The 57,671-nt window shown below is 64.1% G+C and carries 50 protein-coding genes, 1 tRNA gene and 1 pseudogene (1 of these 52 running past the window's edge); 39 read left to right on the top strand and 13 right to left on the bottom strand.

The window, feature by feature from the left end:
* From HV766_RS28075 to HV766_RS28030, 11 genes are all read left to right on the top strand, one after another.
* Positions 1–449 carry the end of an ATP phosphoribosyltransferase regulatory subunit gene (locus HV766_RS28075; RefSeq protein WP_054458643.1) on the top strand. It extends 709 nt beyond the left edge of the window, so the window shows 449 of its 1,158 coding nt (coding positions 710–1,158); the start codon falls outside the window, past its left edge; it ends in the stop codon at positions 447–449.
* A gap of 76 nt (positions 450–525) precedes the next feature.
* Positions 526–1,821, top strand: coding sequence for an adenylosuccinate synthase (locus HV766_RS28070; RefSeq protein WP_042792859.1), 1,296 nt, complete (start codon positions 526–528; stop codon positions 1,819–1,821).
* An 84-nt stretch (positions 1,822–1,905) separates the two neighbouring features.
* Positions 1,906–2,448 (top strand): phosphoribosyltransferase, encoded by a 543-nt coding sequence (locus HV766_RS28065; protein ID WP_042792860.1) that lies wholly within the window; start codon positions 1,906–1,908, stop codon positions 2,446–2,448.
* A gap of 390 nt (positions 2,449–2,838) precedes the next feature.
* On the top strand, positions 2,839–3,051 hold the full coding sequence (rpsU, locus tag HV766_RS28060) for a 30S ribosomal protein S21 (RefSeq protein WP_006218592.1): 213 nt from the start codon (positions 2,839–2,841) through the stop codon (positions 3,049–3,051).
* A gap of 19 nt (positions 3,052–3,070) precedes the next feature.
* Complete coding sequence (dnaG, locus tag HV766_RS28055) at positions 3,071–5,125, top strand: DNA primase (protein ID WP_054458641.1); 2,055 nt, start codon at positions 3,071–3,073, stop codon at positions 5,123–5,125.
* A gap of 746 nt (positions 5,126–5,871) precedes the next feature.
* Positions 5,872–8,136: an RNA polymerase sigma factor RpoD gene (gene rpoD, locus HV766_RS28050; protein WP_054458639.1), complete on the top strand. Its 2,265-nt coding sequence runs from the start codon at positions 5,872–5,874 to the stop codon at positions 8,134–8,136.
* Positions 8,137–8,145: 9 nt separating this feature from the next.
* A tRNA-Ile gene (locus HV766_RS28045) sits at positions 8,146–8,224 on the top strand.
* 106 nt (positions 8,225–8,330) lie between these two features.
* Positions 8,331–8,519 carry a DUF2514 family protein gene (locus HV766_RS30270; protein WP_367648238.1) on the top strand — a complete coding sequence of 63 codons (189 nt, stop codon included), beginning with the start codon at positions 8,331–8,333 and terminating at the stop codon, positions 8,517–8,519.
* On the top strand, positions 8,519–8,728 hold the full coding sequence (locus HV766_RS28040) for a hypothetical protein (protein ID WP_492302575.1): 210 nt from the start codon (positions 8,519–8,521) through the stop codon (positions 8,726–8,728). The genes HV766_RS30270 and HV766_RS28040 overlap by 1 nt, the downstream gene beginning before the upstream one ends.
* Positions 8,729–8,865: 137 nt before the next feature.
* Positions 8,866–9,399, top strand: a complete 534-nt coding sequence (locus tag HV766_RS28035; RefSeq protein ID WP_119450744.1) for a DUF4189 domain-containing protein — start codon at positions 8,866–8,868, stop codon at positions 9,397–9,399.
* 207 nt (positions 9,400–9,606) lie between these two features.
* The gene (locus HV766_RS28030) at positions 9,607–9,849 is read left to right on the top strand and encodes a hypothetical protein (protein WP_054458632.1); all 243 of its coding nucleotides are present in this window, start codon (positions 9,607–9,609) and stop codon (positions 9,847–9,849) included.
* A 54-nt stretch (positions 9,850–9,903) separates the two neighbouring features.
* Here the strand turns inward: HV766_RS28030 and HV766_RS28025 are convergent, their stop codons facing one another.
* Positions 9,904–10,062: a DUF6726 family protein gene (locus HV766_RS28025; RefSeq protein WP_054458630.1), complete on the bottom strand. Its 159-nt coding sequence runs from the start codon at positions 10,060–10,062 to the stop codon at positions 9,904–9,906.
* A 328-nt stretch (positions 10,063–10,390) separates the two neighbouring features.
* Here HV766_RS28025 and HV766_RS28020 point away from each other — a divergent pair, with 328 nt between their 5' ends.
* On the top strand, positions 10,391–10,984 hold the full coding sequence (locus HV766_RS28020) for a BPSL1445 family SYLF domain-containing lipoprotein (RefSeq protein WP_054458628.1): 594 nt from the start codon (positions 10,391–10,393) through the stop codon (positions 10,982–10,984).
* 13 nt (positions 10,985–10,997) lie between these two features.
* Here HV766_RS28020 and HV766_RS28015 read toward each other — a convergent pair whose 3' ends face one another.
* Positions 10,998–11,930, bottom strand: a complete 933-nt coding sequence (locus HV766_RS28015) for a LysR family transcriptional regulator (protein ID WP_175182239.1) — start codon at positions 11,928–11,930, stop codon at positions 10,998–11,000.
* A 150-nt stretch (positions 11,931–12,080) separates the two neighbouring features.
* On the opposite strand from HV766_RS28015, the gene HV766_RS28010 reads away from it, so the two are divergent.
* The 19 genes from HV766_RS28010 (at position 12,081) to HV766_RS27920 (ending at position 30,257) form a co-directional block, all read left to right on the top strand.
* Entirely contained in the window at positions 12,081–12,482 is a 402-nt protein-coding gene (locus tag HV766_RS28010; protein WP_254593372.1) for a Zn-ribbon domain-containing OB-fold protein, read from the top strand.
* Entirely contained in the window at positions 12,479–13,651 is a 1,173-nt protein-coding gene (locus HV766_RS28005; RefSeq protein WP_119450741.1) for a thiolase family protein, read from the top strand. The genes HV766_RS28010 and HV766_RS28005 overlap by 4 nt, the downstream gene beginning before the upstream one ends.
* Positions 13,652–13,710: 59 nt before the next feature.
* Positions 13,711–14,400: a 3-oxoacid CoA-transferase subunit A gene (locus tag HV766_RS28000; protein ID WP_054458619.1), complete on the top strand. Its 690-nt coding sequence runs from the start codon at positions 13,711–13,713 to the stop codon at positions 14,398–14,400.
* Positions 14,387–15,055 (top strand): 3-oxoacid CoA-transferase subunit B, encoded by a 669-nt coding sequence (locus tag HV766_RS27995; protein WP_119450740.1) that lies wholly within the window; start codon positions 14,387–14,389, stop codon positions 15,053–15,055. The genes HV766_RS28000 and HV766_RS27995 overlap by 14 nt, the downstream gene beginning before the upstream one ends.
* 32 nt (positions 15,056–15,087) lie before the next feature.
* Positions 15,088–16,632 carry an acyl-CoA carboxylase subunit beta gene (locus tag HV766_RS27990; RefSeq protein WP_054458615.1) on the top strand — a complete coding sequence of 515 codons (1,545 nt, stop codon included), beginning with the start codon at positions 15,088–15,090 and terminating at the stop codon, positions 16,630–16,632.
* A gap of 10 nt (positions 16,633–16,642) precedes the next feature.
* Positions 16,643–18,010 (top strand): acetyl-CoA carboxylase biotin carboxylase subunit, encoded by a 1,368-nt coding sequence (locus HV766_RS27985; protein ID WP_054458772.1) that lies wholly within the window; start codon positions 16,643–16,645, stop codon positions 18,008–18,010.
* The gene (locus HV766_RS27980) at positions 18,007–18,219 is read left to right on the top strand and encodes an acyl-CoA carboxylase biotin carboxyl carrier protein subunit (protein ID WP_054458613.1); all 213 of its coding nucleotides are present in this window, start codon (positions 18,007–18,009) and stop codon (positions 18,217–18,219) included. The genes HV766_RS27985 and HV766_RS27980 overlap by 4 nt, the downstream gene beginning before the upstream one ends.
* Positions 18,220–18,261: 42 nt before the next feature.
* Positions 18,262–19,287 carry a Bug family tripartite tricarboxylate transporter substrate binding protein gene (locus HV766_RS27975; protein WP_054458611.1) on the top strand — a complete coding sequence of 342 codons (1,026 nt, stop codon included), beginning with the start codon at positions 18,262–18,264 and terminating at the stop codon, positions 19,285–19,287.
* Between the two features lie 62 nt (positions 19,288–19,349).
* Entirely contained in the window at positions 19,350–20,270 is a 921-nt protein-coding gene (locus HV766_RS27970) for an SDR family NAD(P)-dependent oxidoreductase (protein WP_054458610.1), read from the top strand.
* 51 nt (positions 20,271–20,321) lie between these two features.
* On the top strand, positions 20,322–21,170 hold the full coding sequence (locus HV766_RS27965) for a MaoC/PaaZ C-terminal domain-containing protein (protein ID WP_175182237.1): 849 nt from the start codon (positions 20,322–20,324) through the stop codon (positions 21,168–21,170).
* Between the two features lie 371 nt (positions 21,171–21,541).
* Entirely contained in the window at positions 21,542–21,808 is a 267-nt protein-coding gene (locus HV766_RS27960; protein ID WP_054458606.1) for a hypothetical protein, read from the top strand.
* Complete coding sequence (locus HV766_RS27955; protein WP_119450737.1) at positions 21,805–23,223, top strand: pilus assembly protein TadG-related protein; 1,419 nt, start codon at positions 21,805–21,807, stop codon at positions 23,221–23,223. Before HV766_RS27960 ends, HV766_RS27955 begins: the two co-directional genes overlap by 4 nt.
* A complete protein-coding gene (locus HV766_RS27950; protein WP_175182236.1) occupies positions 23,220–23,837 on the top strand; it encodes a pilus assembly protein in 618 nt (205 codons plus the stop codon). Before HV766_RS27955 ends, HV766_RS27950 begins: the two co-directional genes overlap by 4 nt.
* Positions 23,834–24,619 (top strand): hypothetical protein, encoded by a 786-nt coding sequence (locus HV766_RS27945; protein WP_125471378.1) that lies wholly within the window; start codon positions 23,834–23,836, stop codon positions 24,617–24,619. Before HV766_RS27950 ends, HV766_RS27945 begins: the two co-directional genes overlap by 4 nt.
* A complete protein-coding gene (cpaB, locus tag HV766_RS27940) occupies positions 24,616–25,470 on the top strand; it encodes a Flp pilus assembly protein CpaB (RefSeq protein WP_175182235.1) in 855 nt (284 codons plus the stop codon). Before HV766_RS27945 ends, cpaB begins: the two co-directional genes overlap by 4 nt.
* Positions 25,467–26,837 carry a type II and III secretion system protein family protein gene (locus HV766_RS27935; RefSeq protein WP_175162529.1) on the top strand — a complete coding sequence of 457 codons (1,371 nt, stop codon included), beginning with the start codon at positions 25,467–25,469 and terminating at the stop codon, positions 26,835–26,837. The genes cpaB and HV766_RS27935 overlap by 4 nt, the downstream gene beginning before the upstream one ends.
* Complete coding sequence (locus HV766_RS27930) at positions 26,834–28,528, top strand: TadA family conjugal transfer-associated ATPase (RefSeq protein WP_175182234.1); 1,695 nt, start codon at positions 26,834–26,836, stop codon at positions 28,526–28,528. The genes HV766_RS27935 and HV766_RS27930 overlap by 4 nt, the downstream gene beginning before the upstream one ends.
* Positions 28,525–29,370, top strand: coding sequence for a type II secretion system F family protein (locus HV766_RS27925; RefSeq protein ID WP_119450731.1), 846 nt, complete (start codon positions 28,525–28,527; stop codon positions 29,368–29,370). Before HV766_RS27930 ends, HV766_RS27925 begins: the two co-directional genes overlap by 4 nt.
* Positions 29,371–29,384: 14 nt before the next feature.
* The gene (locus tag HV766_RS27920) at positions 29,385–30,257 is read left to right on the top strand and encodes a type II secretion system F family protein (RefSeq protein ID WP_054458590.1); all 873 of its coding nucleotides are present in this window, start codon (positions 29,385–29,387) and stop codon (positions 30,255–30,257) included.
* 7 nt (positions 30,258–30,264) lie between these two features.
* Here the strand turns inward: HV766_RS27920 and HV766_RS30265 are convergent, their stop codons facing one another.
* A complete protein-coding gene (locus HV766_RS30265) occupies positions 30,265–30,411 on the bottom strand; it encodes a hypothetical protein (protein ID WP_225589319.1) in 147 nt (48 codons plus the stop codon).
* Between HV766_RS30265 and HV766_RS30260 the strand changes: the two are divergent.
* Positions 30,380–30,487, top strand: a pseudogene (locus tag HV766_RS30260) (DUF192 domain-containing protein); the annotation flags it as partial. The gene HV766_RS30265 and the pseudogene HV766_RS30260 sit on opposite strands and share 32 nt — an antisense overlap.
* A 9-nt stretch (positions 30,488–30,496) precedes the next feature.
* On the opposite strand, the gene HV766_RS30255 reads toward HV766_RS30260, so the two are convergent.
* Together HV766_RS30255 and HV766_RS27910 are read right to left on the bottom strand one after the other, a co-directional pair.
* Positions 30,497–31,300 carry a BPSS1780 family membrane protein gene (locus tag HV766_RS30255; protein WP_054458588.1) on the bottom strand — a complete coding sequence of 268 codons (804 nt, stop codon included), beginning with the start codon at positions 31,298–31,300 and terminating at the stop codon, positions 30,497–30,499.
* A gap of 66 nt (positions 31,301–31,366) precedes the next feature.
* The gene (locus HV766_RS27910) at positions 31,367–32,335 is read right to left on the bottom strand and encodes a homoserine kinase (protein WP_175182233.1); all 969 of its coding nucleotides are present in this window, start codon (positions 32,333–32,335) and stop codon (positions 31,367–31,369) included.
* A 185-nt stretch (positions 32,336–32,520) separates the two neighbouring features.
* On the opposite strand from HV766_RS27910, the gene dusA reads away from it, so the two are divergent.
* Positions 32,521–33,537: a tRNA dihydrouridine(20/20a) synthase DusA gene (gene dusA / locus HV766_RS27905; RefSeq protein ID WP_082401337.1), complete on the top strand. Its 1,017-nt coding sequence runs from the start codon at positions 32,521–32,523 to the stop codon at positions 33,535–33,537.
* A gap of 28 nt (positions 33,538–33,565) precedes the next feature.
* Here dusA and HV766_RS27900 read toward each other — a convergent pair whose 3' ends face one another.
* Positions 33,566–34,024, bottom strand: a complete 459-nt coding sequence (locus tag HV766_RS27900; protein WP_054458582.1) for a CBS domain-containing protein — start codon at positions 34,022–34,024, stop codon at positions 33,566–33,568.
* Between the two features lie 38 nt (positions 34,025–34,062).
* Positions 34,063–35,376: a YihY family inner membrane protein gene (locus HV766_RS27895; RefSeq protein WP_054458580.1), complete on the bottom strand. Its 1,314-nt coding sequence runs from the start codon at positions 35,374–35,376 to the stop codon at positions 34,063–34,065.
* 17 nt (positions 35,377–35,393) lie between these two features.
* Between HV766_RS27895 and HV766_RS27890 the strand changes: the two genes are divergently transcribed.
* The 3 genes from HV766_RS27890 to HV766_RS27880 all read left to right on the top strand — a co-directional run bounded on the left by HV766_RS27890 (position 35,394) and on the right by HV766_RS27880 (position 38,184).
* A complete protein-coding gene (locus HV766_RS27890) occupies positions 35,394–35,765 on the top strand; it encodes a DUF2069 domain-containing protein (RefSeq protein ID WP_054458579.1) in 372 nt (123 codons plus the stop codon).
* Positions 35,762–37,249 carry a protein adenylyltransferase SelO gene (locus HV766_RS27885; protein ID WP_175182232.1) on the top strand — a complete coding sequence of 496 codons (1,488 nt, stop codon included), beginning with the start codon at positions 35,762–35,764 and terminating at the stop codon, positions 37,247–37,249. The genes HV766_RS27890 and HV766_RS27885 overlap by 4 nt, the downstream gene beginning before the upstream one ends.
* 215 nt (positions 37,250–37,464) lie before the next feature.
* Positions 37,465–38,184, top strand: a complete 720-nt coding sequence (locus HV766_RS27880) for a response regulator transcription factor (protein WP_054458575.1) — start codon at positions 37,465–37,467, stop codon at positions 38,182–38,184.
* Between the two features lie 15 nt (positions 38,185–38,199).
* Here the strand turns inward: HV766_RS27880 and HV766_RS27875 are convergent, their stop codons facing one another.
* Positions 38,200–39,645, bottom strand: coding sequence for a sensor histidine kinase (locus HV766_RS27875; RefSeq protein WP_254593371.1), 1,446 nt, complete (start codon positions 39,643–39,645; stop codon positions 38,200–38,202).
* A 95-nt stretch (positions 39,646–39,740) separates the two neighbouring features.
* Positions 39,741–41,714, bottom strand: coding sequence for an EAL domain-containing protein (locus HV766_RS27870; RefSeq protein ID WP_175182230.1), 1,974 nt, complete (start codon positions 41,712–41,714; stop codon positions 39,741–39,743).
* A gap of 509 nt (positions 41,715–42,223) precedes the next feature.
* Between HV766_RS27870 and HV766_RS27865 the strand changes: the two genes are divergently transcribed.
* Genes HV766_RS27865 through HV766_RS27855 form a run of 3 tightly spaced genes read left to right on the top strand, consistent with a single transcriptional unit; the run spans position 42,224 to position 45,590 of the window.
* Positions 42,224–43,606: a putative bifunctional diguanylate cyclase/phosphodiesterase gene (locus HV766_RS27865; RefSeq protein WP_054458572.1), complete on the top strand. Its 1,383-nt coding sequence runs from the start codon at positions 42,224–42,226 to the stop codon at positions 43,604–43,606.
* A 36-nt stretch (positions 43,607–43,642) separates the two neighbouring features.
* Entirely contained in the window at positions 43,643–44,713 is a 1,071-nt protein-coding gene (gene aroC, locus HV766_RS27860) for a chorismate synthase (protein ID WP_054458570.1), read from the top strand.
* Positions 44,714–44,750: 37 nt separating this feature from the next.
* Positions 44,751–45,590: a M48 family metallopeptidase gene (locus tag HV766_RS27855; RefSeq protein ID WP_054458568.1), complete on the top strand. Its 840-nt coding sequence runs from the start codon at positions 44,751–44,753 to the stop codon at positions 45,588–45,590.
* A gap of 47 nt (positions 45,591–45,637) precedes the next feature.
* Here the strand turns inward: HV766_RS27855 and HV766_RS27850 are convergent, their stop codons facing one another.
* The 4 genes from HV766_RS27850 to HV766_RS27835 form a co-directional block, all read right to left on the bottom strand.
* The gene (locus tag HV766_RS27850) at positions 45,638–47,596 is read right to left on the bottom strand and encodes a bifunctional diguanylate cyclase/phosphodiesterase (protein ID WP_175182229.1); all 1,959 of its coding nucleotides are present in this window, start codon (positions 47,594–47,596) and stop codon (positions 45,638–45,640) included.
* Positions 47,597–47,613: 17 nt separating this feature from the next.
* Positions 47,614–48,297: a transglutaminase-like cysteine peptidase gene (locus HV766_RS27845; RefSeq protein WP_175162500.1), complete on the bottom strand. Its 684-nt coding sequence runs from the start codon at positions 48,295–48,297 to the stop codon at positions 47,614–47,616.
* A gap of 104 nt (positions 48,298–48,401) precedes the next feature.
* Positions 48,402–52,646 carry a retention module-containing protein gene (locus HV766_RS27840; protein WP_175182228.1) on the bottom strand — a complete coding sequence of 1,415 codons (4,245 nt, stop codon included), beginning with the start codon at positions 52,644–52,646 and terminating at the stop codon, positions 48,402–48,404.
* A gap of 161 nt (positions 52,647–52,807) precedes the next feature.
* The coding region (locus HV766_RS27835; protein WP_175182227.1) for a VCBS domain-containing protein at positions 52,808–57,671 on the bottom strand (4,864 nt) is incomplete at its 5' end.

Genomic DNA, 57,671 nt, shown 5'->3' with positions numbered 1-57,671 from the left:
CGGGTGTCGTGGCTGCGCTGGACGCGCTGCAGTTGGTGGTCGACGCCATGCCCAATGTGGCGTTCGGCGTGGACCTGGCCGACGTGGGCGGCTATGGCTACCATTCCGGCGTGAAGTTCGCGCTGTATGCCGAAGGCTGGCGCGATGCGCTGGTCAGCGGCGGCCGTTATGACGATGTCAGCCGTGCGTTTGGCCGGGCCCGTCCCGCCACCGGCTTCAGTCTTGATTTACGCAAGCTGGCGGCGGGTTTGCCGCCGGCGGAAAGGGCGCGTGCGGTACGTGCGCCCTGGGGGCAAGCCCCCGCCCTGACCGAGGCGGTGCGCCGCCTGCGCCGGTCGGGGGAAATTGTCGTTCAGGTATTGCCCGGTCACGAGCAGGATCAGGACGAATTCGTTTGCGATCGCGAGCTGGCGCTGCAGGATGGCGCCTGGACGGTCAGAACGCTGTGACTAACCCCCTCTCGGCAACGAGAGGGCCGCGGGGAGATTTCCGGATTTCCCGAGAAACTCGATATTGATTCGTAACATGAGCAAGAACGTAGTCGTAATCGGCACCCAGTGGGGTGACGAGGGCAAGGGCAAGATCGTCGACTGGCTGGCGGAATCCGTCCAGGGCGTGGTCCGCTTCCAAGGCGGTCACAATGCCGGCCATACGCTGTGGATCAACGGCAAGAAGACGATTCTCCGCCTGATCCCGTCGGGCATCATGCATCCCGGCGTCACCTGCTTCATCGGCAACGGCGTCGTGCTGTCCCCGGAAGCCCTGCTCAAGGAAATCGAAGAGCTTGAGGCCGCCGGTCTGGACGTGCGTTCGCGCCTGCAGATTTCCGAAATCTGCCCGCTGATCCTGCCGTACCACGTCGCCATCGACAAGGCGCGCGAGGCGCGCAAGGGCGACGGCAAGATCGGCACGACCGGTCGCGGCATCGGCCCGGCCTATGAAGACAAGGTCGCCCGCCGCGCGCTGCGCGTGCAGGACCTGTTCAATCCCGCGCTGTTCGACGAAAAACTCGCCGAAGTGCTGGATTACCACAACTTCGTGCTGACCAAGTACCTGGGCGCCGAGGCGGTTTCCGCCAATGAAGTGCGCGACCAGGCCATGGCGCTGGCTCCGGCCATCGCCCCGATGGTCAAGGACGTGTCGAGCAACCTGTACGCCATGCAGCAGGAAGGCAAGCGCCTGTTGTTCGAAGGCGCGCAAGGCGCTTTGCTGGACGTCGACCACGGCACCTATCCTTTCGTCACCAGCAGCAATTGCGTTGCTGGCGCCGCCTCGGCAGGCGCGGGCGTCGGTCCGCAGCAACTGGACTACGTCCTGGGTATCACCAAGGCCTATACGACTCGCGTCGGTTCGGGTCCGTTCCCCACGGAGCTGGTCGACGAGATCGGTACCCGCCTGGCCACGATCGGCAAGGAATTCGGTTCCGTCACGGGCCGTCCGCGCCGCTGCGGCTGGTTCGACGGCGCCGCGCTCAAGCGCTCGGTCCGCCTGAACGGCATCACCGGCCTGTGCATCACCAAGCTGGATGTGCTTGATGGTCTGGAAACCATCCAGCTGGGCGTCGGCTACCGCGTCAACGGCGAATTCCGCGATGTGCTGCCTTATGGCGCGCATGCCGTGGCGCAGGCGCAGCCGGTGCTGGAAGAGCTGCCGGGTTGGAGCGAATCCACCGTCGGCATCACCGAGTACGACAAGCTGCCCCAGGCGGCGCGTCGCTACCTGGAGCGCGTGGCCGAAGTTTGCGGCGTGCCCATCGACCTGGTGTCGACCGGCCCGGACCGCAATGAAACCATTGTGCTGCGTCATCCCCTGAAGGGCTGACATCGGGTTATTATTCGCAAGGCCGCCGCCGGTCTCATACCGGCGGCGGCCTTTTCGTATTTATTAAGCAGGAGATGCTTGCCTATGAGCACGCCGACCAATGATGACAGCCATCTGTGGGTGACGTGGGACGACTACAACCGCCTGATCGAGCGCCTTACCTTGCAGGTGCATCAATCGGGTTGGAAGTTCGACAAGATTCTTTGCCTGGCGCGCGGCGGCATGCGCGTCGGTGACGTTATGTCCCGTATTTTTGACGTGCCGCTGGGCATCCTGGCCACGAGCAGCTATCGCGAAGCGGCCGGCACCAAGCAGGGCGACATGGATATCGCCCAGTTCATCACCATCACGCGCGGCACGCTGTCCGGGCGAGTGTTGCTGGTGGACGACATGGTCGATACCGGCAAGACCTTCAGCAAGGTCTACGATCACCTGAAAAGCCAGTTTGCCGACATCACCGAGCTGCGCAGCGCGGTGCTGTGGTGGAAGGGGCATTCCCAGGCGACGCCGGACTACTACGTCGACAAGCTGCCGACGAACCCCTGGATCCACCAGCCTTTCGAAGACTACGACAGCCTGCGTCCGCACCAGCTCGAGGCCTGGATCCGCAAGGGCTCCAAGAGCTGAGCATGGCGTTTCGGCAGGAGAGGGCATTCTGGCCGCCCAGGGCGCCAGACTGTCCCTCCAGTAGTCAAAACAGCCATGACCATGCTAGAATCGCTGGTTATCGCTAAACCGAACTTGGCTTGTTACTCTTTGGGTAGTCTTTGGGTAACGGAAACAGCCAGCGGAAATCCGGGATGGGTCTGTGGTTCAGGGCTGTCAAGCAGCGCTGAAGCCGGAGTCCGGCGCCTGGATTGCGCTTTCAAGGTTCCCCGTTCGCGGTGCCTGCCTCTGTTGGTATGATTTTGGTATCCACGAGGCCGTTTACGCGTACCTGGACCCGCGCAGCGTTGCTGGTAAGCAAGCCAGGTTTGTCATCAACTTTTGTTACCCTACAAGCAGGCCAATCACTTTATGCCTATCGTTCGACTGAAGGAAAACGAACCGTTTGAAGCCGCTCTGCGCCGCTTCAAGCGCACCATCGAAAAGACCGGTTTGCTCACCGAGCTGCGTTCGCGCGAGTTCTATGAGAAGCCCACGGCTGAGCGCAAGCGCAAGCACGCCGCCGCTGTGAAGCGCCACTACAAGCGCATCCGTAGCCAACAACTGCCCCCGCGCCTGTATTGATTTTTGATTCCCGAATCTATTGATTCCAGAATCATTCATCCAGGATTTGCTCGCCCGAGTCGACGTCGTCGACATAGTCGGGCGATACGTGCAGTTGAGAAAGGGCGGGGCCAACTTGCTTGGCCTGTGCCCTTTTCATAACGAAAAAAGTCCCTCGTTCACTGTCAGCCCCACCAAGCAGTTCTATCACTGCTTCGGTTGCGGAGCGCATGGCAGCGCCATCACCTTCCTGATGGAACACACGGGCGCCAGTTTCCCCGATGCCGTGCGCACGCTCGCGGCATCGGCGGGAATGACGGTCCCCGAAGAAAACCGCAGTCCACGCCAGCAGCAGGAAACCGCGCGCCGCAAGGCCGAGGAATCCCGCCACACGCAGGTGCTGGATGCCGCTCAGGCGCATTACCTCAAGCAATTGCGGGCCTCGCCCGCGGCGATCCGCTATTTGAAGCAGCGCGGCCTGACCGGTGAAATCGCGGCGCATTTCGGCCTGGGATGGTCCGGCACAGACCGCCACGGCCTGTCGCAGGTCTTCCCGAATTACGAGGACCCCGTCCTGGTGGAATCCGGACTGGTTATCGAATCCGAAGACGGACGTCGCTACGACCGTTTCCGGGAACGCGTCATGTTCCCGATCCGCAATGCGCGGGGCAGTCTCATCGGCTTCGGCGGGCGCATCATCGGCAAGGGCGAACCCAAGTACCTGAATTCGCCCGAAACCCCGCTGTTCTCGAAGGGACACGAGCTCTACGGGCTGTGGGAGGCGCGCCAGGCCATACGCCAGGAAGGGCAGGTCATTGTGGTCGAAGGCTACATGGACGTGGTCGGCCTGGCTCAGCAAGGCATCGCCAACGCGGTAGCGACGCTGGGTACGGCTACCACGCCGGACCACGTCAAGAAGCTGCTGCGCGCCAGCGACAAGGTCATCTTCAGCTTCGACGGCGACGGCGCGGGTCGGCGCGCCGCGTGGCGTGCACTGCAGGCTTGCCTGCCCGTGCTGCGCGACGACATTGCGATCCGCTTCCTGTTTCTGCCGTCAGAGCACGATCCCGACTCGTATGTGCGCGAACTGGGCGCGGAAGCTTTCCGGGCGTGCCTGGGAGAGGCCGTGGCGCTGTCCCGCTTCCTGCTGGACGAGCTGGCCTCGCGGCACAACATGAACGAAGCCGAAGGGCGGGCCAGTTGCCTGCACGAGGCCAAGCCATTGCTGGCTGCCATTCCCGAATGCGCGTTGCGCGTGCAGATCGAGCGGGAAATGGCAAAGCTGGTACAGCTGACGCCCGAGGAAATGGCGCAGGTGCTGGCTCAGCAGCCCGCAAAACCCTTCGCGCCCGCGCCCAAGCCGGGCGCCACGGGAGGGGATGCCGGCGCGGTTGCGGCGCCGAGCCACGAGCCGGGCTATACGGACGCTGGCTACGATTTCGCCGGACACGATTTTCATGACATCCCGGCCGACGAGTCCGACTACGCGGACCAGGTTCATCTACCGTCCCAGGGTTCCGACTTTGGTGGCGGAGGAGCTCAGCGCGGCGGCGGAAAGCAGGAGTGGAAGGGCAAAAGCGACTGGAAGGGCAAGGGTGACTGGAAGGGCGGCAAAGGCGGCTGGAAAGGCAAGCGCGACAACGATGTGGGCGGGTTTGAAGGCCGCCGCACCATGCCGTCGCTGGCCAAGCGCCTGCTGGGCTTGCTGCTGGCGCATCCCGAACTGGTCGACTCCATGGGTGATCAGCAGCTTGAAGTCATCGACCACGGCCCCCATCTAGGTCTTGTAAGAGACCTGATCATGCTGGCGCAGTCCAGCGGCGCCCGCCATGTCGGCGCCCTGCTGGAAGCCGCGGAGCCGGATTCGGATCTGGCGACGGTGCTGAAGGGCCTGCGGGCCGACATCCTGTCCCAGGAAGACCTGCCTGATCCGCAAACGGAATGGGACGACGCCTTGAGACGGATCGAATTTGACTCGGCCAAGCTGGAAATGGCCAAGCTCGCTGCGGCGGGCCTGGCCACGGAAGAGGCGCGCAAACGCTATCAGGAGCTTTCCAGCCGCATGGCCGTGCTGAAAGGTGCTGGCGTGCGCTAAATGCGCTAAAATCAAAGGTTGTCCGCTTGCGAAGCGAGTTTTTTTGCGGCGGGCGGGACGGGAGTGTGAGGTTGGGCGCGAGCCTGCCTGATAGGTCTGTCTTCTGATGTACGCGGATTGTGGCGCTTGCAGTTGATTGCGGCCTGATTCTTGCTGAATTTGGCGCTAGTCCTCGTGCCACGAGGCGTGAGCAACAAGAAATGCATTCGGCGGGCGGAATCTATTCCGGCAGCCAGAATCTAATGGATGTATAGGGTTTGACGCGGGACCGGCGATCCGGGCGTGGCGGATGCTCCAGAAAACGGAACGTCAGATGCGCAACGGCAGAAATAAAAGCGGATGCGCGCGTCAACTTTGTTACATGGTTAATTAATATAGCTAAGCGGTGAATCAAGCAGTTCGGCGGTGGTTATCTCCGGATGGCGTTAGTGGTTTGGGTGCTGTGTCTACTCAGCTGCTTGGGGCAAAGGCCCGATAAGCAAGCAAAGCCTATTTATAGGCAGGCAGCCCCCCCGACGCCCGGGAGCCTACGCAGGATGAGGTCATGCACGCAACGCGCGAGTACGGTATTGCACCGCAACGGCGCCAAGCGGGCTCGCAAGAGCCGGCGCTGCGAACAACGCAGCCGCGTGATCTCCGCTTATTCACCAGATTTACCCGTATAACCGCCGCGTTGGACCGCTGTCCAAAGCGGCTTCATGCGGTGCAACATGCCCGAACGGGTTGCGACGACCACGGAAGCGACTATGACCAAATCCACCGGCAAATCCTCCTCTGCAATTGATGCGGCCGAAACCAAGGCCACCACGACCAAGCGCGTCGTAAGCATGGCAGCGGAAAAGGCGCCCGCCAAGACGGCGGTGAAGGTCGCCAAGCCCGCAGCCAAGACGGCCGCCAAGAAGACGGCCAAGGCTGCCGCGGCTGACAAGCCCGAGAAGGTGACCAAGGCTCGCGCCAAGAAGGCCGAAGACAAGCTCGCCGACCTGGTGGGCAGCGCGCGCCCCGCACCCAGCGGCCGGCGCCCGGGACGTCCCGCCAAGAACGCGAACAATGATTCCGACGGCTTTGACGACACCATGGACGGCGACGGCGAAGTTCTGCCCGATCTGAAGCCGCCCAAGCGTGGCGGCAAGCGCGGCAAGGCCGATCCCAAGGATCTGATCGCCCGCGGCCCCGTCACGCCCGAAGAATACGAAGCGCGCCGCAACCGCCTGAAGCAGCTGATCAAGCTGGGCAAGGACCGCGGCTACCTGACCTACGGCGAAATCAACGATCATCTGCCCGACGATCTGGTCGACGCGGAAGCGATCGACGGCATCATCAGCACGTTCAGCGACATGGGCATCGCGGTCTACGACCAGGCGCCCGATGCCGAAACGCTGCTGATGAGCGAAAACGCGCCGGTCGCGTCCAACGACGACGACGTCGAAGACGAAGCCGAAGCCGCGCTGACGACCGTTGACTCGGATTTCGGCCGCACCACGGACCCCGTGCGCATGTACATGCGTGAAATGGGCTCGGTGGAACTGCTGACGCGCGAAGGCGAAATCGAAATCGCCAAGCGCATCGAAGACGGCCTGAAGCACATGGTCATGGCCATCTCGGCCTGCCCGACCACGATCAACGAGATCCTGGCTCACATCCTGCGCGTGCGTGAAGGCCAGGCCCAGATCGACGAAGTGGTCGACGGCCTGGTCGATCCGGAAGACGGCGAGGAATACGCCGGCGCCGGCGTCACGGCCGAGGAAGACGAAGGCGACGACGGCCCCGCTGGCGGCATGTCCAGCAAGCAGCTGGAAGACCTGCGCGTGAAGGCCCTGGCCAAGTTCGACGAAGTCGGCAAGCAGTTCGAGAAGATGCGCCACTCGTACGAGAAGGACGGCTACAAGTCGGACGTCTACGTGCGCGCCCAGGAATCCATCCAGAATGAACTGATGGGCATCCGCTTCACGGCCAAGATGGTCGAGAAGCTGGCGGACACCCTGCGTCAGCAGGTCGAGGAAGTGCGCCAGCTCGAACGCGCTGTCCTGCACACGTGTGTGGACCGTGCCGGCATGCCGCGCACGCACTTCATCAAGGTGTTCCCGGGCAACGAAACCAACATGCAGTGGGTCGTCGACGAAGTGGCTGCCGGCCACCCGTACGCCGAAACGCTGGAGCGTCAGATTCCCGCCGTGCAGGAACTGCAGCAGAAGCTCATCGACCTGCAAACGCGCGTCGTGCTGCCGTTGAAGGACCTGAAGGACGTCAACAAGCGCATGGCCACCGGCGAAGCCAAGGCCCGCAAGGCCAAGCGTGAAATGACCGAGGCCAACCTGCGTCTGGTGATCTCGATCGCCAAGAAGTACACGAACCGCGGCCTGCAGTTCCTGGACCTGATCCAGGAAGGCAACATCGGCCTGATGAAGGCCGTGGACAAGTTCGAGTACCGTCGCGGCTACAAGTTCTCGACCTACGCGACCTGGTGGATCCGTCAGGCCATCACGCGTTCCATCGCCGACCAGGCGCGCACCATCCGTATCCCGGTCCACATGATCGAAACGATCAACAAGATGAACCGGATCAGCCGCCAGATCCTGCAGGAAACCGGCGCCGAGCCGGATCCCGCGACCCTGGCGCAGAAGATGGACATGCCCGAGGACAAGATCCGCAAGATCCTGAAGATCGCCAAGGAACCGATCTCCATGGAAACGCCTATCGGTGACGACGACGACTCGCACCTGGGCGATTTCATCGAAGACACGTCCACGCTGGCGCCTTCCGACGCGGCTTTGCACGGTTCCATGCGCGATGTGGTCAAGGAAGTGCTAGACTCTCTCACCCCGCGTGAAGCCAAGGTTCTGCGTATGCGTTTCGGCATCGAAATGAGCACGGACCAGACCCTGGAAGAAGTGGGCAAGCAGTTCGACGTCACGCGCGAGCGCATCCGCCAAATAGAAGCGAAAGCGCTGCGCAAGCTGCGTCACCCCAGCCGGGCCGATAAGCTGAAGAGCTTCCTGGAAGGGCAGTAAAAGTTTTTAGGGCCTCTAGCTCATGCCTGGTTAGAGCAGCGGACTCATAATCCGTTGGTGCCGAGTTCGACTCTCGGGGGGCCTACCAAGAAAGTCCTGTTAATTCAGGCACCTACAGCCGCCAGCAATGGCGGCTGTTTCTTTTCCGGCTCCGATATTGACGTAATCTTGACGTTCTCGGCGTCGCTTGGTTCGTGCTGGGCGCGTTCCACGGCCGGGAGGTGGCCGAGTTGCGTGCTGTCCAGGCCATTGAGCGGGATGCGCAATCCCAGGCCGCTGTTGCCGCTGTTGAGGCGGCGAGAACCGAAGAACGACGACGCACTGCCGCCATGGAGCATGCCCGCGATAATGCCCAGAAAAAAAGCCGCTGTCGCGGTCGCTGATGCTGCTGGCACTCGTGTTGAGCGTGACCGGCTGCGTGCCCGCGCAAACACGTTGGCTCGCGCCGCAGTTGCCGAACAGCCCGCCCTTGCCGACGCAGGCCCGTCAGGAGCCGCTGCCGTCGATCTGCTCGCCTACATGCTTGGCCGCGCTATCGATCGAGCTGAAGCGCTTGCGGGCGTTGCAGATCGTGCCCGCATCGCGGGACTGACATGCGAACGGGCCTACGATGAGGTGCGAGACCCCAACGGCCAGGGTGGGGGTTGAGTATTGCGACCGTGTGCGGCCACATGGAACTGCTAATATCCGCAAATTCCGGCAGTTCGGCCATCATTACGGGAAAACTGGATGAAGCGCGCTCCCTGTCTTGCCCTTGTGTTTGCGGCCCTGGTCCTCATCGCTGCGCGTCCGGCGGCGGCGGAGCAGGGATGCGGCGATGGTTACACCATGTCCACCCAGGGGCCGGCCCAGTGCATCCCCATCCCTGGCCTTTACCAAGTGCCGCAGGGCGGTGGCGTGCCGCCGCCGCCGCCGCGTCCGCAGGGGCATTGGGAAACCCGCTGGGGCGCATTCGCGTCCAGCAAGGAAAACCTGGTCGGCATGGCGGGCAACCGTGGCAGCGAGCGCGAAGCGACCAAGGCGGCCATTGCTCACTGTGTCTCGAAGGGCGGCACCGACTGCAAGACGGCGATGACGTTCTACAATCAGTGCGCGATCGTGGCTTCGGGGGCGGTCGGCAATGGCCAGTACTTCACCATGTTCCGCAAGCACTACACCATCGAGCAGGCGACCGACGACGCCATGGACATCTGCAAAGAGAAGAACCTGACGGAATGCACCGTCCATTTCTCCAATTGCAGCCAGGCGGAGTTCATACAATAGGCCGCTGCGGGTCCCCTCCCGCTGTCTCTGCTGTATGGGGCGTGGGCGGCGCGCCATCGGGCGATAGTCGGCGTTTGACCCGCTGTCCGGCCGTGATCTAACGTCATCTGCAAGCGCCAAGTACCCACGGCCTGCCGTCACACCGGAACTTTCGTGTCGGCCCTCGCTCTGATCTCCTTTTGTGCAAGACAGCAATGGAGAACTCCGATGAAATCCAACGCCCTGCCTGGTACTGCCCCAGACCCGCTGGCTTTCGAGGCGGAAGCCCTGGCGTGGAGCGGCGCTCGCCCAATGGCGTCTGACATCTCAATGATGTCTCCCGGCGAGTTGATGAGGCATGCCTTGGTAAAGCTGGAAAATTCGTCCGTTCACCAGACTCCGGAGAAAGCAGCCGCGATCCAATACCTGACCAGTGCATTGAGCATGGTCAGCGTTGTCACATGTAGCTAAGCGGGATCAAGCAACTGTGTCTGCCGCGGGCAAGGGAACAGCGTAGGCAACGCATCAGTCGATGACTTCCGCGCAAGCATCCGTCGGCGCCGCCGCGACGTCGCCGACGACCGGCACGATCTTGATGGCGGCAGATGCGATACGGCACGGGGCGGCGACGACACCGCAGCCGGACGCGAACATGCATAGCATTGAGACCAGGATCCACTTCATCGGACGTGCTCGAAAATAATTGGTCAAGGCGCTGCCCGAGGACGGGCCGACGGTGTCGCACGGCGTCGATGCCGATCATGTTCAGACGCGGATTTCCATCTGAAGAGAATGTGCACGATGCATGGCGGAAGCGGCATTCTGCTTTGCGTCCGCACGGCAATTAGTGGGGAAATGCTGGCCAAGTGTAATGACACTTGCTCGTCCTGGAACAGGAAGTAACGCAGATCCCGCTTGTATGGCGCCAAGGCCGGAAAATCCCAGGTAGGATGGTGGCGTTCTCCTTCCGGGCGCGCCTGGAAGGGCGTCCAACAACAATAAGGAGCGCTACATGCTTGATACTCTCCCCAAGGCAGGTCGGGCCGGCGTGCTCGCCGCGATGCTCGGCGTGGCCAGCCTGGCGTTCACCGGCTGCACCACGACCACCGCTCAATCCTCGGCCACGGCTGCGGAAAAGCGGCAGGAACTCGATACCGCAGCCGACGCGACCCTGACCAAGCTTTATCAGTCCTCGTCCCAGGCCAAGCAATTGGTGGAACGCGCGCGTGGCGTGCTGGTGTTTCCGGGCGTATTGAGCGCGAGCTTCATCGTAGGCGCGCAGCATGGAACGGGCGTGCTGCGCGTAGGCGGGTCGGATACCGGCTACTACAGCATCACGGGCGGCTCCATCGGCTTGCAGGCCGGCGCGCAGTCCAAGGCGATGGTGGTGCTGTTCATGACCGACGGCGCCCTGGCCAAGTTCCGGGCCAGCAGCGGCTGGACAGTGGGGGCGGACGCGACGGTCGCGGTGGCCAATGTGGGCGTCAACGGCAGCATCGATACCTACACCGCGCAGCAGCCCATCGTCGGCTTCGTCTTGAACAACGGCGGCCTCATGGCCGGGGTGTCGGTGGACGGCAGCAAGATTTCACCGCTGCTGCTGTAAGCGGCCCGCACCCTTACAGCCCCATTGCCTTTTCCCAAGGCAATTGCGGCGGCAAGGCCTCTGTCATCGCATCCACGAAGGCCCGGATGCGCGGCGACAGGTGCCGGTTCGGCAGATAGACCAGCTGGACCGGCGCGCCGGGCGCCATCCAGTCCGTCAGCACCAGCTTCAGGCGTCCGTCCCGCACGGCGGATTCCGCGATGAAGCTGGCCATGCGGGCGATGCCCGCGCCGGCCACCACGGCGTCCAGAATGGCTTCCGGATGATTCACGTTCAGATTGCCGCCGGGCGTGATCGTGTAGCGCTCATCGCCTTTCTGGAAATCCCATTCGTGATATCGACCCGTCTGCCATTGGACATAGGCCAGGCAGTTGTGCCGTTCCAGCTCATTGGGCGCGGCCGGCGTGCCGTGTGCGGCCAGATAGGCGGGGCTGGCGCACGTGACGTAGCGCAGTCGGGACAAGGTCTTGGCGATGACGCGCGAATCCGCCGTGACGCCGATCCGTATGGTGGCATCCAATCCTTCTTCGGCCAGATTGGGCATGCGGTCGCTGAAATCGGCATTGATCGATAGCTCCGGATAGCGCGCGGTCAGCGACAGCAGCGCGGGCATGATGACCTTCCTGCCCAACCCGACCGGCGCATGCACGCGCAGCTTGCCGCGCGGGCTCACGCTGGCGCCAGTCACTTCGGCCTCGGCGGCTTCCACTTCCAGCAGGATGTGGCGGCAGCGCTGCAGCAGCAATTCGCCATCGTCGGTCAGCGACAGGTTGCGCGTGGTGCGATTGAGCAGCTTCACACCCAGCTTGGCCTCAAGCAGCGAGACGCTCTTGCTCACCGATGCGGTGGAGATGTCGAGCCGGTGCGCCGCGGCCGTGAAGCTGCCGCTGTCTGCGACGCGTACGAAATTCAGAACATGCTTGAGATGGTCTATCAGGATGTACATGGCGGTCGGACTGATGGGTGCACGCCATCTTAGCCATTCCCGCGCGCAAAGTTAAAGGTGATTTGCCCTCGGGTCCGTTTATCTGCCGCACGCCTGTCCCTACACTGAGCCGCAATGTTGGCAGGTTCAAAAAGACGACAGGAGACAAGGGTGGAGATCCAGAGCAGTGCGCAGGCAGCGGGCGGACCCGAGCAGGTTTATCTGGAGGGCCTGGCGGCAGGCCGGTTTCAGATCCAACGCTGCGCCGATTGCAGTCAGGCGGTGTTCTATCCGCGCTGCGTATGCCCCCATTGCGGCGGCGCGGCATTGGATTGGTTCAGCCCCGCGGGGGAGGGCGTGGTGTACGCCAGCACCACCGTGTATCGCGATGCGGAGCAGGGCGGCGACTACAACGTGTGCCTCGTGGATCTGCCGGAAGGCGTGCGGATGATGAGCCGTGTCGCGGAGATCGCGCCTGGACATGTGCGGATCGGCATGCGCGTCAGCGCCAGGATCGTTGGAGACGGCGAGGCGGCGAAAGTGGTCTTTGTGCCTATGGGAGCAGTGGCATGACGCTGCGCGATTTGAGGGGCAAGACTGCCGTGGTGGGCGTGGGGCAGGCCGGGCTGGGGCAGGCCCGCGGTTATACCGAGCAGGAGGTGCTGGCGCAGGCCGCCATGGCTGCGATCGCTGATGCGGGCCTGAGCCTGAAGGACATAGACGGCATTACGACATGCAGTTCCCTGTCGCCGATGTGGGCGATGTCGGTGGTCGAGTATCTGGGCATACGGCCGACCTTCCTGGACAGCACCATGATAGGCGGCTCCAGCTACGTGGCGCATCTGCTGCCCGCAATGCACGCGCTGGCGTCCGGGCAATGCAATGCGGTCCTGGTCTGCTACGGCAGCACCCAGCGCACCGCCAAGTTCAACCGCGCCGATCTGACTCGCGCGCGGAAATCCCTAGACCCTCAGCCCTACGAAACGCCCTATGACCCGCCTTTGCCGGTGGCGGCGTATGCGTTGGCCGCGAGCCGCCACATGCACCAGTACGGCACCACGCGCAAGCAATTATCGGAAGTGGCGGTGGCCGCGCGGAAATGGGCGCAGTTGAACCCCGACGCCACCATGCGCGAGCCGCTGTCGCTGGCGGATGTAGAGGCTGCGCGTCCGGTCTGCGAGCCCTTTACCGTTCGCGACTGCTGCATGGTCAGCGATGGCGCGGGCGCCTTTGTGCTGACGCGCTCGGACCGGGCTCGCGATTGCGCCAGGAAGCCGGTGTACGTGATGGGCAACGCCACCGCGGTGTGGAACCGGCAGGTTTCCTCCATGCATGACCTGACGGTGACGGCGGCGCTTGAATCGGGCAGGCGCTGCTACGAGATGGCCGGCGTATCTGCAAAGGACATGGACCTGGCCATGTTGTATGACGCCTTCACCATCAACACCATCCTGTTCCTGGAAGACCTGGGTTTCTGCCAGAAGGGCGAGGGCGGCGCGTTCGTGGACGACGGCGCAATCGCGCCGGGCGGGCGGCTGGCGGTCAATACCAACGGCGGCGGCTTGTCCTGCGTGCATCCCGGCATGTACGGCGTATTTCTCATGGTCGAGGCCGTCAGGCAGTTGCGCGGCGAATGCGGAGAGCGCCAGTTGAAGGATCCGAACCTGGCTCTGGTGCATGGCAACGGCGGGACCTTGTCCAGCCAGTCCACCGCGATCCTGAGCGCCTTGCCTGCGCTCTGACCGTCCGACAAGTTTGCGGTAGAGGCGGAACGACCGCATCCATCGCCATGGGGAAAGCAATGTTGAACAAGATCGTGCCTACTTTGGAGTCCGCCGTGGCCGGGGTGGAGGATGGCGCCACACTGCTGATCGGCGGGTTCGGCGCATCCGGCGTGCCAACGGAACTGTTGCAGACGCTGCTGGAAACCGGCGCGCGCGAACTGACCATCGTCAACAACAACGCCGGCAATGGCGAGCCGGGCTTGAGCCAGTTGATCCGTGCGGGGCGGGTGCGCAAGGTGATCTGCTCCTTCGCCCGTTCCTCCAATCCCAGGAAGCCCAATGCCGCCGCGTTCGGCGAATGGTATGCGGCGGGCAGGATCGAGCTGGAGGTGGTGCCGCAGGGCACCTTGGCCGAACGCCTGCGCGCCGCTGGCGCGGGCATGGGACCTTTCTTCACGCCCACGGCCTATGGGACGCGGCTGGCGCAAGGCAAGGAAACGCGCTCCATCAACGGCCGGGGGTATGTGCTGGAAGAGCCGTTGCCGGGCGATGTGGCCTTCGTGAAGGCCCAGTACGGCGACAGCGCGGGCAATCTGACCTACCGCTACGCCAGCCGCAATTTCGGACCAGTGATGTGCATGGCCGCAAGGCTCACGGTGGCTCAGGTCGACCAGGTGGTGCCGCTGGGGGCGTTGGCGCCGGAACAGGTCGTGACGCCCGGAATATTCGTTCAACGCATCGTCGAGTGCCCCAATGAGCATCAATAGCCTGTCCCGCGCGCGCATGGCGCAGATCGTCGCCGACGACATTCCGCCCGCTTCGTACGTCAATCTGGGCATAGGCATGCCGACGTCGGTGGCGGATTACCTGAAGCCGGAGCGCGGCGTGGTACTGCATAGCGAAAATGGCATCCTGGGCATGAAAGGCCTGCCGCCAGGCGCCGAGGTCGACGGGGATCTGCTCAACGCCAGCAAGGAGCCCGTCGCGCTGGACATCGGGGCGTCGATCACCGATCACGTCGTGTCCTTTTCGATGATGCGCGGCGGCCATATCGATCTCACCGTGCTGGGCGCCTTCCAGGTGTCGGCCGACGGCGACCTGGCCAACTGGGACACGGGGCGCGAAGACTCGATACCGGCGGTCGGCGGGGCCATGGATCTGGTGGCGGGCGCCAAGCGCATCTTCGTGATGATGCAGCACGTGGATCGCGACGGCCGGCCAAAGATCGTGCCCGCATGCACTTATCCCCTTACCGGCAAGGCCGTGGTGGATCGCATCTATAGCGATCTGGCCATCCTGGACATCAGGCCGGACGGGCTGCATGTGCGGGCGATGGTGAGCGGCCTGGATTTCGCGGCGCTGCAGGCGCGGACCGCGGTGGAACTGACGCTGGACGAGGCGTGGATCGAACTGGCGCCCTGAGTTTCAGGCTGGCGCCGTCATGGGAGGAAGCAATGAGCTGGACGCAGGAATTGGACGAACTGGCGCGCCGCAAGGCGTTTTCCCTGCGCATGGGGGGCGAGGACAAGGTGAAGCGTCAGCATGACGCAGGCAAGCTGGACATCCGCCAACGGATCGAACGGCTGGTCGACGGCGGTTCGTTCGTCGAAGTCGGCGGATTGGCCGGCAGCGGCGAATATGACGAACAGGGCCGCCTGGTCCACGTGATGCCCTCGAACGTGATCATGGGGCGCGCGGCGCTGGACCGTAAAAACGTCGTGGTCGTGGGCGACGACTTCACCGTGCGCGGCGGCGCGAACGACGGCGCCGTGGGCGACAAGATGATATTCGCCGAGCAGATGGCGTTCGATCTGCGCATTCCGCTGGTGCGCCTCATCGACGGTACGGGCGGCGGCGGCTCGGTCAGGAACATCGAGAAGATGGGGCATGCGCTGCTGCCGAAGATGAAGATCTGGGCCTATGTGGCGCGCAACCTGGCGCAGGTCCCGGTGGTGTCGCTGGCCCTCGGATCGGTGGCGGGCCAAGGGGCTGCGCGCGTGGCGGGCAGCCACTATTCCGTCATGGTGAAGGACACTTCGCAGCTGTTCATCGCGGGTCCACCGGTGGTGGCCAAGATCGGCCAGAATCTGGGCAAGAACGAACTGGGTGGAAGCGCCATCCATACGCGCAATGGCGTGGTGGACGACGAGGTGGATTCCGAGGACGAGGCCTTCGCGGCCGCGCGGCGCTTCCTGTCGTACATGCCCGCCTCCGTGCACGATCTTGCGCCCAGGGGCGAGATCCCGACCGTGGCTGCGGACCAGGACTGGCTGCGCACGGCCATCCCGAAGGACACGCGCAAGGTCTACAAGATCCGGCCGATACTGGAAACCTTGTTCGATCCCGGCAGCGTGTTCGAAATCGGCCGGCATTGGGGCAAGGCCATTGTCGGCGGCCTGGCCCGGGTGGATGGCTGGCCGGTGCTGTTCGCCGCCAGCAACCCTTATCACTATGGCGGCGGTTGGGACCGGCATACCGCCGAGAAATTCACCCGCCTGGTCGATCTGGCCGAGACCTTCCATTTGCCGGTGGTGAACCTGGTCGACATCGCGGGTTTCCAGATCGGTCTGGAAGCCGAGAAGGACGGCGTGATGCGCGCCGGGGTGAGGGCGCTGACGGCGGTCGCGCAGTCGACGGTGCCCTGGTTCTCGCTGATCATGCGGCGCGCTTTCGGCGTGGCAGCGGGCGGCCATCAGAATTCCAGCCGCTTCAACTTCCGATATGCCTGGCCATCGGCGCAATGGGGCTCGCTGCCCATCGAGGGCGGCCTGGAGGTGGCGTACCGGTCCGAGATCGAGGCGGCCGCCGACCCGGAAGCCAAGCGCGCGGAGATCGAGGAAAGAGTGCGGGCCCTGACGTCCCCGTTCCGCAGCGCGGAGGCCTTCGTCATCGAGGACATCATCGATCCGGCCTGCACGCGAGCGCGCCTGGTCGAGTTCGCCAATCTGGCCGCGCCGCTGCGCCGGCCCGGCCAGGTGACCACCGGATACCGGCCCTGAGAGGATGCAGATGAAGAAGATCCTGATTGCCAACCGGGGGGCCGCTGCCGCGCGCATCCTGCGTGCCGTGAAGGCGCTGGGCCTGCAATCCGTGGCGGTGTACTCCGAGGCCGATGCCGACCTGCCGTACGTGCTCCAGGCCGATGAGAGCTACTGCATCGGGCCCGCGCCGGCGCGGGCCAGCTATCTCAACCAGGACCTGCTGCTTGAGGTCATGGCGCGCTGTGGAGCCGATGCGCTGCATCCGGGCTACGGATTCCTTTCCGAGAACGCGCAATTCGCACGCAGAGTGGAAGCGGCGGGGCATTGCTTCATCGGACCTTCGTCCAGGTGGATCGATGTGCTGGGCAACAAGGCGAGCGCGCGCGAGTTGATGCAACGGCATGGCCTGCAGGCAGGCGGCAGCACCGGCATCCTGCCTCGCGACGACATGGTCGCGGTACGCCAGGCCGCCGACGCACTCGGGTATCCGGTGCTGATCAAGCCTGCGGGCGGTGGCGGAGGCATAGGCATGATCCCCGTCCACGATCCGCAATCGCTGTCCGACTGCTGGGAACGCGCCAGCGGCATGGCCGAAAAGGCGTTTGCCAATGCCGCGCTGTACCTGGAGCGATTCGTGCCGTCGCCGCGGCATATCGAATTCCAGTTCCTGGCGGACAGGTTTGGCAATGTCCTGTCCCTGTTCGAACGGGACTGTTCCACCCAGCGCAGATACCAGAAGGTGATCGAGGAAGCGCCGGCGCCGGCCATCGACCGCCAGGCCGTGGCTGGCATGGCCGAACGGCTGTCGGCGATCCTGGGGAAGATCGGCTACGACGTCATCGGAACGGTGGAGATGCTGTACACGCCGGACAGCGGCTTTTCGTTCCTGGAGGTCAATACGCGCCTGCAGGTCGAGCACGCCATCTCGGAAGCGGTCACCGGCGTGGACATCGTGCAGGCGCAAATCCGCCTGGCTGCGGGCGAAAAGCTGTCGTCGGTGATTGACAGGCCGCCCGCCGTAGCGGGACATGCGATCGAGGCGCGCGTGTATGCCGAGGATCCCGTGCGTTTCCTGCCATCTCCCGGCGTTCTGAAAGCGTTCGAGTTGCCGCCGCCTCGCCCAGGCCTGCGGATAGAGACGGGCTACGCGCGGGGCAACCGGGTTTCCAGCCATTACGACCCCATGGTGGCGAAAGTCATCGCGCATGCCGATGATCGCGCCGCCGCCATCCGCGAGTTGACCGGCGCGCTCGGCGCGATGCGGATAGAGGGCATCAAGACCAACATTCCCATGATTCTTCAGGTGCTCGCGTCGGAGCGGTTCCAGGCCGGTGCGATGACCGTTGACGGCTTGCAGGCAGTGATTTCAACAGAGTCGGTAAAGGAGCTGGCATGAAAAAAATCGTCTCCAACGTGGCAGGCCGTGTGGTCGCGTGTTGCGTGGAAGAGGGGGCACGGATTCAGACGGGCGACGAGGCCTTCAAGGTCGAGTCCATGAAGATGGAAATTCCCGTGGAAAGCGAGGCAGCAGGCCGTATCGCGCAGATTCTGGTTGCGGTCGGCGATGAAGTGGAGGAAGGGCAGGATCTTGCTGTGCTGGATTGAGGCGGACCGCCTCTGAACCTGGATAAGAAAAGCGAGGAGACTATGTTCAAGACAATCAAAAAAGACGCGCCCGCAGCTTCTGCGCGCAAGCGTCCCCTGACGTTCCTGGCGTTGCTGGGAGTGGCGGCCCTGCTGGGCGCCGGCGCGGCGGGCGCGCAGACGGCGCAGGGCTTTCCCAACAAGCCGGTGACGATAAACGTGCCGTTCTCGGCGGGCGGCACGACCGATATCCTGGCACGCGTGATAGGCCAGCGCCTGAGCGAACACTGGGGCGTGTCCGTGGTGGTCGAAAACAAGCCCGGCGCGGGCGGCAACATCGGCACCGCGCAGGTGGCGCGCGCCGCGCCGGACGGCTACACGCTCGTGATGGGCACGATAGGCACGCACGCCATCAATCCCAGTCTCTACAAATCCATGCCCTACGACGCGATCAAGGACTTCGCGCCGATCACGCGTACCGCCATGGTGCCGAATGCCCTGGTGGTGCCCAAGAACGCGCCATACGACACCGTGAAGGAGCTGATCGCCTACGGCCGCGCCCATCCCGGCAAGCTCACCTTCGGCTCTTCCGGACACGGAAGCACGCTGCACATGTCAGGCGAGACGTTCAAGATGATGACCGGCGTCGACATGGTGCATGTGCCCTACAAAGGCAGCACGCCGGCCGTGACGGATCTGCTGGGCGGCCAGATCTCGATGATCTTTGACAACCTGCCTTCGGCGTTGCCGCATATCAAGGCGGGCCGGCTGAAGGTGCTGGCAGTGACCTCGGCCCAGCGCAGCGACCAGCTGCCCGACGTGCCCACCGTGGCGGAGGCGGGCGTGCCCGGCTACGAGGTCGTGTCGTGGTTCGGCCTGTGGGCGCCCGCCAAGACGCCGGACGACGTCGTGTCGGAGATCAACAAGCAGGTGGTCGCCATCATCCAGACGCCCGACATGCAGAAGCAGATCCGCGACCAGGGAGCGGTGCCCAATCCCGATACGCCCGCGGAGTTCGCCGCCTTCATCGGCAGCGAGGGAAGGAAGTGGGCCGAGGTGGTGCGCCGCGCCAACGTAACGACCGAGTAGGCAATCGACAGTATCGGGTCTGCCGCAGGCAGCCGGCAGGCCCGCTTTGAGGAGACACAGGCATGGAACGCATGATGGAAGGCAAAGTGGCGGTGGTGACCGGGGCCGGGGGCGGCATCGGCCGAGAGATAGCTTTGCAATTGGCGGCCGAGGGCGCCAAGGTCGTGGTCAACGATATCGGGGTCGCGCTCAATGGCGATGACCTGTCCGCCGCGGTGGCGCCTGCGGACGCAGTCGTCGCCGAGATCCGCGCCGCGGGCGGGACGGCCGTCGCCAACTTCGATTCAGTCGCGACGTACGCGTCCGCCAACGCCATCGTCCAGTGCGCCATGGATCACTTCGGCCGCATCGATGGCGTGGTCAACAACGCGGGCAACCTGCGCGACCGCTCTTTCCACAAGATGAGCGAGGAAGAATGGCGGGCCGTCATCGCGGTGCATCTGGATGGCACATTCTTCGTCAGCAGGGCTGCTGCCACGCACTTTCGCGAACAGGAGAGCGGCGCGATGGTGCACATGACCTCGACTTCAGGGCTGATCGGCAACTTTGGCCAGGCCAATTACGGAGCGGCCAAGCTGGGCATCGTGGCCCTGTCCAAGATGATTGCGCTGGATATGGGGCGGTATGGCGTGCGCTCCAACTGCATCGCCCCTTCGGCCTGGAGCCGCATGACCAGTTCCATCCCCACCGATACGCCGCAACAGCGGGACCGCGTGGAAAAGCTCAAGAAAATGGAGGCGGGCAAGATTGCGCCGATGGCCGTGTACTTGCTCAGCGACGCCGCGCGCGAGGTCAGCGGCCAGATATTCGCAGTGCGTGCCAACGAAATCATGCTGATGAGCCAGCCGCGGCCCTTGCGCTCCGTCCATTTCAGCGAAGGCTGGACGCCGCAGCGCATTGCCGAGGTCGCCATTCCGGCAATGCAGAAGCACTTCTATCCGCTGGAGCGTTCGCCCGACGTGATGAGCTGGGATCCGATCTGAACCGGACGCCGTGGTCATGGATGTGTCTTCGGGGCCAAAAGGAGAAACGTCATGCGCTTGAGCCATGAGCAACTGTTGAGCTACGAATTGCCGGAAATCAGGCAGCGCTACACCGAGCGGGATGTCATGCTGTACGCGCTGTCGGTGGGCTTGGGACAGGATCCTGTGGATGCCTCCGACCTGGCCTACGTGGGCAGGCGGCATGATCCGCTGGTGCTGCCCTACATGGCGGTGGTGCTGGGCTATCCGGGCTTCTGGCTGGATGCGCCCGATATCGGGGCCGATACGGTGCGCTTGCTGCACGGCGAACAGGGAATGGAACTGTTCCATCCCATACCCGCCGCCGGCGAACTGACAGGCAAGACCCGCGTCGTGGAGGTTGTCGACAAGGGCGAGAAGGGGCTGTTGCTGTATTCCGAAAAAACGTTGACGGATGCCGGCACGGGGCAGCTCATCGCACGGACTTTCGCGACCCACGTGCTCAGGGGCGATGGCGGCATGGCGAACGCGGGCAGGCAGGCGCGCCCGGCGCACGCCATGCCCGGCGGGCCGCCAGACTGGACCGTGCAGGCGCGCACCCGGCCCGAGCAGGCGCTGGTGTATCGCCTTAATGGCGACTACAACCCGTTGCACTGCGATCCGCAGGTCGCCCAGGCAGCCGGCTTTCCCCGCCCCATACTGCATGGCCTGTGTACGTTTGGCCTGGTGTCGCACACTGTCGCCAGGCAGTTGCAGCCTGCGGGCAACGGGGCGGTGCGTTCCGTGTCGCTGCGGTTTTCCGGGCCGATGTATCCCGGCGAGACGCTGAGCGTAGACGTCTGGCGGGATGGCTCCTTCCGGGCGAAAGTCATCGAGCGCGACGCGATCGTCATTGACAATGGGGTGTTGCGGGTCGCTTAGCGCTGGGTAGGGCGGGCGAGTCCGGGCTGTTGTCCCGAGCGGGGCATTTGCGCGCCGCAAAATGGAAGAGCGCCCCAGCTCAAGGTGAGTCTGAGGCGCTCCTGCCCGGCTTCGCACGCGATGGGTGTCAGACAGCCCGGCAACTCAAATCTACTGCTGAGCCATAGGTCGAACAATAGGGAAAACCCTTGAATATTAAAGGGTTACAAGATTCATGCCGTTTTGCGCGGTGGCCAGCCTGGGCGGGCCGCCGCCGCCCGTGCACTGTCAACGGACCCGTGATCACTTTATCCGCCTCGGCATCCGCGAATGGCGAGGCCGGGGGCAGACGCCGACACTGAAGCCTGTCTTCACAGTGCCGGAGAACGGATATGTCAGGGTTGCGGAAGCGTCAGTCGGGACAGGGTATGACGGAATACGTGGTGGTCGTGGCCTTGGTCGCGGTGGCGGCCATCGCGGTGTACCAGTATTTCGGCCAGGTGGTGCGATCGCAGACCGCCGCCATGGCGCGTGAACTTGCCGGCGAAGACGGCGGTGCGCAGAGCCGCGCGGCACAACAGGCGGCGCAAAAAGCGGCGGCGCAGACCAAGGCCCGTTCGCTCAAGTCCTTCACCGGCAATGCCACGGACGCGAAGTGAACGCGCGTTCTTGCGCACCGCTTGCTCAACAGCGCGGCCAGGCGCTGGTGCTGGGTCTGTTGATGGCGGCGGTGGGAGGCATATCCCTGGTCGTGCTGTACAACCTGGGGCAAACCGTGGGAGCGCGGCAGCGGCTGACGCATGCCGCGGACGCGGCCGCCTACAGCGGGGCGCTGGAGCAAGCGCGCGCGCTCAATGCCCTGGCCTACATCAACCGCACACAGATCGCGCATCAGGTCGCCATGGCGCATCTGGTCACGCTGGCTGCCTCGGCGCAGTACGCCCGCACCATGCAATCGCAGCGCGACCGCCGCAATCCGCCCGCCGGGCTGATCGCCATGTTGTTCGGCCCCGATGTGGGGGCAGCCTACCAAACGGTGCGGGCAGTGCCCGACGCCGAGCAGAGGCTCGCGTCGGCGTTTGGCGAGCACGACAGAGTGGTCCACCAGGTTCTGGAAGCAGCCGCGGCGTCCGCTGTTTCAGGCTTGGCGGCTTCGCGCGAACGCATCATGAAGAAAGTGCTGTACGCCAATCTGTCGAACGATGCTTCGCTGCCCGATGGCGATGCCGCGCATGTCCGGGGCCTGAGCCTGCGGCTGCTGACCGATGGCTGGCCCGGATACGTGGGGCGTCGCCTGGCCACGCGCGAGGCGGGATTGCGGCCCGCCGTCGAGCAAGCGGCGGAACGGTACGGGTTTCTCCACCGCCGCAACGTCACGCGCCGCAATCCGTGGATGGTCCATCCGCTGTGCCCTTTGCATCGTCACGAGTTGCGGCGCCGCGGTTCCACCTGGTTGGGGCCGGATGGACGTTGGGGCGCTCTTGATACCCAGTCCTACCATGCGCTGCGTTTCAACCGCTGGAGGGGCTGCTATTTCCGCGAATACGCCGTGGGCTGGGGCACGGCGCAAGGCCAGAAGATCAAGGCGCCCGAAGGCCTGGAGTACGTGGAAGAGCCACCGCTCGATTTTTCCGAACAGGATTTCTGGCGCTGGGTGGAACAGTCGACCAACTGGGATCTGCTCGACGGCTTCACCAATCCCATGGCCAATTCGTACGCCATGGCTGCCGCTCAGCGCTGGCCGGGGCGGGGCCTGCCAGCCTATCGCGACATCGCCTTGCCACGCAGCGGCGATCCCCTGCGTTTCGCGGTGACCGTCCGGCTTGCCGGCGCATCCTTGAAAACCACGGATGGCGACAGCGCAGTCCGGACACCCTTGGGGGCGTTCCGCTATGCCGCACTGGGACCGGAAGACGCCGTCACCGTCACTTCCGCGGCGGAAACCTATTTTGCACGGCCGGAACGCCGGGCCGATGGCCGTGATGAACTTGCCACGCTTTTCCGCCCTTACTGGCAGGCGCGCTTGTCCGCCGTCAGCGCCGCAGAGGCCGCGCAGGCAAGGCGGGCGCCATGAACCGGATCCCCACGCGCCAGCAAGGGCAGGCTCTGGTCGAAGCGTTGCTGATGTTGCCGCTGCTGGCCCTGCTGCTGTGGGCGGCGTCCTGGATTGGCGGATTGCAATTCGCAGCGCAGGAAATGTCGCAGGCCAGCCGCAAGACCGCAATGGCAGGCGCCCTGGGACAACCCATGCGGAATTTGCCCGCGCCGGGCGGCATGGCGCTCTCGGGCAAGGCCAGCACCTTATCGGGTATCGCACCCGCGCAGGTCAACGCCTTGCAGGCCGAATGGTTTGGCGCGGATCTGCGACTGCTGTCGGTGACGGCAAGCGCTGCGCGATTCGATCGGGACAGCGCGGCCTGGTTGCGCATCGCCCGCCGCACGCATGTGGCAAGCGGCGCCGGCTATGCGGACGGCGATGCCGACGCGCAGCGCCGGATCGGCCGGGCGCCTACGTCCTGGCACAGGGCGGAACGCGCCTCGGTGGCCGAGGCCCGACGCTTGAAGCCTGTTGTCGATCGCCTGGACGGACCCTGGCGCAGGCCCGGCCTGTCGCTGGACTGGTTGTCTGAATGGGCGGATGTGGTGCCTGGGGAGCGGCTTGCCAGCCGCAAGGGGGCGGGCAAATGATCGGCCTGCGCTTTTCGGCGCCCCTTGCGGGTTTTGCCCCATCACGGGAAGACGGCTGGCGAACCGTGGCTATGACAAAGACGCTGCGTCTGTTGATGGCCGGCGCCGTGGCTGTTGCGGCCGTAGGGTGGCGCAATGTCGCCGCAGCTCAGCATCTCGTGACGAGCGGCGGGGAGGCCGGCGGGAGCAGGCCAGGCGTTACCGCGCTGGAGGCCTTGCGTCTGCCCGCAGGTTCGCGTCGCGGATTGTTAGGGGAAAGCATCTGGTTGCATGGAATCCCGGCGCGTGTGCTGGTGTTCGATGCGCCGCTCAGTACGGCGGAGCTGATCCGTTACCTATCTGCCCAGCAGCCCGCCCTGGTCAATCTCAACGTGTTGTCAGGTCAGGCGATTCTGTCGGGTAAGGTGGGGCAGGAGCAATGGGTCATCCAGCTGGAAGGCCTGGGCTCCCGTCGGACAGCCGGAAGCATTTCAGCCGTCAGCCTTCTGGCCGTGCCTGAAAGCGCTTCGCCTGCCTGGCTGCCCGCCGGCGGCCGCCTCAGGTTGGACATCGCCTTGATGGAGGACGGCGTACGCGTTTCCGAGCGGATCTGGCAATACCCCTTGCCTCCGGGGCAGTTGGCTGCGCAGCTGGAGCAGCACCTGCTCCGGAACGGCTGGCGTCGCATGCCCGTCTCCGAGGATTCGGCGCACTGGTGGGTCCGCTCCGGCTCCCGCATGCGGCTGTCGCTGGTGCCGCTGGACGGTGGCACCGGCCTTCTGGTCAGCGGAAGAGTGCCATGACGAACTGGATCACCCATGTAGCGCCGCGTCTGCGCCGAATGGGCGTGTATGCCATAGCACTGATTGCGGGTTTGGTATCCGCGTGGGCGGTGCGGGAACACGTGCAGCAGCGGGTCCAGGCGCTGGAGGCAGAGGCGCGCACGCCGATGGTCAGCCGGCTGGTCGCGGCGTACGACCTGCCTGCTGGCACGCAACTCGAAGAGGTGCACCTGGCAGTGCGCGAGATTCCGCAGCTTTGGGTGTCCCGGGCCAGCATCGATCCCCTGGATCTTGCCAGTTTGCTTGGCGCCACCTTGCTGGCCGATGTCGCCAATGGTGAGCCCTTGCTGCGGGGGCATCTGACATTCAGTCCTCCGGCCCCGGCCTTGGCGTCCCGCTTGCGCAGCGGTCAACGCGCATTGACCGTGGCGGCGACGGACCTGGGCGGCCTGGCGGAAGTCCTGCGCGCAGGCGATGCCATCGACATCTATGTGAGTTTTTCGCATCGGCAGCGGGAGATGACGGTGCCCCTCCTGCAAGGCATGCGCGTGCTGATGGTGGGAGGCGACGCCGAGAGCGAAACCAAGGGCGGCAATATCACCTTGGCAGCGACGCCGGATGAGGCAATGCGATTCGTGGCGGCGCGGCAGAGCGGGGCGCTGACCGCGATGTTGCGCCATCGCGATGATGCCGCAATGGTCAGCGGCGCCGCGCAGGGCGACCTTGCCACCCTGATCGGATTGGACCTGGAACCCCGGAATGCGCCGGGCGTGGCCATCCTGTACGGAGACAGGCTGGACCCCTCGGCAGGCACAGGAGCAATGGATGTGGAAAGTGCAGGCCCGGCTCGACTTCAGCGGGGGCGGCCATGAGACGCGCCGTCATCAGCATGTTTGCCTGCGTGTTCTGGTTGGCCAATCCCGCAGCGCGGGCGGAGGATGAGGTGATTGAACTTCAGGTGGGTGAAACGCGGATTCTGTCGCACCCCGGGGTCAAGCGCGTGGCGATAGGCAACGGCCAGGTCGTGGGCGCCATCGAGGCCGAAGGGCGCGAGGTCGTGGTCTTTGCCCGCGCCGAGGGTGTTTCGTCACTTCACATATGGGCAAACGCCGGGCGCGCCAAGGCCTATGAACTGAGGGTCGTGCCGGCCGGCGCGCCGCGTCTGCGGGCAGAGGTCGAGGCCTTGCTTGCCCGCATCCCCGGCGCGCGCAGTACTGAGGTGGGCGGTCGCATCCTGATCGAGGGCGACGATCTTTCCGACGATGACCGATTGCGCATCACGGCCCTGGCGGACCGCTATCCCGCAGTGCTGGACTTTACCGGCCAAGTGGGTTGGGACCGCATGGTGCAGCTGGACGTTCAGGTCGTGGAGATCCCCACCTCAAGGCTGAGGGATCTGGGCGTGCGCTGGGACGGGCTGTCGCAAGGCGGCATCAACGCCGGCCTGGCCTGGGATGCGGGGTCCAGGGGGCGCATGAACCGTCCAGGCGAAGGGATCATAGAAACAGTGGGCCCGGTCTCTTCGGCGGCTGGCTACTTCGGCGTCAATGCGCTGTTGTCGTCCCGGATCGCGATGCTGGCGCAAAGCGGCGAGGCCGTCATGCTGGCCCAACCTCAATTGCTCGCGCGCAGCGGCGCCAGCGCCACCTTCCTGGCTGGCGGAGAGGTTCCTTACTCGTCGACCGACACGCGCGGCAACGCGACCACGATGTTCAAGCCCTATGGCGTCATGCTCAGGATCACCCCTCGCATCGATCGCAACGGGATCATCCGATCCTTGATCGAGGTAGAGGCGAGTTCGGTGGACAACGCGCTGAGCGTGCCGGGCGGACCGGCGCTACGCACGCGCCGCGCATCCACCGAATTCAACGTGCGGTCCGGCGATACGCTGGTCATCGGCGGCTTCCTGTCGCGCGAGCGGGACGAGACCAGCGATGGCCTGCCATGGCTGAAAGACATCCCGGTTCTGGGGGCCTTGTTTTCGTCCCGGCGCTATCAATTGCGGGAAACCGAACTTGCCATATTCGTGACGCCCAAACTGATTACGCAGGCCGAGCCCGCCATGGCGGACCGCGTGCGGCGGGGACGTGGCGTGCTCGAAGCGGCTTTTCCCGTGCCGCCCCGCCTGGGCACCGCCGTGCCTGCCGCGGCAGGGTGGGATGCCCACGCCGGCACCGGTTCGCAGTGGGGCTCGCCGCAAGACGGCGCGCCGATTCCTTCTTCGGAAACTCGGCCATGATCGACGTGGAAATGATGTTTGAAGACGCCTCCGTGCACAGATCCACGGTGGCTGTTCCCGCGTTGATAGGAAGGGGCGCGCATTGCGGGGTGCGCATCGTGAACTGGAGGGTGGGGCGCCAGCACGCCCGCTTGTTGCGCGAAGCGGCGGGGATCGTGCTCGAAGACCTGGGTACGTTGGGCGGAACCCTCGTGAACGGCGCGAGGATCGTGCGCCACGCCCCGGTGTTGCCCGACGACGAAATACTGATCGGGCCCTGCCGGCTGCGGGTGTCGCTGGCGGACATCCCGGAGCGCAACGGGGGCGTGGACGGTGCGGCGGCTGAAAGCGTCGCCCGCGACATGGCTGCCGTGCAGGAACCGCCGATGCTGCCCGCGCCGGCGACGCCAGTGCCGGTTCTGCCACTGCCACATCCGCTGCAGGAGCGCCGGCGGCTGCACGCGGCGCTGCTGGCGGCGCTGGACCTGCGCCGCCGCGACGTGGCGGGCATGAGCGACAGCATGCTGCGCGCCGAGGCCGAACGGCTGCTGACGCATATCGTCGCCACGGACACCGACTTGCCGCCGGGGGTGGACCGGGCTGCGCTTTGCCGCGAGGTGCTTGACGAAGCCGTCGGCCTGGGGCCGCTGGAGCCCTTGCTCGCCGCTGCCGACATTACGGAGATCATGGTCAATCGCCACGACGAGATCTATGTCGAACGCGCCGGCCGCCTGTCGCGCCATCAGGCGGCCTTTACCAGCGAGCAATCGCTGCGTTGGGTCATAGAGCGCATCGTCACACCCTTGGGGCGACGCATCGATGAAAGTTCTCCGATGGTGGATGCGCGCCTGGCCGACGGGTCCCGGGTGCACGCCATCATTCCGCCGGTGGCCCTTAGGGGCGCCAGCCTGACCATACGCAAGTTTCCACAGCGGCGCCCCGGAATGTCCGATCTGATCGCTGCGGGGACGCTGAGCGGCGCCATGGCGCAATTCCTGGCGCTCTGCGTGAGGATGCGCAGGAATCTGGTGGTATCCGGAGGGACCGGGGCGGGCAAGACCACGTTGCTCAACATCCTGTCCAACGAGATTCCCGACGGCGAGCGCGTGGTCACCATCGAAGATGCGGCGGAGCTGCGCCTGAATCACGATCATCTGGTGGCGCTGGAGGCGCGTCCGGCCAACCAGGAGGGGCGAGGACGGATCGACATCCGCGAACTCGTGCGCAACGCGCTGCGCATGCGGCCAGACCGGATCGTCGTGGGCGAGTGCCGCGGGGCGGAGGCATTCGACATGTTGACCGCCATGAACACCGGGCACGAAGGCTCCCTGACGACGCTGCATGCCAACTCGCCGCGCGACGCACTGGGGCGGCTGGAATCGATGATCCTGATGGCCGGGCTCGATCTGCCTCTGGCCGCCGTGCGCGAGCATATCGCGGCCAGCGTGGATATCGTGGTGCAGCAGGCGAGGCTGGGCGATGGGCGTCGCGTCGTGACGTCGATAGCGGAGATTACGGGCATGGAAAGCGGACGTATACAGCTGCAGGATCTGTTCCGCTACGACCGCATGGGCGGCTTCACGGGCTGCGGCGCCTTGCCCGGCTTTGCGCGCGAATGGACGCAGGCCGAGGAGGCCTTCGATCCCGCCTGGTTCTCCAACACCGAGCAGGCGGCGCCAGGGACCACCGTTTTTGCGCAAGGAGCGACATGATCTGGCTATCTGCGGGAGCCGCCATGGTATGCGTGCTGCTGCTGGCGTGGCGTGCCCAACACTGGTTTGCGCCAGCGCTGCGCCGCTACCGCGAGGTCTACACCCAGGAGGCGGGCCTGCGTCTGAGCGAGGTGTTCTTGTTCATAGACCCCGCCCAATTGTGGGCTGGCGCGGTGGCTTGCGCGGCGATGGCGGCGGCCTTGGCCTTTGCTGCGACGGGCAGCGGCTTTGTCGCCGCCTTGGCCGCGGCGCTTGCCTCGCGCCTGCCCAGGACGCTGGTGAATGGGTTGCGGCGGCGCCGTGCCCGGCGGTTCGAGCAGCAACTGCCGATGGCGCTGTTGATGCTCGCCTCCGCCCTGCGCGCTGGCGTGGCATTGACCACCGGCCTGCGCCACGTCGTCGAGCAGAGCAGCGCGCCCTTGGCCCAGGAGTTCGGCCTGATGTTGCGCGAGCAGCGCATGGGCGTGCCATGGGACGGCGCGCTTGAAAACCTGCGTGGCCGCATGCCGGCCGATTCGACCGCGCTCGTCGTAGCAGCCATGCGCATTGCGGCGCAGACGGGAGGCAACCTGGCAGAGGCGCTGGAAAGCATCGCGCAGACCCTGCGCGCCCGCCTGCAGTTGCAGGCGAAGCTGCTGGCGCTGACTTCGCAGGGACGTATGCAGGCCTGGATCGTGGGCGCTTTGCCTTTGCTGCTGCTTGCCGTGCTGGACCGGCTGGAGCCGGAAATCATGGGCCTGCTGTGGCATACGCCCGTGGGTTGGGGCGTGTTGGCGATCGTGGCGGTACTGGAGACCGCGGGCATGCTGCTGATCCGGCGCATTGTCCGGATCGATATCTGACGGGAGCGGATGCGATGTGGCTGTACTTGAGCCTGTTGACGGCCGCCCTGGCTGCGGGATGGTTGGCATGGGTGGTTTTTAAGCCATTGCTGCTGGACAGCGAGGGTGCGTCGTCCGCCTTGCCGTGGTGGTGGCGAGCGGCCTGGCCCTGGATTTCCGCGGTGGCGCCCGTGGCAGGGCCTTTATGTTCCTGGCGTTGGCGCATACGGCTGACTCGCGCCATCGAGCGGGCGGCGCTGCCTGCCGGCATCAGCTACGCGCATGTCGCGGCGCTGTGTTGGAGCGCGGCCATGGCTGCCGGCGGGTTGACTGCGGCGGTCGCCATCGTCTTGGCGCAGGCGCAGTCCTGGGAATGGATTCCCTGGATGGTAGCGTCAGCGCTGGCGGCAGGCGCCGCGCCGGGGCTTTGGCTGCGCAGTTTGAGCAGCAACCGGCGACGCAGCATCGAACGCGACCTGCCTTTCGTGTTCGACATGATGACCTTGTGTGTGGAAGCGGGGCTGAGCGTGCATGGGGCATTGCAGATGGCCGCCCAGAGCGGACCGGCGGGCATACTGCGAGATGCCCTGGCTGACGCGCTGGCAGAGATGCGTGCGGGGGTTTCCAGGACCGCCGCGATCAAGGCCTTGGCGGAACGCAGCAATAGCCCGCTTGCGCGTAACTGGGCGGCCGCCCTGGCGCAGGCCGAAGGGCTCGGGATAAGCCTGGGTCCAGTATTGCGGGCACAGGCGGCGCAAGCCCGCAGCGATCGTCACGTGCGTGCGGAACAGCTGGCGATGCAGGCTCCGGTGAAGATGCTGCTGCCGCTGATCGGCTGCATCTTCCCCTGCACGTTCATCGTGCTGGCCTTTCCGGTCATGGTGCAATTGCTGCAGAGCGTGCAATGACTGGCGGTCAGCCATCGGCGCGGCGCGGCGGACTCAGGCTACTCAAGGTCGCCAGCTGCTGCGGCCGCGCGCGCGGCTTGCTGGGACGCAAGCCGCCGGGGCCGCGGTCCGGCATCTTGCTGATGCATTGCGCCGCGGTGCATACCTTTGGCATGCGCTATGCCATCGACGTGGCATTCATATCGCGGCAGGGAAGGGTGCTTGCGGTGCGCAGGGCGCTGGCGCCCTGCCGCGTGGCGTCATGCCTGGGCGCCGTTGCCGTCGTCGAGATGCGCGCCGGCGTTCTCGATACCGAATACGGAGGTATAGGCAGGATAGAAGCTGCAGTACAGCACGCCACCCGCGGCGATATTGAAGGGAATCTGCAGCGTGCCGGCAAGCTGGGGTGACAGGCCGATGGCGACTAGAAGGCCGGCGCACAGGTCGATGAAAAGAAACACCAGGATCCAGGTGGCGCCGTAGACCAGGAACGGCAGCTTGTTGCGCCAGCAAGCGATGCCGGAGAAGAACAGCGCCTGGACCAGGCGCAGCCCATGCCAGGCGACCAGGACGGGGGCGTGCCAGAACAGCGCGGCGATCACGACATACACGATCGCGAACAAAGTCAGCGGAACGGCCATGGCGGACAGGATGGGCTCCATGGACTTTTCCACGGAGGCTATGCGCATGCCCTCGACCATCGCGTCCGTGAATGGCAGGAAGATGATCAGGCCGGTCGCAATGCAGAGCGCCGCGTACAGCAGCCCCATCAGGAACAGTTTCCTGAATACGCCAGGCTGCTTGAGCGGCTTGGCCCACATCGAGGGCAGCATGATGCGGTCGGCTTCGACATGCTTGCACGCCGATAGCGTCATCAGCGTGATGATGGGCATCAGCGCCACCACCAGTATGGGTCCGACCGGCGGCGTCGCGGTGGCGAAGATGACCAGAAGGCTGATGGCCATGGCCCAGGTGAACATGGCCAGAGGTTGCTTGCGGAACAGACGGAAGCCGTCTCGGACCCATTGCCAGCCGGATGTCGCGGGGAGGAATGCTGCTTGCATGGCTCTTTAAAGGGGGGAGATCTCTCAAAAAGGGACGCGCTATCCCCATTATGGGGGGAGCAACGGTTACGGCAATATTGGCAGGCCAGGGCGGTGGCGCGCTTGCAACACTCTTTCGAAATGCCGGGGGTCGTGCGGTTTCAGGGTCTGAGCCGGCCGCGGCAGGAAAAAGTCATACAGGCGCGATATCCAGAAGCGCAGCGCGGCGGCCCGCAGCATCAGCGGCCAGACCTCGCGTTCCGCGTCGGTGAACGGGCGCACGGCCGCGTAGGCTGCCAACCAGGACTCGACCAGTTCGGGCACGAATTCACCCGTGTCGCGTTCGATGCACCAGTCATTGACGCTCACCGCCACGTCGAACAGCCAGGTGTCGCAGCCGGCGAAGTAGAAGTCGATGATGCCACCCATGAGCGGATCTTCGAAGGTGCCGGCGAACAGGACGTTGTCCCGGAACAGGTCGCAGTGGGCCGGGCCGCTCTGCAATGTCTGCCAGGCCGGCGTCGCGGCGGCGGTCTGCTGGTCGGCCAGCTCCGCCGACAGCAGTTGGGCTTGCGCCGGTTCCAGGAAGGGCATGACCTTGGGTGCCGTTTCCAGCCACCAGGACAGTCCGCGCAGGTTGGGCTGGTGCAGCGGAAAGTCGCGTCCGGCCAGGTGGGCGCGGGCCAGCGTGGCGCCGGCCAGGGCGCAATGCGCCGGGCCGGGAGCGGGTTCGTAGCCGCCGGGCAGGCGTGAAACGATGGCGCAGGGCTTGCCGTGCAGGGTCGTCAGGCGAGTGCCGTCGCGCAGGGTCTGGGGCCGGGGCACGGGAATGCCGCGCTCGGCCAGGTGGTACATCAGCTCGATATAGAAAGGCAACTGGGCCTGCGTCAGCACCTCGAACAGCGTCAGCACATATTCGCCGCGGGTCGTGTACAGGAAGTAGTTGGTATTCTCGATACCCGCCGTAATCCCCCGAAGCGAGACAAACTCGCCCAGATCGAAATGCGCCAGTAGGGCGCGAGCGTCGTCTTCGGAGACAGGGGTGAATACGGCCATTGATGTGCGGGATCTAGGGGTTGACGGGCGCGCGCGCATGCCGGTTTCGGCTGCGGCGGCGCAATTTTAGACCACATGGCGGGCCAGTCTGTCCGACTTGCGGTGGAGCGGATACGGCCGCCCGCCAGACACAAAGCCGCCAAGCACCGTAAAATACCGCATCCCCTTGTTTTGTAGAGTGATTCTTGGACTCCCCCGACTGGCGGCTGTGCGTCGCCCCCATGATCGATGTGACCGACCGCCATTGCCGTTATTTCCACCGGCTGCTGGCGCCGCGCGCACGCTTGTACACGGAAATGATCACCACCGGCGCGTTGTTGCACGGCAATGTCGAGCGGCACCTGGACTTTGACGAGGCCGAGCATCCCGTGGCCTTGCAATTGGGCGGCAGCGAACCCGACGCGCTGGCGCATTCGGCCAGGCTGGGAAAAAAGTGGGGTTACGACGAGATCAACCTGAATTGCGGTTGCCCGTCAGAACGGGTGCAGAAGGGCGCGTTCGGCGCCTGCCTGATGGCGGAGCCCGCTCTGGTGGCCGATTGCATGAAGGCCATGCAGGATGCCGTGGATATCCCTGTCACCGTCAAACACCGGCTTGGCCTGGATTACGACGAGTCCTACGCGTTTGTCCGCGATTTCGTCGGCAAGATCTACGACACCGGCTGCCGGGTGTTCATCGCCCATGCCCGCAATGCGGTACTCAAGGGCCTGACGCCCAAGGACAACCGCGAGATTCCGCCTCTGCGCTACGACGTGGTGCGGCAATTGAAGCGCGACTTCCCGGATTGCACGTTCGTGCTCAACGGCGGTCTGGCCGACGCCGAGCAGTCCGTGCGCGCCGCGGGCGATTTCGACGGTGTCATGCTGGGCCGGGCTGCCTGGCACACGCCGCGAGTGCTGTCCGAGGTGTCCTTGCAGCTATGGCCGTCGCTGCGGCTGCCCAGCGATGCGCAGGTGGTGGACGCGATGATGGGATATGCGACGCGGCAGGTCGCGCGGGGCGTGCCCCTGCGGGTGATGACGCGGCCCATGCTGGGGCTGGTGAATGGCCAGTCCGGTGCGCGCCGCTGGCGCCGCATGCTGTCCGATCCGGCCCTGCTGGCCGCGAACAACCCTGAACTGATCTACGATGCCTGGCGCAGCCAGCGGCATGCGCCGGATATGCGCGGCGCCGCGATCGAAGCGGCGCCGGCTGGGGTTTGACGAGGGGCCAGCCAAGCTGGCCGCGGGCTCAGGACTTGGCCGGTTCGGCGCTTTCCGTGGGCCAATCGCGGATATAGGCCTTCAGCATGTTGTTTTCGAATTGCTGGGCCGCCACGATGGCCTGGGCCATGTCGTAGAACGAAATGACGCCCATCAGGGTGGGGCCGTCCATGACCGGAATGTAGCGCGCGTGCTTTTCGAGCATCAGGCGCTGCACTTCGTCGGCGCTGGTGTTGGGGGACACGCTGACCGGGGCATCGTCCATGATGGAACGGATGGTGGTGTCGCCGGCGCCGCCATGCGCATGCATGTGGCGGATGATCTCGCGGAACGTGAGCATGCCGGTCAGCGTCCCGAATTCCATGATCACCAGCGAGCCTATGTCCTGCTCGCTCATTGTTTGCACGGCCTGGGACACAGGCATGTCGGGCGACGCCGTATAGAGCGTATCGCCCTTGACGCGCAAAATCTCGCTGACCTTCAACATCGGTTCCTCCTGGGCGGTTTACGCCCTAATGCTATTTGCTAATTCTTTTTCGCTTCCAGCTGCAGCACGGGAGCGATTCCATTTTCGGTATTTTGCGCTTCTCCGCAGACTTCTTCCAGCGTGGGCGCATTTTGCTGGGAAATCACGGCCGAGGCGACTCGCAGTATCTCGGGGTCATTGCGGACCCTGGGCTGGCCGCGGTCCAGCAGAAAACGGTCCACCACGGGTTCCATCGAGGTTTGCCGGGCGTCGCAGGTCAGAACCCAGAGGCCTTCGGGGCTGCGCGTCGCCAAGCCCATTTCAGCCAGGGTTTCGAGGACTTCGTTCAGTTCGTCCTGGTGCAGGCGCAATTGCGCGGCCAGCAGATTGGCGGGCAGTCCGGGTGGATTGGCCGTCTGCGCCTGGCGCAGCGTGCGCAGCGCATCCACGGCGTCCACGAAGGGCGCACCCGGATAGCGGTTGATTTCCCAGCGGCCCAGCCGGATCAGCGGCGCGCTGGACGCCAGGATGGCTCCCAGCAGCACGGCCAGCCATGACAGGTAGATCCAGAGCAGGAAGATGGGCAGGGTGGCGAATGCGCCGTAAATGACGGTGTAGGTGGGGAAGCGGGTCAGGTAGTAGGCGAAAGCCGACTTCATGATTTCCAGCACGATCGCGGTCACGCAGCCCCCGACCAGGGCATCGCGCCAGAGAACCTCGCGGTTCGGGACCATGACGAACAGCGTGGCAAAACCCAGGGCGGTCAACACCAGCGGGATGAACGACACCGCAACGCTGACGGCTTCGGGCACGTCCCGCACCAGGCCCAGCGATTCGCGCGCCACGAACGAAGTCGCCCAAAGGCTGGCGCCGGCCACGACGGGGCCCAGCGTGATGATGGCCCAGTACACCAGCGCGCGCTGCCGCAGCGGGCGTTGGCGCGTCACGTGCCAGATGTCGTTGAACGCCTTGTCGATCGTCATGATCAGCAACAGCGAGGTGATCAGCAGGAATACGCCGCCGATGGCGGTCAGGCGTGAAGCCTGGCGCGCGAACTGATTCAGGTAATCCATGATGTTGTCCGAGACGGACGGCGGCATCAGGCTGTTGGTCAGGAAATCCTCGAGCGCGACGCGGAATTCCTGGAATACCGGAAAAGCAGTAAACAGCGACAGGACCACGGCCAGCATCGGCACGATGGCCAGGACGGTCGTGAAGGTGAGGCTGGACGCGACCTGCAGCAGTTTCTCTTCGCTGGCGCGTTCGGCGCTGAAGCGCACAACACGTCCGGCCCTCGCGATCCATGAAGAGCGCGAGGTCGAGTGCTCGGTGGCCGCCGGCGTCGCGGCGGCAGGCTCGGCGGGGCGATTCATCAGGCGATAATAGCAGCATGAACCCTGAACTCAACCCCCGCTTGCGCCTGCTGGCCTCGGTATCGCTGTTCGCCCTGATCGTGCTTTGCGTCACCTGGGAAACCGTGGTGGCGCCGCTGCGGCCGGGCGGTTCCTGGATGCTGCTCAAGGCCCTGCCGCTGGCGTTTCCGCTGCGCGGCATCCTGCGCGGCAATCTTTATACCTATCAGTGGGCCTCGATGCTGTCGCTGCTCTACCTGATGGAGGGCGCGGTGCGGGCCATGTCGGATCCGGCTCCGCTATCCGTGTTGATGGCCTGGGGCGAGATCCTGCTGTCGGCCATTTTCTTCCTTAGCGCCATTTTCTACGTGCGGCCTGCCAAACGGGCTGCCAGGAGGCAACGCGCATGAGCGCCCATACGTTGTCCGACCTGCGCGTCGTCAATTCCTTTGCGGCATTGCCCGCAGCCTTCTACACCCGGCTTGCGCCTCAGGCCTTGAATAATCCGCGCTTGCTGCACGGCAATGCGGAAGCGGCGGAACTGATCGGCCTGGACCCGTCGGCCCTGTCCACGCCCGAGTTCCTGAGCGTGTTTTCCGGCGCCCAACCGCTGCCAGGCGGCGATACGCTGGCGGCGGTCTACAGTGGCCATCAGTTCGGCGTCTGGGCGGGCCAGTTGGGCGATGGCCGCGCCCATCTGTTGGGCGAGGTCGAGGGGCCGCAGGGCAATTGGGAGCTGCAGCTCAAGGGGTCGGGCATGACGCCGTATTCGCGCATGGGCGACGGCCGCGCGGTGCTGCGCTCGTCGGTGCGCGAGTACCTGGCCAGCGAGGCCATGCACGGGCTGGGCGTGCCCACGACGCGGGCGCTGGCGCTGGTGGTGTCCGACGACCCGGTCATGCGGGAAACGGTGGAGACAGCCGCAATTGTGACGCGTATGTCCCCCAGTTTCGTGCGTTTCGGCTCTTTCGAGCATTGGTCGTCGCGCCGCCAGCCCGACATGCTGAAGACGCTGGCGGATTACGTCATAGACCGTTATTACCCGGAATGCCGGGAAGCGGGAACGGGCGAGCCCTCGAATGACGTGACGCCCTATATCAACCTGCTGCGCGCCGTCACCCGGCGTACGGCGCTGCTGATGGCGGACTGGCAGGCGGTGGGCTTCTGCCATGGCGTGATGAATACCGACAACATGTCCATATTGGGGCTGACGCTGGATTATGGCCCCTACGGTTTCATGGACGGTTTCCGGCTGGGCCATGTCTGTAATCACTCGGACTCGGAAGGGCGCTATTCCTGGAACCGCCAGCCGTCCGTCGCCCTCTGGAACCTTTATCGCCTGGGTGGCAGCCTGCACGCGCTGGTGCAGGATGTAGAAGGCCTGCGAGCAGTCCTGGATGAATTTGAGCCGGTCTTCACGCGTGCCTTCCATGACCGCATGGGCGCCAAGCTGGGCCTGGTCGCATGGCGACCGGCCGACGAAGCGTTGCTGGACGATCTGCTCAAGCTGATGGACGCCAATCAGGCGGACTTCACCTTGACGTGGCGTCGCCTGGCCGACGCCTTGTCGGGCCAGCGTAGCGCGTTCGAGGACCTGTTCATCGACCGGCCGGCGGCAGGAGCCTGGCTGGATCGCTTGGTGGCGCGGCACGCGCAGGACGGCCGGCCGATGCAGGATGTAACCGCAGGCATGAATGGCGTGAATCCGCTATACGTGCTGCGCAATCACCTGGCGGAAGAGGCGATTCGGGCGGCCAAGACCGGCGATGCCAGCGAGATCGATACCTTGATGAGGTTGCTGCGCAACCCCTACGAGGCCCAGCCGGGGTATGAGCGGTATGCGGGTTTGCCGCCGGATTGGGCGGGCAGCCTGGAGGTCAGCTGTTCGTCTTGAAACCGGCCGCTAGCCGAACAACCGGGACATTTGCGAAAGCCGTTTTCCCGCGATTTACGGGAAAATAACCATTTGGACAAGGAATATCGCAGTTTTTTTCATTGCAATCATTCGTTTCCATTGTAAAAGACGTAAGATTGTCGCCAACGGAATACCCGGGGACTCTGCGTCCGCGGGGCATTTGTCGATAATCTTCAAAATAAAGCACTCTAAATATGGCTGGCGCAGATGGTTTGCTGTGTATCGGTCTGCTTGAGGATGACGCCGACTTCCGGGAGGAGTTGGCGTTAGGCTTGGGTGGCTATGGTTTCCGGGTGGCATTCGCCTGTGATAATGCCGCGGCGTTTTATCGCCGGTTGCAGGAACAACCCTGCGACATCGTCATTCTTGACGCCCACTTGCCCGGTGAAGACGGTTTCTCCGTGGCGACCCGCCTGCGCGCCCTCAGCCCCGTCGGTATCGTCATGCTGACAGGTCGCAGCGCGCTGGAAGACCGGGTGCGCGGCCTGGAAGGCGGCGCCGATGTCTACATGACCAAGCCAGTGGATCTGCTGGAACTCAGTTCCGTCATCCGTAGTTTGGCTCGTCGGATGCGTCTTGCGAAGGCGCCTCGGCCGGTGGATGCGGAAACGCGCGCCACCGCGGACACTTCGTGGTCCCTGCAGGACGGGGGCTGGATCCTGGTTGCGCCGGATGGCGCCTCGCTGCATCTGAGCGCCCAGGAACGGACCTTCCTGGTTGCCCTGATGGATGCCGCCGGCAGCGCGGTCAGCCGTCAGGTCCTGGCGGAATTGTTCCTGCCGGACAGCCCGGGCGGCTTTGAATTGCGCCGCATCGACGTGCTGGTCAGCCGTTTGCGCGCCAAGGCGCAAAGCGCGGGCCTGAAGCTCCCCGTGCTGTCGGTGCGCGGCCAGGGCTACGTGTTCGCGGCCTGAACCCGCCAGAGGCGGTCAAGCCGCCGGAGCGCTGGCCGGCAGGGTGACGACGAAGCGCGTGCCTACGCCTACTTCGCTTTCCATGGTCAGTGTGCCGCCCTGGTTCTGGCAGATGCGCCGGGCCAGGTAGAGCCCGATACCCATGCCTTGCGTTTCGCGGTGCGCTGTGCGCCGGAAATGCGGTTCGAAGATTTTGGCCTGTTCCTCGACGCCTATGCCCGGGCCGCGGTCGGTGACGGCGACCCACGCCATGGGAATGGCGCCCACCCGGGTTTCGCCGGTTTCTATGCGCACGGGCTCATTCGCCGGCGAATACTTGATGGCATTGTGGATCAGGTTGCGTACCACCACGCTGGTCAGCGGACGGTCGCAGTAGACCGGCAGGGAGGGGCTGGCTTGCACCATCAGCGCATGCGCCGTATCGGGCTGCATGGCGGTGACGACATCGAGCACCAGATCCGCCATGTCCGTTTGTTCGCCGCGCGGCATCCAGGCCTGTTCGCCCAGCCTGTCCTGGTTCAGCAACTGATCCATGAGTTCGGTCATCCGGGCGACCGACCGATGAATGCGCGCCAGACGGTTGTCCACGGCCTCGCCGCTCTCGGCAAGTATCATGTCCAGGGATTGGGCTGCCGCGCTGACGGTGGCCAGCGGTGCGCGCAGTTCGTGCGAGATCAGTGCGTTCATCTGGCGCTGCGTATCCAGCGCGCCGGCCAGTTCTGCCAGCCGCAGTTCGCCTTGGGCAAGGTGTTCCGCGTCGGCGTGCTCGTGGCCTGCGCGTTTCGACCCCAGTTGCGGGTGGCCGTGCTGATGGATCGCCAGCAGGATCAAGGCGCTAGACACCAGCAGCAGTCGCGCCAATTCGGCGATCGTTCCTGCCGCGGCCTGGGGCAGCCAGGCGTCCTGTCCCAGCAGCCAGGCCGAGATGCCATAGGCGCCGGCCAAGGCCAGCGCGGCCGCTCGCGCTGGCGACGGACTGGCGGCGCGGACCATGAACCAGGTGGCCAGCGGCAGACTGGCGATGGCGCAGGCCCCGGCGATGGCGGCGGACACGACGCCGTTGCCCGGGGCGTATGCGACGATCAGCGCCAGTACCGCTACCAGCGTCAAGGCCAGGCTGGCCCAGCGGCAGGCCGTCGCCAGTTTGTCGGCGGATGCTTCTTTGAGGATGGGCGCCGTGAGCGCCAGCAGGGCGGCATAGGAGCCGGCTTGCAGCGCCGCCGCCGGCAACAGCGTGGGCATGGAGCGGAAAACCCCTTCGATCAACATGAAGGCCAGCCCCGCGCCGAAAATGGCATTGCGGGTGGCCGCCCATGCGACTGCGCAGGCCACGCCACAGGCCGTGGCGACGCCGGCTGTCAGGCCCAGATGCAGGTCTTCGTGTGAAACGCCTACGCCGTAGGCCAGCGCCGCGTCGGGGCCGAGCAAGGCGCATAGCAGCATCCCCACGCGAGGCAGCATGGCTTGCCGAACCGCGGAGGCGTTACCGGTGCGCCGCAGGCGGGAAGGCCAGCGGGCGCGAAAAAGCCAACAGATGCGAAGCAGCATGCCTTCCGTCAACTGGAAACCCATGGATGATCAGGTGCGATGTCGTGCGTCTGGGCGGAGTTTACGACAGGCCCGCGCATGGCATGGACGCCCAGGCCCGCCAGGACGTTTTGCGTGGCAATGTCTGGCACGTCCTCGGCGTAGACCGCGATATTCAGCGCGGCCGCGGTGGCCACCACCGTGGCGGCGAGGTGCTGGCTGCCCGGACTGTGGAGCAGGCCGGCGATGAAGCCGCCGCACAGCTTCAGATAGGACAAGGGGAATTCGTGCAGGTGCTCGATGGCGCCGAACTGGTACGACAGTCGGCTTACACCGACGCGGGCGCCCGCGGCCACGACGATGTCGCAAAGCGGGTGCAGGTCGGTTCCCTGAGCGGCCAGGGCCGCCGCGTCGATTTCCACGATCAGGCGCGCGCTCAGGGCGGGGCGGTCGGCCAGCATGCGTTGAAGCCTGGACTGGAACGACGGTTGGGCGATCGAAGCCAGCGAAATCGGTACTGCCAGCGCGCCGGGGCGTGCGTACAGCCAGTCCAGCCCCAGGCGGATGGCTTGTATGTCGCATTCGGCGGACAGGCCGAGGCGGACGGCGGGAGGCATGAAGATCGAAGCCGGAACGGGGTCGGCGCCGCTGGTGTCGTGCAGGGTCAGGCTGGCTTCCTGGTGCAGCAGGCCGCCGGAAAGATCGTGCAGAGGCTGCACGGACAACGAGAACCTGTGTTGTTCGAGCGCCGTGACCAGAGCGTCATGCCAGCTGTATTCGCCGATGTGCGTGCTGTCCGGCGCGCGGCTGGCCGAGGCTATCTGGTCGTCGTCGGCGCTTTCGGCGCACATCAGCGCGTGATCCAGTCGTGCCAGGATGTCGCTCATGCTGTCTCCTGGCGCGTAGGTGGCCATCGCCAGGGCCCAGCGGCAGGATTCATGCTTGTCCATGGGCACGCGCAGCGAGCGCAGTTCGCGCCGCACCCGCTCGGCCAGCAGGCTGGCCTGAGGCGCCGAGGCGCGGGGCAGCAGCAGCGCAAAATCCGAACCGCTGATGCGCGCGAGCATGGCCCCCGGAGCGCCGAATTCAGCGACCAGCTTGCGCAGCCGGTCCGAAGACGAGCGCAGCCACTGGTCCGTGAACGCGCGCGAGAGGTGCCGGTTGATCTGCGCCAAATCGCGTTGACGAAACATCAGCAGATGGCCGCCCGCATCAGGGTCCTTGTCCGCCAGCGCCAATCTGAATTGGTCGACAAAATACTTGCGGTTGTGCAGCCGGGTGACGGGATCCCTGTAGATCTCGCTCTGTAGCGATTCGATCCGAGCATTCTGTTCCTGGACCGTGGCGGCGACCAGGCGTTGCGCGTCCACCAGCGCCTGGTCGACGCCCGCCAGTTCGCTGGCGCCATTCGATGTCTTGCGGTCGCCAGGCGCGAGCGCGCGCTCGCGTTCACGGACGTCGCGCGAGATGCGCGCTTCTATTCGCCGCGCCAGATTCACGCAGAACAGGGCCCACAGCAGGCCCGCGGCCAGCACCAGTCCCAGGACCCGCACGCCGCCTTGCCATAGCGTATCGCGAGCAGTCCGCGAATCTGCTTGCACGGTCACGACGCCTTGCGAACTGCCGTCTGGCGCAGCGTAAGGCCGCGATACGGCGGGTGCGGCCATGTTCAGCCAGGCATCGCGCCAATCGTGCTCTCTGGTTTGTGGGTCGGCTTGCGGCGTTTGCCGTTCGACGACAGGCGCCCCATTGTCGTCCGCGATGCGCACCAGCGCATATTCCCCTCCTGCAAACATGTCATCCACCAGCGCAGTCCGTTCTTCGGGGGCGGCGGCCGCATGCGACAAGGCCCAGGCCAGCGCATTAGCGCCGTCGTCGCTTTGCCGCGCCAACTCCGCGCTCAGATAGCGGTGCGCGGCCAGCATTCCCACCGTCTGTGCGCCGAGCAGAACGAGGCCGATCAGGAGGGCGGTGAAGAAAAGTAGCCGGCGGAATGTGGACATGTATTTGGAGGTTCCCTTCCTGGCCGTTGCGTGGCCTGCACTGAGGACTGCCAGGTGTCCGGATGGAATGGCGTCGGATCGAGATCAGGGCTGGAGGGCCGGGATACGGGTGTGATACGAGTCACTAATACATCAGTGGTACAGCAATTCTACATGTCACAGAACGTGCCGAATATTACTAAATTCACGCCGTAAGACGCCAAGCTGTGCAATTATTTCGAAGCTGTCTGATTTTCAATGACAACTATCGAGACACGGTGTATTAATTTTTCGGGTGTAGCTGTCGTAAGTAGTAGGCGAGCATGGCGCAAGGGCCGGCGCCAGTCTGTCGTGGCTCATCCCAAACCCTCCGTGAGCAACCAAAGTAACCGTAGGAATACAGGGAAAAGAGGTGCGTTGCCTCTGAAGTGTGGCGTTTTTTGCGAAAATAATGCATATTTTAAAAAATGTTACAGCCCTTGGGTTCCCTTTCGAACCGCAACGCCAGGGGCTTATGGATAGGGGGCTTCGTGCGTGAGAGTTACCTGCTCGCACTGTGCCTGACGCTTGCGGGCGCACTTGTAGCGATATGCTGGGTCTTCGTACGCAGGGAACGCCTGCTGCGTCAACGCCTGACGCGCGATGAACTGACCGGGGTCCTGAATCAGCAGGAATTGCACCGGCGCGCCCGTGCCTGGCTCAACGATGCCGAGGGCCGTTCGCGCCGCGGCGCTTTCTTTCTGGTGAGCTTCGAGCAATACGCCGAGATCAGCGCCATGTTGCGCGCCGGCGAAGACCAGGCTCTGCTGGTGCAGGTGGCCAATCGCCTGGGCCTGATCTGCCGGTCCATGGGCGGCATGGTGGCGCGTTCGGGGGCGGATGCGTTCACGGTCTGCGCACCCGACGTGGATGAGGCCGGAGCCGCTCAGGTGTCGGCCAAGCTGCTGGAGGCCCTGAGCGTGCCTTACGAACTCGGCGGGCGTCCCCTGATGGCGATGTTCCGCGTCGGCGCTGCCCTGTATCCCGAGCATGGCCGCAGCGTGGAAGAACTGCAGCGCTGCGTGCAGGTCGCCTTGCTGCCGCTGAAGGAGCGCGGCGGGCCGGGCTGGAACCTGTTCGATTTCCGCATGCTGGCGCGTCAGCGCGACCAGCAGGGGCTGGAGAACGACCTGCGGCTGGCGCTGACCACGCCGGACATGGATCAGTTCGAACTGTATTACCAGCCGGTCTGTGACAGCGGCACCGGCATGGTGCAGGGCTGCGAGGCGCTGCTGCGCTGGCATCACCCCGTGCTCGGCAGCGTCTCGCCCGCGGTGACCATCGAATTGGCCGAGCGCAGCGGCCTGATCGTGCCGCTGGGGGCCTGGATATTGGAGCGGGCATGTACCCAGGCTGCGTTATGGCCGGCGACCTGGCGCGTGCATGTGAACCTGTCAGTCAAGCAGATGAACGAGGATGGCCTGGTCGAACTCGTGTCGAATGCGCTTGCGGCCGCAAACCTTGCCCCGCGCAAGCTGGTGCTGGAAATCACGGAATCTCTCTTCATCCTGCACTACGAACGGCACGTGAAGATCCTGAACACGTTGCGGGCGATGGGCATCGGTGTGGCGCTGGACGACTTCGGCTGCGGCTATTCCAGCCTGAACCACCTGCGCTGCCTGCCGATCGATTGGGTCAAGATCGACCGCAGCTTCATCTCAGCGCTGGAATCCGACGCCGGCAGCCGCGAGGTGGTCTCGGCGCTGTTCGGCCTGTGCCAGGCGATGCATCTGCCGGTGGTGGCCGAGGGCGTCGAAACCGAGGGCCAGCGTGAAATCCTGAAGTCGCTGGGATGCCGGGTCATGCAGGGTTTCCTGTTGGGACGTCCCGCACCGGCCTCCGAAATCCAGGCTTTGGCCTCGGCGGTGTCATAATCGGGGTTGCTTGTAAACCCCACCTGTTGACTCCCTATGCCCGGCAATACCCTAGGTACCCTCTTTACCGTCACCAATTTCGGCGAATCCCACGGGCCAGCCATCGGTTGCGTCGTGGACGGCTGTCCTCCGGGGCTGTCGCTGGATGCCTCCGACATCCAGCTCGAACTGGACCGTCGCCGTCCCGGCACGTCGCGCCATGTTACGCAGCGCCAGGAAGCCGACCAGGTGGAAATCCTGTCGGGCGTATACGAGGGAGTGACCACGGGTACGCCCATCGGCCTGCTGATCCGCAACACAGACGCGCGCAGCAAGGACTACTCCAACATCGCCGACACGTTTCGACCGGGCCATGCCGACTATGCCTATTGGCGCAAGTTCGGCGTGCGCGATCCGCGCGGGGGCGGCCGTTCTTCGGCGCGCCTGACGGCGCCGACCGTCGCGGCAGGCGCCATCGCCAAGAAATGGCTGGCGGAGCAATACGGCGTCAAGGTGCGCGGCTACATGAGCCAGTTGGGGCCCATTGCAATCCCCTTCGATTCCTGGGAAGAGGTTCCCAATAATCCGTTCTATGCGCCCAATGCCGCAGTCGTGCCCGAACTGGAGGCCTACATGGACCAGTTGCGCCGCGACGGCGACTCCGTCGGCGCCCGGATCGAGGTCGTGGCCGAGAACCTGCCCGCGGGCTGGGGCGAACCGATCTATGACCGGCTGGACGCCGACATCGCGCACGTCATGATGGGCTTGAATGCCGTGAAGGGCGTGTCGATCGGCGCGGGCTTTGACAGCATCGCTCAGCGCGGCTCGGAGCACGGCGACGAAATCACTCCGGACGGTTTCCTGACCAATAACGCGGGAGGGGTGCTGGGCGGCATTTCCACTGGTCAGCCAGTCACCGTTTCGCTGGCCATCAAGCCTACCTCCAGTATCCGCGTCGAGCGCCGCTCCGTGAATCGCGCCAATGACCCGGTCATGGTGCAGACGCTGGGTCGCCATGACCCTTGCGTCGGCATCCGCGCCACGCCCATCGCTGAGGCGATGCTGGCGCTGGTCTTGATCGACCACGCCTTGCGCCACCGTGGCCAGTGTGGCGATCCGGTAGTCTGATACGCTGTTGCTCTTCGAATTGCCTAGGAGGTCTGCCATGAACCGGAAACGTCTTCTGCTGCGCAACGCGGGTGCAGCGCTCGCGCTGGCAGCCCTGGCGGGCTGCACGGGCATGAATACCACGCAGTCGGGCGCCATTGGCGTCAACCGGACCCAGTACATGTCCAGCATGGTGCCTTCGCAGGCGCTGGAACAGGAAGCGACCCAGCAGTACGCCGACATACTCAAGCAGGCGCAGGCCAAGGGCCTGCTGGACCGCGACCCGCAACAGGTGGCGCGGGTCCGCACCATTTCCCAGCGGCTGATCGCGCAGGCAGGAGTCTTCCGGCCTGACGCCGCCAGCTGGAAATGGGAAGTGCATGTGCTGTCCAGCAACGAGATCAATGCCTGGTGCATGCCGGGCGGCAAGATCGCTGTCTACACGGGCCTGCTTGGCAAGATCAAGCCCACGGACGATGAGCTGGCGGCGGTGCTGGGCCACGAGATTTCGCACGCCTTGCGGGAGCATGCGCGCGAACGTGTGTCCCAGCAGATGGCGACCAATCTGGGGCTGTCGGTGCTGGCGATCGCCACGGGTTCTTCCGCGGCGTCCGACTTGGGCGGACAGTTCACCAGCGTCATGTTCACGCTGCCCAATAGCCGCACGCATGAAACCGAAGCCGACCGCATGGGCGTGGAGCTTGCGGCCAGGGCGGGATTCGATCCGCGCGCCGCCGTGACGCTGTGGCAGAAAATGGGCGCGGCCGACCAGGGCAGCGCACCGCCCGAGATCCTGTCGACTCACCCGTCCGCCGCATCGCGCATCAGCGATCTGCAGGCCGCAGCCCAGCAGGTGCTGCCGCTGTACGAACAGTCCAAGGGCAAAGCCTCCCGCTGAGGCTCTAGCGGCGGCCGTGACTATTACGGCCGCCTCGATCCGCTGTCTTATGCCGCGGCTGTCTTGACGCCGGGGCCGCGCATGACGGCGATGCCCAGCCTGGCCAGGATGCGTTGGGTTTCGGCATCCGGCACATCTTCTGCATAGACCGCTATCTTCAGGCCGCGCGCGGTTTCCAGCACCGATGCCGTCAACTGCTGGCTGCCGGGGCTTTGGGACATGCCGCCGACGAAGCCGCCGCCCAGTTTCACGTACGACAAGGGCAGGGTGTGCAGTTGCGCAACGGCGCCGAACTGCTGAGCCAGGCGGCGCACGCCGATATGCGTGCCGAACTCCGAGGCGACGCGGGCCAGCGTGGCGATCTGCTCGTGGCATTCCACCAGGCCGTGCGCATCGATTTCCAGGTACAGGCGCCGCGCCAGAGACCGGTGTTCGGTCAGCAGCAGCGCCAATTGGCGGAAGAACTTCTGGCCCCGCAACGAGGGCAGAGCCACCCGAACAGCCAATTCGCCAGGGTTGGCGGCCAGCCAGTCCAGTCCCAGGCTCACGGCCTCCAGGTCGCAATCGGCCACCAGATCCAGACGCACGGCCGGCGGGATGAACAGCGTGGCGGGTATCGGCACCTGGTCGGCCGCGGTTCGCAGCATCAGCATCGCTTCGGTACGGACGGTGCTGCCGTCGGTGGCTTGCAGGGCTTCCGTGGCCAGCTCGAAGCGGTGCTCTTCCAAAGCGGATTGGATCGCGTCCTTCCAGGCGCGTTCGCCCGATTCCGAAGGCGACTGCATGTCGGTCGCGCCAGCGATCACGACATGGTCGTTGCCGGCGCTTTCCGCCCGCATCAAGCCGAAGTCCAGGCGGGCAAGCACCGGCCCGGCCTGGCTGCCGTGGCCATAGTCGGTCATGGCCTGCGCCCAGCGGCACAGATGTCCTTCACCCACGGGGATGCGGGACGCGTGCAGGTCGGCGCGTACCTGCTCGGCCACCATCATGGCCTGCGGCGCCGCGCAGCCGGGCAGCAGCAAGGCGAAATCCGAGCCGTTCAGACGGGCCAGCAGGGGCGATGCCACATGCATGCTCTTGAGCGTGCCGCGGATGCGTTCGCAGGCCGTGCGCAGCCATTGGTCGATGAACTCGCGCGGCATATGGCGATTCAGGTCCGCCAGGTCGCGCTGGCGGAACACCAGGACGTGGCCGCCGTCGATGCCACGGCCGGTCGTGAGGGCAGGGGCCTCCAGCGCGCGGCGGAACTCGTTGACGAAGTACTTGCGGTTGGGCAGGCCCGTGACCGGGTCCTGGTTCAGTTCCAGTTCCAGCGATTCGATCTTGGCGTTCTGTTCTTCGACGCTGGCGTGGATGCGTTCGCGGGTCTGGTTCAACGCCTGCACCACCCCGGACAATTCAGGCACGCGGGCCTCGACCTGTTCCGTCGGGGATTCCTGGCCGATGCTGCGCACGTGGTCGCTGATCTCACGCAACAGGCGGTTCTTGATCCAGCCCACCAGCATGAAGGCGAACACGGCCCACAAGATGCCGGCGCCCACCACCAGGGCGATCATCTTGAGGCTGCTGCGCCACAGGGCTTCCCAGGCATAGGCGTCGTTGGCGATCAGCGTGACCTCGCCGATCTGGCGCCAGCCGTCGCTGACGGCATGGCTGGCCGATTGCGTCGTCAAGGGCGCCAGCGCCTGAAACCAGGCGGGGACCGACGCCGCGGTGGCCGTGGATTTCCGTTCGATCAGGACCTTGCCTTCAGGATCGCTCAAGCGCACCAGCGAGAAATGCCCGCCGTCGTACAGCGCCGACACCAGCAGCTCTTGCACGACCGGGTCGTTGTTCGCGGGCTGCGACAGCGACAGCGCCAGCGACACGGCAGCGTCTGTGCTCTGCACTTGCAGTTGGCCGGACAGGTACTCCCGGGCGGAATTCACGCTGAGCGCGAGCGTGCCCAGCAGGATGACGCCGATGGCGAGGGTAACGCTGAGCAATAGCTGTCGAAGTATGGACATAGTCTTATTTCCGGACATCAGGGGCGCACGCCTTCCCGTTCCATGCGTTGAAGTAGATCACGCCAGCGGCTGAGACGGTCAACCGGCGCGGCGGGCTTGCCGTCCACATAGACGCCGTCCGCATTGAAACTGAATACCGGCGTCAGGTCGCGGCGCTGCGTGGCGGGCAAAATGGTCGAGATCAGGTTGTCCAGCACCAGCGGCACGGCGTTGGGGGTTTCGTAATAGCCCAGCACCATGTGGGCGATCTGGGTGCTGCTGGCCGCGCCGCCGATGCGCGCGCGGACGTAGATGAAGCGCAGTTTGTTGGCAGGCACGCCCAGCGCCAGCAGCGTGAAGTACTTGCCAATGACGTAGTCTTCGCAATCGCCCGCGCCCCTGCCCAGCGATTCTAATGGCGTGGCCCAATAATCGGCCTGTTTCCAGATGGTGATGTCCTCGCCGGACATCAGGGAGCGGTTCCAGAAATCATTGGCCTGTGTCAGTGCGCCTTTTTCCTGGGCAGGGGCGGGGCTGCGCATCAATTGCAGCCATTCCGAAACCGCCTTGGAGCCTTTTGCGCCATAGCGGCTGGCCGACAGGCTTTGCAGCCGGTCGGCATTCACTTCCAGGGCGGAACTTCCGCCCCAGCCGCAAGCCAGGCATAGCAAAGCCAATCGGCACAGATTCAGCGTGCGGCGGAAACGGCGGGACGATGGCATGAAACGGATTTTCACATTTTTCCGGGCATCTTAGATGCGCCTTGGGAAAAAATGCGTCATGCGGGGGCGGGAAGAGCCTGCTGGGTCTTCCCTGGAGCTATTGCTCAGGCATGGTCGACGGCCAGCTTACCTTTTTGCAGCAAGTCATTGATGATGGCCTGGTTGCTCATGGATTGGCCGTGGGCATCGTGGGTGAGGTCCACGTTTTCCAACACGATCTTTTGGCTCGCACCCATGGTACTCAGCTTGCCTCGGGTATTCACATCGATGACCGTATCGTTGCCTTCCAGGTGGAAAGCCAGGTACTTGGAGAGTGAGCCGTCATCCTCGCCGACCAGCAATCCTTGCAGATCCAGAATGTCGCCGCCATCGGCGGGCTTCAGGATCGAGAAGTCCTTGATCGTGTCTACGGCTGGCGTGCCTGCGGCGCCTTGGTCGTCGAGTACCCATTTGAACGTATCGCTGCCCGAACCGCCGTACAGAATGTCATTGCCCTTGCCCCCGATCAGAACGTCGTTACCTGCAGCGCCAAACAGCGTGTCGCTGCCGGTGCCGCCCGACAGGACGTCATTGCCCTCATCTCCGTGGAGCTGGTCATTTCCACCCTGGCCGTAAAGAATATCGTTGGCCGCGCCGCCATGCAGCTCGTCGTTGCCGCCGCGCAGATCGCCCTGCACGTCGAAAAGCGCGTGGTTGTCCGAGATGAACTTGTGTAGATCGGCGTCGGTCGGTTGGATGCCGTTCTTCAATAGCAGGAACTGCTTGAGCGCGTCGAGGCTGGCCCCGTCGGGAAGACCTGCGGGCCTGGCGGCGTTGCCGTCAACGTTCCACGGCAAGTGATCAGTGTTGATTGCATCACCAAACAGGATGTCCGAGCCCTCTCCACCATGAATCTTGTCGTTAGCGACCGGAATCGTTCTGTCATAGAGTAAGGCCGCTTGCAGATCCGACGGCCTCTGCAGGAACTGCGAGTTGCCAGTACGAGCAAGGTCACTGTCGATGAGATCCGAACTGTTGTCTGGGCGGCCTGAGTACCACATCCGGATCGTGTTGATAGCGATAGACGCGCCGAAACCGCCATTGCTCCCGCTGATATTGTTGACTATGAACTGGTACCTATAGTCGCCAGGACCGTGGATAAGTGTTTTGGTGTTGGCGTCTGTACCTGCCTCGACTTCTGCCCACGTCGAACCGATCCGCTTTAGCAAGACCCACTTGAACGTGCCAACTTCACGCAATTCTCCCGCATTCACCGTATCGAAGTCGAACGAGACGCCTGCGGAATGGGTCACCGTAATTCTGTCGGCTTCGCGCATGGTTACGGCGAAGGGCTGGCCGTCTGCCGTCGTGTCGGCAATGACCAGGAAGTGGGCGATCTCCGTAAAGGGACCCTCATCCTTCACTGCGTAGCTGCCATAACCTACTCTGCCGTCACCTTCTTGCTGCCAATTCTCGGGATCGTTCGCAGTCAATAGATCTGAATCACCGCCGTCGAACTGAAGAAGATTCTTGTAGTACGTGAATTCGCCGCCGGTGTTGTCATATTTGTCGAGTATGGCGTTATCGAATTTGAAGGCCCCAGAAGTATGAGAAAGGGTGCCAACGCCAATGGCATGCACGTCGCTGATTTCGGCGAGATTGCTGAATTCAGCGTCGCGGTCGTAAGTCAGTTCTAATTCCGGAACGCCATTTGTCAGGAAGTAGGTCAGGTTCTTGTACGGATTGCCGTTGCTGTCAACCGTTGGCTGGCCGTCGAACCAGTCCTTGGTTGCATGGAAGGCCGCGCCATATGGTTTGGTCCAGCTATATGGCTGTAGGCCAAGAAGGGTGTCCACGATTTCGTCAACATTGTCGGGTGTCAGCCCCGAAACCGTCTTCTGCAGCGTGGTTCTGTGGTTCCCGAAAGTGATCAGTGATACGTTGATGGTGCCGTCATGAACCGCCAGTTGAGTCTCCAGCATGGTCTTTAGGCCTGTCTTGACCGTATCGAGTGGTGTTGCCGCGTTGGAATCAACAACCCAATTCATTGAATACGACAGATCCAGAACCAGAGCAATGTTGTAGCTTGTACCCGGCATCACGTTCTTCACCATGCCACCCTGGTCGCCCAGCAGCACGTCGTTGCCCGAGCCGCCGTTCAAGGTTTCGTCATCGTTGTTGCCACTGACGAATTGGTCCAGATGCAGCTTGAACGTTTGCTGACTAGATGTGTCGTGCCCCCCGTTGGCGGTGCCGCCGGTATCCTTGACGCGAAAGTCGAAGGAGGCGCCGGCGTCTATGCCGGTATTGAAAGCGCCGGACTCGAACACCAACTTGCCGCTGGCCAGATCCCCGGCACTGATCTCCTGCCCCTGTACCACCGGCTTTCCGTCCAGCAACAGCATGCCGCAGGAGGGCAGGGAGTCGATGATCACGGAGTGCATCGAATCGCCTTCCCCTGAATCGGAGAAAGGAAAGTCGTCGAGACCGAATATGTAGCTATTGCCAGCCGCTACGTTGCCGGTGAAGTCCAGCGAGACGGGGGCGTCATTGACGGACTGGACCTGGAGATCGAGGGTGGATGAGATCGTCGTCGCACCGTCCGTCGCGGTGTACGTGATCGGCGGGACATCTCCGTTCCAGTTCGAATCCGGCGTAAAGACATAGCTGCCATCCGCTTTGATGAGGATCGAACCCACGCCAACGAGATTTGCGGTACTGCCTGCGTCGTACTTTGTGTCGTTGACAGTGAAGGTTGTGATTGTCAGCGTGTCGTTGTCGACGTCGACCGCGCCTATGAGCACGTTGCCAGACGCCGAGTGGTCCTCCGATAATTGGTGGACTTGGGCTAGAAGGACTGGCGCGTCGTTGGTTCCGAGGATTTCGATCGTGAGGGTGGCGATGGCCGTGCCTCCCTCTCCATCGGAAACGGAGTAGGTAATCGAACTGTGGGCTTTTTCGCCGATGCCGAGATGCTGGAAGGCAGAGCCAGGGTTGAAGGTGTAGGAACCGTCGGCATTCAGCGTGAAGCTACCGCCATGAGTCCCGACGATCGCCACGCCGACATTGGCTGCGCTGCCGTTGACGCGTAAAACAAACAGGGTGTCGCCATCCGGATCGCTGTCATTGGCCAGTACACCGTGCTGGGCGTTGACGTTGAGGGTGGTGTCCTCGTCCGTGGTGCCCGTATCGTCGGCAACGACAGGGATCGTATTGATGACGTTCCAGTGGAATTCCTGGGACGTCGTGGCGCCGGACGCGTCGGTCGCAGTAATGGTGGCCGTATACCTTCCGCCGACACCGCCCTGCGAAGCGGAATGGTCGACATCACCGCCGATAATTCCGGTGTTCGGGTCGATGCTCAAGCCGGGCGGTAAGCCGGTGGCGGCAAAGGTAAGCCTGTCGCTGGTGTCTGGGTCCGAGAAGTGGCCGGAAACGTCGTAGCGCACGCTCGTCTGTGCATCCAGGCTGGAGGTATCGGAGATAGTGGTGGAAACCGGACCGTCGTTGACGCCGGCGATCGTCACGACGACCGTTGCCGTGGCGGCGGCACCGCTGGGGTCCGTGATGGAGTACGAAACGGTACTGGTGGCGGTTTCGCCCGCGGCTAGGTGTTGATGCTCTTTCCCCGGCGTGTAGACGTAGCTCCCGTCAGGTAGAACGGTGAACGTGCCGCCATTGCTGCCCGCGACCGTAACGCCGCTCGAGGTCATGGGCCTGCCGCCGACCGACGCTATTGCCAATGGATCGCCGTCTGGGTCCGTGTCGTTCGCTAGCAGGTTGCCGCGCACCTGATGGTTCTGCTCACCTAGTCCTGCATCGTCTCGTGCGGCGGGCGCATGGTTGACGCTGACCGGCGTGGGTGTCTCGTCGTCGTTGCTGATGGCGCCAGTGCTGGACATGCGAGGCAGTACTGCATCGCTGCGACCGGGATTGGAATAGCTCAGATCAAGCGGACTGGTGGTTTCAAGAAGGCGCGCCAAACGGACGAAGCTGCTGCCACCGGCGCTACCTCCGCCTGCTACCACGGCGGCGGTGGGATCGAGTTCATCGAACAGATCGCGGCCATTGCGCAGGGCTGCCAGCAAACGTTCGGAGTCGGTGCCTTTGGGGGGCGTGACCGCCGCTTCGGACACATCGTCGAGCGTGCCGGTCATTTCGCTGGTCAGCGCGACCTCGCGGCCTTCGCCGATGATGATCGGCATGCCGTTTTCGACTTGAAGGGAAACCGTGGCGCCTGACGCCGTGACGACGTCACTGCCGGCAGGAACCTTGCTGCCGAGGTGCAGTTCGGTCAGGGATCCGTCGCCATGGCGCAACCACGCGCGACCGGAAATTTCGTTGACGATTGCGGGAGACGTATTGGCCATGTTGGTTCCCTCTTCAGGGCGTTATCCAAGATGGCCAGATACTAGATGTCGTTGCCGGGACTAGATACTGGCAACACTTATAGGGTCAAGCAGCAATGCAGATGCTAGGCGGGAAATGCACCGCCGGGAAGGCCGTTGCCGGCCTTCCCGGGGCTTGCTGCTTAGCTGTGGTCGACGTTCAGCTTACCCTTCTGCAGCAGGTCGTTGATGATGGCCTGATTGCTCATGGCCTGACCGTTCGCGTCATGGGTGAGATCAACGTTCTCCAGCACGATCTTCTGATCCGCGCCCTGGGAGCCAAGCTTGCCCTGGGTGTTGATCTCGACGAGCGTATTGTTGGAGTTGGCCGGATCCTGCTTGAAGTTCAAGTACTGCGACAGGTTGCCGTCCTTCTCGCCCACGAGCAGGTCCTTCAGGTCCAGCACATCCCCGCCGTCGACGACCGAGGCCTTCGAGAAGTCCTTGATCGTGTCGATCGCAGGCTGCGCCGTGGTGCCCTGGTCGCCAAGCTGCCACTTGAACGTGTCGCTGCCGCCGTCACCCCACATGGTGTCGTTGCCCTTGCCGCCGACCAGGATGTCGTTGCCGGCGCCGCCGTGGAGCTCGTCGTTGCCGGTTCCGCCATAGAGCTTGTCGTTGCCGTCATCACCCCACAGGACATCGTTGCCGCCCTGGCCATAGATGATGTCGTCGCCCTTGCCGCCGTGCAATTCGTCATTGCCGCCACGCGTGTCGCCAGCCGCATCGAACTGTCCCGGATTCTGCTTGATGAACTCGTATATCCGTTCGTTGGTCGGCGCGACGCCGTCCACGGCCTTGAGGTAGTCCTTCAGCGAGTCGAGGCCGCCACCATTGTGGGATCCCGCGGGATTGCCGGCCCACGCCAGGTGGTCGGTGTTGATCGCGTCACCGAAGATGATGTCGTTGCCGTCGCCACCGTAGACGGTGTCGTGGCCGACTTCAGCCGGATTGCTCGTGCTGCTGCCTCCCTTGAGCGCGGCCTCCAGGTCGTTGGCGGTGTTGACGATGTCAATGGAGCCAACCTTGCCGGTGACGGTGTTGAGGCCCCAGTTAAACGAGATCCGGCCATCGCCGACAGTGTCCGTATTGTCGAAGAAGCGCAGGATGTTGCTGTCGATGCCAGTCCCGATACCGATGCCGTGGACCTTGCTGGTGCCACTCAGGGCTTTGAAGGCGTCGACGGATTCCTTCATGGTGTTGTAGTCGGTATCGTTACCCGGTCCGTCCACTCCCTTCTTGTCGTTGTAGTAGTACTGCGTCGGGTTTCCGTCGGTCAGGAAGAACGTCAGATTCTCGAACTTCGTACCGCTGGGATTCACTTTGCCCTGATCGGCGAACCACTTCACGGTCGCGTTGAAGGCGGCTTCGTAGTTGGTCCCCGCAGTGTTACCCGTCGCGATAGTCAGATCGTTGATCGCCTTGATCAACTGGTTCAGGTTGGCCTGCGTGAGGTTGTTGAACGTGATCGGATCTTGAGCATGGGTTGCGAAGCCGATCAGCGATACGTTGACGACGCCGTCGTGGTGCTCCAGGTCGGCGGCGAGCTTGACCAGCGCGTCCTTAACCAGTTGCATGCGGTTGACACCGGAACCGGACTGCGCGGACATGCTGCCTGAACGGTCCACCACCAGCGCAATGTTGTAGTTCGTGCCGGGGGTGACGTTCGTGACGTAGCCGCCCTGGTCCGCCAGGATGACGTCATCACCCGACCCGCCGTTCAGCGGCGGTTTGCCGCCGCTGCCGCTGTCGTCATTGCCATGGGTCACCAGGTGATCGGCGGAGATGACGAACTTGTGCTCGGTCGAGGTGTCGTTGCCGCCATTCGCCGTGCCGCCATTGTCCTTCACTTGGAAATTGAAGGAGCTGTCCTGCTTGTCGGCGCCCGGCGTGAACTTCAGCAGGCCTTGTTCGATGGCCGACTTCGGAATCTCCATGCCGGCCGTGACCGGCTTGCCGTTATAGGTCATCGTGCCGCTGGTGGGCGGTTGGGTGATGATGACGCTTTGCAGGCTGTTGCCTTCCGCTCCATCGTCGAAGCGGAAATCGTTCAGCGAGAAGACGTACTGGTTATCGCCAACTTCCAGGTTCGCGGAACCGTCCACGGTCGTGGGCGCGTCGTTGACGCCATTGATGGTGATGGTGATGGTGCTGGTGGCCGAGCCGTCGGCGGAGGCGACCGTGTAGGTCTCGACGATGCTTTCGCCCGCCTTGAGGAACTGGATCGCGGCGTTGTTGACGTTGTAGGTATAGGTGCCATCGGGTTTCATTACGATGACGCCCAGCGCTCCGCCGGCATGCGTGCTGTTGGTGAGCTTGAGGGTGGCGGTGTCGAAGGTCGACTGGCCGGCATCGGGATCCGTGATCGTGACCGCGCCCTTGACGGTGAGATTTCCGCCCGTGACGTTCACATCTTCCGTGACCGACCGGAAGTCGTTGGTCATCACCGGCACGTCATTGGTGCCATTGATCGTGATGGTGATGGTCGTGGTGCTGAAGTCGCCGTCGGAATCGCGGATGGTGTACGAGAACACGTCCGAGAGCTTGTCGCCTTGCCCCAGTGCATTGACGCGCGGATCGGTGTTGTTCAGGGTATAGGTATAGGTGCCATCGGCGTGGATGGTGATCTTGCCGTACACGCCATTGACCTCGGCGTTGACGTTGCCTTCGATCGCCTTGTTCGCGTTGGCCGAACCCTTGGCCACGCCGACCACCGTGGTCACGTCGGCGCCCACGGCGTCCGCACCGGTGCCGGTGATGACGTTGCCGGTGGCTTCCAAGACCTTGTCTTCCGTCACACTGGCCGTGTCCGGCTTTGCCTCGGGCGCCGTGTCGGTGATCTGGATGATCAGGCTGCCGCTGCTGCCGTGGCCGCCAGCATTCTTGGCGGTCACGATGAAGTCGTCATGCACGCTGTCCTTGCCGTTCGAGTGATTCTGGGATTTCCCCTTCTCGGTATAGGTGTAAGTGAGCTTGCCGGTAGCTGGATCGTAGCCGGTGATCTTGAGCGTGCCCTTGCCCGTGGTCAGGCTGACGGGGTTGGCATTCGTCGCCTTGGTGACGTCCACGCCATTTACGTCGACGCTCACGATGCCCAACGCCGCGGAAATCTGCATCGTTCCCGTAACGGTGTCGCCGGTGGCTTCCGCCACCTTGTTCGTCGCGTTCGTAACGGCGGATTCCGCGGTGGAGGTCACGTTGAAATGCGTGTTCACCTTGTCGCCGTCGCCATCCGTTCCGGTAACGCCAACCGTGAAGTCCATCGGGCCGGCGGGAACGCTTTCCGTATAGGAGCCGGTCGTGAGGAAGGACATCCTGACGCCGCTGCCCGCGGTGACCTCGATGCTATCGAATTGAGTGAACGAGGGGGTGCCCTGGCTCAACATCTCCTTCGTGATGTGAATGGCGCCAGTCGTACTGTTCACGGGTATGGGGATGACCTTGGAAACGCCATCGCTCCATATCGTGACATTGAGCGTGCCGCTTCCCTTGACTTCCGCGACATTCAGCTTGAAATCCGAGAGGGCTTCGTTGAAGTCCATGCGGAAGCTTTCGCCCGAGTCGAAGGAGGTGTTGCCGATCCCGAACGAATTTCCGCTGCCGAACGTGTTGGCATTGAACGTCTTTCCGCCGCCGGCGCTCAGCGTGGCATAGCCGAGGTCATAGGTGGATTGGGGGTTGTTGCTGATCGAGGAGGCCAAGTCGATCGACGCGGTCGTCCCGGGCCGGGCTTCGTGCTGGGTGACGGTATAGCCGCCCTCCGGATTCAGGGTCACCGTGAAGATCTTGGTCCCGTTGGGCGAGAAGATGTCGACCGAAGACTTGTTGAGCGCGCTGGTCGTCCAGTTCTGCGGCAGCTGACCGACAGACGACACGACCAGCGTGGCGCCCACGGCGTCGGCGCCCGTATGGAATTCCAGGGTGCCGGTGGCGCTGGTGGCGGCATTCTCCATCACAGTATTGGAGACGGCGCCGAATTCCGGACTGTCATCCTCGATATTGATCGTGATGGTGCCGTTGCTGGTGGCGTGGCCATCGCTGACCTGCACGCCGATACCCAGCTGGAGCACGTCCTCGACCGAGTTCGTCGGGTGATCCACTTGGCCCGACAGGGTTACGGTGTAGCCGCCCGCGTCGGTCATCGTGACAGTGATGACGGAGTTTCCGTGGAAGTCCTTGCCGACCAGGGTGTGGCCATTGTCCGACAGGGTCCAGACGACAGGTTTTCCTTGTGAGGTCAGGGCGTTGTCCGCCGGCTTGACCAAGGTGACGGTATGGGTGTCCTTCACATCCAAATCGGAGATGGTCAGGTTGCCGGAGTAGGTGACAGCGTTCGTCGTATCCGTGGTGCCATTGCTGTCAGGTATGCCGTGCGGCAGGCCTTCTTCAGACAGGTTGATGCTGGCGCTGCTGATCGAGGGCAGATCGTTCGTGCCGGTGATCGTAATCGTCAGCACGGCCTCGCTCTTGTCGCCGTCGGCATCGGTGATGGTGTAGCGGATGGTCTCGGTCAGCAATTCGCCCGCCTGCAGCCCCTGGACAGCTTGCAGGCTGTTGTTGAGCTGATAGGACCAGGTGCCGTCGCCATTGTCTACCAGCGTGCCGTACTTGGCGTCGCCGGTAGTGATGACCGTCGTGACTGCATCGGCGCCGAGCGTGTCGTTGCCCAACAAGTTGCCGGAGATGGGGGCGGTCGTGCCTTCCGTGATGCCCGCCGTGTCGTTCTTGGCCTCAGGAGCGGTGTCGGTGATGAGCACGACCAGGTCGTCAGACTTGACCTGGTTGGCCGCATCGGTGACGGTGACGGTGAACTTGTCGGTGACGGAGTCGTCGCCGGCGGTGTGGTTCTTGGCCGTCCCGTCCTGCTGGTAGCTATAGGTGATCTTGCCGGTGGCGGGGTCGTAGCCAGTCAGCGTGAGCTTGCCTTCGGTGCCGTTGACGACGACCGGGGTGGTGCCCAGCGCCTGCAGGTCGGCCACAGAGAGGGTGACGTTGCCGATCTTGACC

This window comes from Achromobacter aegrifaciens, from assembly GCF_902859735.1.
GTDB classification, from domain to species: domain Bacteria; phylum Pseudomonadota; class Gammaproteobacteria; order Burkholderiales; family Burkholderiaceae_B; genus Achromobacter; species Achromobacter aegrifaciens.
Note: the sequence above shows the minus strand (reverse complement) of the source record. Positions and strands in the feature narration are given on the sequence as shown.

Coding starts and splice junctions, on each gene's coding strand:
- HV766_RS27965 (WP_175182237.1), top strand. CDS start 20,322: ATGCGCTTGAGCCATGAGCAACTGTTGAGCTACGAATTGCCGGAAATC.
- HV766_RS27900 (WP_054458582.1), bottom strand. CDS start 34,024: ATGTTGAAGGTCAGCGAGATTTTGCGCGTCAAGGGCGATACGCTCTAT.
- HV766_RS27920 (WP_054458590.1), top strand. CDS start 29,385: ATGTGGCTGTACTTGAGCCTGTTGACGGCCGCCCTGGCTGCGGGATGG.
- HV766_RS27850 (WP_175182229.1), bottom strand. CDS start 47,596: ATGTCCATACTTCGACAGCTATTGCTCAGCGTTACCCTCGCCATCGGC.
- HV766_RS30265 (WP_225589319.1), bottom strand. CDS start 30,411: ATGCCAAAGGTATGCACCGCGGCGCAATGCATCAGCAAGATGCCGGAC.
- HV766_RS28065 (WP_042792860.1), top strand. CDS start 1,906: ATGAGCACGCCGACCAATGATGACAGCCATCTGTGGGTGACGTGGGAC.
- HV766_RS27935 (WP_175162529.1), top strand. CDS start 25,467: ATGAGACGCGCCGTCATCAGCATGTTTGCCTGCGTGTTCTGGTTGGCC.
- HV766_RS27945 (WP_125471378.1), top strand. CDS start 23,834: ATGATCGGCCTGCGCTTTTCGGCGCCCCTTGCGGGTTTTGCCCCATCA.
- HV766_RS28005 (WP_119450741.1), top strand. CDS start 12,479: ATGACGCTGCGCGATTTGAGGGGCAAGACTGCCGTGGTGGGCGTGGGG.
- HV766_RS27895 (WP_054458580.1), bottom strand. CDS start 35,376: ATGAATCGCCCCGCCGAGCCTGCCGCCGCGACGCCGGCGGCCACCGAG.
- HV766_RS27975 (WP_054458611.1), top strand. CDS start 18,262: ATGTTCAAGACAATCAAAAAAGACGCGCCCGCAGCTTCTGCGCGCAAG.
- HV766_RS28015 (WP_175182239.1), bottom strand. CDS start 11,930: ATGTACATCCTGATAGACCATCTCAAGCATGTTCTGAATTTCGTACGC.
- rpoD (WP_054458639.1), top strand. CDS start 5,872: ATGACCAAATCCACCGGCAAATCCTCCTCTGCAATTGATGCGGCCGAA.
- HV766_RS27910 (WP_175182233.1), bottom strand. CDS start 32,335: ATGGCCGTATTCACCCCTGTCTCCGAAGACGACGCTCGCGCCCTACTG.
- HV766_RS27925 (WP_119450731.1), top strand. CDS start 28,525: ATGATCTGGCTATCTGCGGGAGCCGCCATGGTATGCGTGCTGCTGCTG.
- HV766_RS27950 (WP_175182236.1), top strand. CDS start 23,220: ATGAACCGGATCCCCACGCGCCAGCAAGGGCAGGCTCTGGTCGAAGCG.
- HV766_RS27970 (WP_054458610.1), top strand. CDS start 19,350: ATGGAACGCATGATGGAAGGCAAAGTGGCGGTGGTGACCGGGGCCGGG.
- HV766_RS28035 (WP_119450744.1), top strand. CDS start 8,866: ATGAAGCGCGCTCCCTGTCTTGCCCTTGTGTTTGCGGCCCTGGTCCTC.
- HV766_RS27990 (WP_054458615.1), top strand. CDS start 15,088: ATGAGCTGGACGCAGGAATTGGACGAACTGGCGCGCCGCAAGGCGTTT.
- HV766_RS27870 (WP_175182230.1), bottom strand. CDS start 41,714: ATGTCCACATTCCGCCGGCTACTTTTCTTCACCGCCCTCCTGATCGGC.
- HV766_RS27890 (WP_054458579.1), top strand. CDS start 35,394: ATGAACCCTGAACTCAACCCCCGCTTGCGCCTGCTGGCCTCGGTATCG.
- HV766_RS28030 (WP_054458632.1), top strand. CDS start 9,607: ATGAAATCCAACGCCCTGCCTGGTACTGCCCCAGACCCGCTGGCTTTC.
- HV766_RS27880 (WP_054458575.1), top strand. CDS start 37,465: ATGGCTGGCGCAGATGGTTTGCTGTGTATCGGTCTGCTTGAGGATGAC.
- HV766_RS27930 (WP_175182234.1), top strand. CDS start 26,834: ATGATCGACGTGGAAATGATGTTTGAAGACGCCTCCGTGCACAGATCC.
- HV766_RS27985 (WP_054458772.1), top strand. CDS start 16,643: ATGAAGAAGATCCTGATTGCCAACCGGGGGGCCGCTGCCGCGCGCATC.
- HV766_RS27855 (WP_054458568.1), top strand. CDS start 44,751: ATGAACCGGAAACGTCTTCTGCTGCGCAACGCGGGTGCAGCGCTCGCG.
- HV766_RS27845 (WP_175162500.1), bottom strand. CDS start 48,297: ATGCCATCGTCCCGCCGTTTCCGCCGCACGCTGAATCTGTGCCGATTG.
- rpsU (WP_006218592.1), top strand. CDS start 2,839: ATGCCTATCGTTCGACTGAAGGAAAACGAACCGTTTGAAGCCGCTCTG.
- HV766_RS27840 (WP_175182228.1), bottom strand. CDS start 52,646: ATGGCCAATACGTCTCCCGCAATCGTCAACGAAATTTCCGGTCGCGCG.
- HV766_RS27885 (WP_175182232.1), top strand. CDS start 35,762: ATGAGCGCCCATACGTTGTCCGACCTGCGCGTCGTCAATTCCTTTGCG.
- aroC (WP_054458570.1), top strand. CDS start 43,643: ATGCCCGGCAATACCCTAGGTACCCTCTTTACCGTCACCAATTTCGGC.
- HV766_RS28020 (WP_054458628.1), top strand. CDS start 10,391: ATGCTTGATACTCTCCCCAAGGCAGGTCGGGCCGGCGTGCTCGCCGCG.
- HV766_RS28040 (WP_492302575.1), top strand. CDS start 8,519: ATGCTGCTGGCACTCGTGTTGAGCGTGACCGGCTGCGTGCCCGCGCAA.
- cpaB (WP_175182235.1), top strand. CDS start 24,616: ATGACGAACTGGATCACCCATGTAGCGCCGCGTCTGCGCCGAATGGGC.
- HV766_RS28070 (WP_042792859.1), top strand. CDS start 526: ATGAGCAAGAACGTAGTCGTAATCGGCACCCAGTGGGGTGACGAGGGC.
- HV766_RS27995 (WP_119450740.1), top strand. CDS start 14,387: ATGAGCATCAATAGCCTGTCCCGCGCGCGCATGGCGCAGATCGTCGCC.
- HV766_RS30255 (WP_054458588.1), bottom strand. CDS start 31,300: ATGCAAGCAGCATTCCTCCCCGCGACATCCGGCTGGCAATGGGTCCGA.
- HV766_RS27875 (WP_254593371.1), bottom strand. CDS start 39,645: ATGCTGCCTCGCGTGGGGATGCTGCTATGCGCCTTGCTCGGCCCCGAC.
- HV766_RS28025 (WP_054458630.1), bottom strand. CDS start 10,062: ATGAAGTGGATCCTGGTCTCAATGCTATGCATGTTCGCGTCCGGCTGC.
- HV766_RS27980 (WP_054458613.1), top strand. CDS start 18,007: ATGAAAAAAATCGTCTCCAACGTGGCAGGCCGTGTGGTCGCGTGTTGC.
- HV766_RS27960 (WP_054458606.1), top strand. CDS start 21,542: ATGTCAGGGTTGCGGAAGCGTCAGTCGGGACAGGGTATGACGGAATAC.
- HV766_RS28000 (WP_054458619.1), top strand. CDS start 13,711: ATGTTGAACAAGATCGTGCCTACTTTGGAGTCCGCCGTGGCCGGGGTG.